The 57,671-nt window shown below is 44.6% G+C and carries 45 protein-coding genes, 1 tRNA gene, 1 pseudogene and 1 riboswitch (1 of these 48 running past the window's edge); of the genes and pseudogenes, 24 read left to right on the top strand and 23 right to left on the bottom strand.

The window, feature by feature from the left end:
• Both thiP and thiQ read left to right on the top strand, forming a co-directional pair.
• A protein-coding gene (gene thiP, locus PSI23_RS12245; protein ID WP_273555359.1) for a thiamine/thiamine pyrophosphate ABC transporter permease ThiP crosses the window boundary here: on the top strand, positions 1-418 show its end. It extends 1,187 nt beyond the left edge of the window; the window shows 418 of its 1,605 coding nt (coding positions 1,188-1,605); its start codon lies beyond the left edge, outside the window; it ends in the stop codon at positions 416-418.
• Positions 411-1,106: a thiamine ABC transporter ATP-binding protein ThiQ gene (thiQ, locus tag PSI23_RS12240; protein ID WP_273555358.1), complete on the top strand. Its 696-nt coding sequence runs from the start codon at positions 411-413 to the stop codon at positions 1,104-1,106. Before thiP ends, thiQ begins: the two co-directional genes overlap by 8 nt.
• Before the next feature lie 132 nt (positions 1,107-1,238).
• Here thiQ and PSI23_RS12235 read toward each other — a convergent pair whose 3' ends face one another.
• Together PSI23_RS12235 and PSI23_RS12230 are read right to left on the bottom strand one after the other, a co-directional pair.
• A complete protein-coding gene (locus PSI23_RS12235; protein ID WP_273555367.1) occupies positions 1,239-2,942 on the bottom strand; it encodes an ArnT family glycosyltransferase in 1,704 nt (567 codons plus the stop codon).
• Positions 2,943-3,211: 269 nt separating this feature from the next.
• Positions 3,212-4,621 carry a DUF6880 family protein gene (locus tag PSI23_RS12230; protein ID WP_273555357.1) on the bottom strand — a complete coding sequence of 470 codons (1,410 nt, stop codon included), beginning with the start codon at positions 4,619-4,621 and terminating at the stop codon, positions 3,212-3,214.
• Positions 4,622-4,742: 121 nt separating this feature from the next.
• Between PSI23_RS12230 and PSI23_RS12225 the strand changes: the two genes are divergently transcribed.
• The 3 genes from PSI23_RS12225 (at position 4,743) to rluA (ending at position 11,066) form a co-directional block, all read left to right on the top strand.
• Complete coding sequence (locus PSI23_RS12225; protein ID WP_273555356.1) at positions 4,743-7,148, top strand: DNA polymerase II; 2,406 nt, start codon at positions 4,743-4,745, stop codon at positions 7,146-7,148.
• Between the two features lie 219 nt (positions 7,149-7,367).
• Entirely contained in the window at positions 7,368-10,277 is a 2,910-nt protein-coding gene (gene rapA / locus PSI23_RS12220) for an RNA polymerase-associated protein RapA (protein WP_273555355.1), read from the top strand.
• A gap of 135 nt (positions 10,278-10,412) precedes the next feature.
• On the top strand, positions 10,413-11,066 hold the full coding sequence (rluA, locus tag PSI23_RS12215; protein ID WP_273555354.1) for a bifunctional tRNA pseudouridine(32) synthase/23S rRNA pseudouridine(746) synthase RluA: 654 nt from the start codon (positions 10,413-10,415) through the stop codon (positions 11,064-11,066).
• A 63-nt stretch (positions 11,067-11,129) separates the two neighbouring features.
• Here rluA and djlA read toward each other — a convergent pair whose 3' ends face one another.
• Positions 11,130-11,954 (bottom strand): co-chaperone DjlA, encoded by an 825-nt coding sequence (djlA, locus tag PSI23_RS12210; RefSeq protein ID WP_273555366.1) that lies wholly within the window; start codon positions 11,952-11,954, stop codon positions 11,130-11,132.
• 182 nt (positions 11,955-12,136) lie between these two features.
• Between djlA and lptD the strand changes: the two genes are divergently transcribed.
• The 6 genes from lptD to apaH all read left to right on the top strand — a co-directional run bounded on the left by lptD (position 12,137) and on the right by apaH (position 18,891).
• A complete protein-coding gene (lptD, locus tag PSI23_RS12205) occupies positions 12,137-14,497 on the top strand; it encodes an LPS assembly protein LptD (protein ID WP_273555353.1) in 2,361 nt (786 codons plus the stop codon).
• A gap of 64 nt (positions 14,498-14,561) precedes the next feature.
• Complete coding sequence (gene surA, locus PSI23_RS12200; RefSeq protein ID WP_273555352.1) at positions 14,562-15,866, top strand: peptidylprolyl isomerase SurA; 1,305 nt, start codon at positions 14,562-14,564, stop codon at positions 15,864-15,866.
• On the top strand, positions 15,853-16,845 hold the full coding sequence (pdxA, locus tag PSI23_RS12195) for a 4-hydroxythreonine-4-phosphate dehydrogenase PdxA (protein ID WP_273555351.1): 993 nt from the start codon (positions 15,853-15,855) through the stop codon (positions 16,843-16,845). The genes surA and pdxA overlap by 14 nt, the downstream gene beginning before the upstream one ends.
• Positions 16,838-17,653: a 16S rRNA (adenine(1518)-N(6)/adenine(1519)-N(6))-dimethyltransferase RsmA gene (rsmA, locus tag PSI23_RS12190; protein WP_273555350.1), complete on the top strand. Its 816-nt coding sequence runs from the start codon at positions 16,838-16,840 to the stop codon at positions 17,651-17,653. The genes pdxA and rsmA overlap by 8 nt, the downstream gene beginning before the upstream one ends.
• Before the next feature lie 36 nt (positions 17,654-17,689).
• Positions 17,690-18,067, top strand: coding sequence for a Co2+/Mg2+ efflux facilitator ApaG/CorD (apaG, locus tag PSI23_RS12185; protein WP_273555349.1), 378 nt, complete (start codon positions 17,690-17,692; stop codon positions 18,065-18,067).
• A 2-nt stretch (positions 18,068-18,069) separates the two neighbouring features.
• Positions 18,070-18,891 carry a bis(5'-nucleosyl)-tetraphosphatase (symmetrical) ApaH gene (apaH, locus tag PSI23_RS12180; protein ID WP_273555348.1) on the top strand — a complete coding sequence of 274 codons (822 nt, stop codon included), beginning with the start codon at positions 18,070-18,072 and terminating at the stop codon, positions 18,889-18,891.
• Between the two features lie 86 nt (positions 18,892-18,977).
• Here apaH and folA read toward each other — a convergent pair whose 3' ends face one another.
• The 8 genes from folA to nudF all read right to left on the bottom strand — a co-directional run bounded on the left by folA (position 18,978) and on the right by nudF (position 29,009).
• Positions 18,978-19,463 carry a type 3 dihydrofolate reductase gene (gene folA / locus PSI23_RS12175; RefSeq protein ID WP_273555347.1) on the bottom strand — a complete coding sequence of 162 codons (486 nt, stop codon included), beginning with the start codon at positions 19,461-19,463 and terminating at the stop codon, positions 18,978-18,980.
• A 335-nt stretch (positions 19,464-19,798) separates the two neighbouring features.
• The gene (ftsP, locus tag PSI23_RS12170; protein ID WP_273555346.1) at positions 19,799-21,220 is read right to left on the bottom strand and encodes a cell division protein FtsP; all 1,422 of its coding nucleotides are present in this window, start codon (positions 21,218-21,220) and stop codon (positions 19,799-19,801) included.
• Between the two features lie 322 nt (positions 21,221-21,542).
• Positions 21,543-22,274 carry a 1-acylglycerol-3-phosphate O-acyltransferase gene (locus PSI23_RS12165; RefSeq protein ID WP_273555345.1) on the bottom strand — a complete coding sequence of 244 codons (732 nt, stop codon included), beginning with the start codon at positions 22,272-22,274 and terminating at the stop codon, positions 21,543-21,545.
• Between the two features lie 195 nt (positions 22,275-22,469).
• Entirely contained in the window at positions 22,470-24,722 is a 2,253-nt protein-coding gene (gene parC / locus PSI23_RS12160; protein ID WP_273555344.1) for a DNA topoisomerase IV subunit A, read from the bottom strand.
• 116 nt (positions 24,723-24,838) lie between these two features.
• Positions 24,839-26,734: a DNA topoisomerase IV subunit B gene (parE, locus tag PSI23_RS12155; protein WP_273555343.1), complete on the bottom strand. Its 1,896-nt coding sequence runs from the start codon at positions 26,732-26,734 to the stop codon at positions 24,839-24,841.
• A gap of 73 nt (positions 26,735-26,807) precedes the next feature.
• Positions 26,808-27,416 carry an esterase YqiA gene (yqiA, locus tag PSI23_RS12150; protein WP_273555342.1) on the bottom strand — a complete coding sequence of 203 codons (609 nt, stop codon included), beginning with the start codon at positions 27,414-27,416 and terminating at the stop codon, positions 26,808-26,810.
• Complete coding sequence (cpdA, locus tag PSI23_RS12145; protein ID WP_273555341.1) at positions 27,416-28,270, bottom strand: 3',5'-cyclic-AMP phosphodiesterase; 855 nt, start codon at positions 28,268-28,270, stop codon at positions 27,416-27,418. The genes yqiA and cpdA overlap by 1 nt, the downstream gene beginning before the upstream one ends.
• Before the next feature lie 97 nt (positions 28,271-28,367).
• Positions 28,368-29,009: an ADP-ribose diphosphatase gene (nudF, locus tag PSI23_RS12140; RefSeq protein ID WP_273555340.1), complete on the bottom strand. Its 642-nt coding sequence runs from the start codon at positions 29,007-29,009 to the stop codon at positions 28,368-28,370.
• Positions 29,010-29,227: 218 nt separating this feature from the next.
• On the opposite strand from nudF, the gene tolC reads away from it, so the two are divergent.
• From tolC to PSI23_RS12125, 3 genes are all read left to right on the top strand, one after another.
• Complete coding sequence (gene tolC, locus PSI23_RS12135; protein ID WP_273555339.1) at positions 29,228-30,592, top strand: outer membrane channel protein TolC; 1,365 nt, start codon at positions 29,228-29,230, stop codon at positions 30,590-30,592.
• A gap of 211 nt (positions 30,593-30,803) precedes the next feature.
• Entirely contained in the window at positions 30,804-31,505 is a 702-nt protein-coding gene (locus PSI23_RS12130) for a DUF1190 family protein (RefSeq protein WP_273555338.1), read from the top strand.
• Positions 31,506-31,511: 6 nt separating this feature from the next.
• On the top strand, positions 31,512-32,672 hold the full coding sequence (locus tag PSI23_RS12125; protein ID WP_273555337.1) for a glutathionylspermidine synthase family protein: 1,161 nt from the start codon (positions 31,512-31,514) through the stop codon (positions 32,670-32,672).
• 5 nt (positions 32,673-32,677) lie between these two features.
• Here the strand turns inward: PSI23_RS12125 and ygiD are convergent, their stop codons facing one another.
• Together ygiD and ribB are read right to left on the bottom strand one after the other, a co-directional pair.
• Entirely contained in the window at positions 32,678-33,454 is a 777-nt protein-coding gene (gene ygiD, locus PSI23_RS12120) for a 4,5-DOPA-extradiol-dioxygenase (RefSeq protein ID WP_273555336.1), read from the bottom strand.
• A 407-nt stretch (positions 33,455-33,861) separates the two neighbouring features.
• The gene (gene ribB / locus PSI23_RS12115; protein ID WP_273555335.1) at positions 33,862-34,515 is read right to left on the bottom strand and encodes a 3,4-dihydroxy-2-butanone-4-phosphate synthase; all 654 of its coding nucleotides are present in this window, start codon (positions 34,513-34,515) and stop codon (positions 33,862-33,864) included.
• 118 nt (positions 34,516-34,633) lie between these two features.
• A riboswitch (FMN riboswitch) is annotated at positions 34,634-34,845 on the bottom strand.
• Positions 34,846-35,034: 189 nt separating this feature from the next.
• Here ribB and ubiK point away from each other — a divergent pair.
• Positions 35,035-35,310, top strand: a complete 276-nt coding sequence (ubiK, locus tag PSI23_RS12110; RefSeq protein WP_273555334.1) for a ubiquinone biosynthesis accessory factor UbiK — start codon at positions 35,035-35,037, stop codon at positions 35,308-35,310.
• 40 nt (positions 35,311-35,350) lie between these two features.
• Here ubiK and PSI23_RS12105 read toward each other — a convergent pair whose 3' ends face one another.
• From PSI23_RS12105 to PSI23_RS12090, 4 genes are all read right to left on the bottom strand, one after another.
• Positions 35,351-36,151: a M15 family metallopeptidase gene (locus PSI23_RS12105; protein ID WP_273555333.1), complete on the bottom strand. Its 801-nt coding sequence runs from the start codon at positions 36,149-36,151 to the stop codon at positions 35,351-35,353.
• Positions 36,152-36,327: 176 nt separating this feature from the next.
• Complete coding sequence (hldE, locus tag PSI23_RS12100) at positions 36,328-37,752, bottom strand: bifunctional D-glycero-beta-D-manno-heptose-7-phosphate kinase/D-glycero-beta-D-manno-heptose 1-phosphate adenylyltransferase HldE (protein WP_273555332.1); 1,425 nt, start codon at positions 37,750-37,752, stop codon at positions 36,328-36,330.
• A gap of 132 nt (positions 37,753-37,884) precedes the next feature.
• Positions 37,885-40,740 carry a bifunctional [glutamate--ammonia ligase]-adenylyl-L-tyrosine phosphorylase/[glutamate--ammonia-ligase] adenylyltransferase gene (glnE, locus tag PSI23_RS12095; protein ID WP_273555331.1) on the bottom strand — a complete coding sequence of 952 codons (2,856 nt, stop codon included), beginning with the start codon at positions 40,738-40,740 and terminating at the stop codon, positions 37,885-37,887.
• A 60-nt stretch (positions 40,741-40,800) separates the two neighbouring features.
• A complete protein-coding gene (locus tag PSI23_RS12090; RefSeq protein ID WP_273555330.1) occupies positions 40,801-41,808 on the bottom strand; it encodes a CYTH domain-containing protein in 1,008 nt (335 codons plus the stop codon).
• 336 nt (positions 41,809-42,144) lie between these two features.
• Here PSI23_RS12090 and PSI23_RS12085 point away from each other — a divergent pair, with 336 nt between their 5' ends.
• A complete protein-coding gene (locus PSI23_RS12085) occupies positions 42,145-42,765 on the top strand; it encodes a TIGR04211 family SH3 domain-containing protein (RefSeq protein WP_273555329.1) in 621 nt (206 codons plus the stop codon).
• Between the two features lie 15 nt (positions 42,766-42,780).
• The gene (locus PSI23_RS12080; RefSeq protein ID WP_273555328.1) at positions 42,781-43,968 is read left to right on the top strand and encodes a multifunctional CCA addition/repair protein; all 1,188 of its coding nucleotides are present in this window, start codon (positions 42,781-42,783) and stop codon (positions 43,966-43,968) included.
• Positions 43,969-44,093: 125 nt separating this feature from the next.
• Here the strand turns inward: PSI23_RS12080 and folB are convergent, their stop codons facing one another.
• Positions 44,094-44,447, bottom strand: a complete 354-nt coding sequence (folB, locus tag PSI23_RS12075; RefSeq protein WP_273555365.1) for a bifunctional dihydroneopterin aldolase/7,8-dihydroneopterin epimerase — start codon at positions 44,445-44,447, stop codon at positions 44,094-44,096.
• A gap of 109 nt (positions 44,448-44,556) precedes the next feature.
• Here folB and plsY point away from each other — a divergent pair, with 109 nt between their 5' ends.
• Both plsY and PSI23_RS12065 read left to right on the top strand, forming a co-directional pair.
• Complete coding sequence (gene plsY / locus PSI23_RS12070; RefSeq protein ID WP_273555327.1) at positions 44,557-45,216, top strand: glycerol-3-phosphate 1-O-acyltransferase PlsY; 660 nt, start codon at positions 44,557-44,559, stop codon at positions 45,214-45,216.
• 125 nt (positions 45,217-45,341) lie between these two features.
• Positions 45,342-46,382, top strand: coding sequence for a zinc-dependent alcohol dehydrogenase family protein (locus tag PSI23_RS12065; RefSeq protein WP_273555326.1), 1,041 nt, complete (start codon positions 45,342-45,344; stop codon positions 46,380-46,382).
• A gap of 119 nt (positions 46,383-46,501) precedes the next feature.
• Here the strand turns inward: PSI23_RS12065 and tsaD are convergent, their stop codons facing one another.
• Complete coding sequence (tsaD, locus tag PSI23_RS12060) at positions 46,502-47,533, bottom strand: tRNA (adenosine(37)-N6)-threonylcarbamoyltransferase complex transferase subunit TsaD (RefSeq protein ID WP_273555325.1); 1,032 nt, start codon at positions 47,531-47,533, stop codon at positions 46,502-46,504.
• A 454-nt stretch (positions 47,534-47,987) separates the two neighbouring features.
• Between tsaD and rpsU the strand changes: the two genes are divergently transcribed.
• From rpsU to rpoD, 3 genes are all read left to right on the top strand, one after another.
• On the top strand, positions 47,988-48,203 hold the full coding sequence (gene rpsU / locus PSI23_RS12055) for a 30S ribosomal protein S21 (RefSeq protein WP_001144069.1): 216 nt from the start codon (positions 47,988-47,990) through the stop codon (positions 48,201-48,203).
• A gap of 114 nt (positions 48,204-48,317) precedes the next feature.
• The gene (dnaG, locus tag PSI23_RS12050; protein ID WP_273555324.1) at positions 48,318-50,066 is read left to right on the top strand and encodes a DNA primase; all 1,749 of its coding nucleotides are present in this window, start codon (positions 48,318-48,320) and stop codon (positions 50,064-50,066) included.
• A gap of 351 nt (positions 50,067-50,417) precedes the next feature.
• The gene (rpoD, locus tag PSI23_RS12045) at positions 50,418-52,271 is read left to right on the top strand and encodes an RNA polymerase sigma factor RpoD (protein WP_273555323.1); all 1,854 of its coding nucleotides are present in this window, start codon (positions 50,418-50,420) and stop codon (positions 52,269-52,271) included.
• A 55-nt stretch (positions 52,272-52,326) separates the two neighbouring features.
• Here the strand turns inward: rpoD and PSI23_RS12040 are convergent, their stop codons facing one another.
• The gene (locus PSI23_RS12040; protein ID WP_273555322.1) at positions 52,327-53,106 is read right to left on the bottom strand and encodes a GNAT family N-acetyltransferase; all 780 of its coding nucleotides are present in this window, start codon (positions 53,104-53,106) and stop codon (positions 52,327-52,329) included.
• Positions 53,107-53,395: 289 nt separating this feature from the next.
• Between PSI23_RS12040 and PSI23_RS12035 the strand changes: the two genes are divergently transcribed.
• Together PSI23_RS12035 and PSI23_RS12030 are read left to right on the top strand one after the other, a co-directional pair.
• Positions 53,396-53,471: transfer RNA gene (locus tag PSI23_RS12035), tRNA-Ile, on the top strand.
• Positions 53,472-53,672: 201 nt separating this feature from the next.
• Complete coding sequence (locus PSI23_RS12030) at positions 53,673-54,455, top strand: PH domain-containing protein (protein WP_273555321.1); 783 nt, start codon at positions 53,673-53,675, stop codon at positions 54,453-54,455.
• A 704-nt stretch (positions 54,456-55,159) separates the two neighbouring features.
• On the opposite strand, the gene PSI23_RS12025 is transcribed toward PSI23_RS12030, so the two are convergent.
• From PSI23_RS12025 to PSI23_RS12015, 3 genes and pseudogenes are all read right to left on the bottom strand, one after another.
• Entirely contained in the window at positions 55,160-56,797 is a 1,638-nt protein-coding gene (locus PSI23_RS12025; protein WP_273555320.1) for a hypothetical protein, read from the bottom strand.
• The gene (locus PSI23_RS12020) at positions 56,794-57,333 is read right to left on the bottom strand and encodes a baseplate complex protein (RefSeq protein ID WP_273555319.1); all 540 of its coding nucleotides are present in this window, start codon (positions 57,331-57,333) and stop codon (positions 56,794-56,796) included. Before PSI23_RS12020 ends, PSI23_RS12025 begins: the two co-directional genes overlap by 4 nt.
• Positions 57,305-57,671: pseudogene (locus tag PSI23_RS12015) on the bottom strand (hypothetical protein); the annotation flags it as partial. The gene PSI23_RS12020 and the pseudogene PSI23_RS12015, both read right to left, overlap by 29 nt.

The raw sequence follows: 57,671 nt of genomic DNA, 5'->3' as shown, positions 1-57,671 counted from the left end.
CACCATTAGCATACCTCAATCACCTTACGGATTGGTTATCTTGACCAACGCCCTGATGGCGATCCCCTATGCCCTCAAAGTGTTGGAAAATCCAATGCGCGATCTGGCGGAGCGTTACAATCCCCTATGCCGCTCCCTTAATATTCAGGGACTTCACCGCCTACGCTGGATTGAGCTTAAGGCATTAAAAATCCCATTGGCACAAGCGTTGGCTTTTGCCTGTGTATTATCAATTGGAGATTTTGGGGTTGTCGCATTATTTGGCAACGAAGATTTCCGTACCTTGCCTTATTACCTGTATCAACAAATCGGGGCATATCGTAGCCAGGATGGTGCAGTAACCGCATTCCTACTGCTTTTGCTTTGTTTTATTTTATTCACTGTGATTGAACGCTTACCGAGCCGACGCCATGATTAAACTTGAAAATGTCACTTACACCTATGAACACCTTGCCATGCATTTTAATGTGAGTGTTAAAGCCGGAGAGCGCATTGCGATCCTCGGCCCAAGCGGAGCGGGTAAAAGCACATTATTAAGTTTAATCGCGGGCTTCCAGTTCCCAGAACAAGGCAATATCTGGCTGGATGGCGAAAATCACACAAATACCCCACCTTCCAAGCGACCCGTTTCGATGCTGTTTCAGGAAAATAACCTGTTTTCCCATTTAACCATTGAGCAAAATATTGGCTTGGGATTGCACCCCGGATTGCGGTTGAGTACTGAGCAAAAGAAAACGCTCCAACAGATTGCCACACAAGTGTCACTGGAGGAGTGTTTATCTCGCCAGCCAGCTCAACTTTCTGGCGGACAACGCCAACGGGCGGCACTGGCTCGCTGTTTAGTCCGCCATCAACCGATTTTATTGCTGGATGAACCCTTTTCGGCACTTGATCCTGCTTTGCGTAATGAAATGTTGGAATTGCTGGATCAAATATGCAATGAACGCCAAATTACTTTATTAATGGTGTCCCATAATCTTGATGATGCAGCAAAAATAGCTCCGCGTTCTTTGCTGATTGTCGATGGAAAAATTCATTATGATGGGGCAACAGAGAAGCTAGTAAGTGGAGAGGCCGATGAGGCGGTGATTTTGGGGATAGGTTAAGCAATCGAAAACTTCAATATGGTCATGATATATTCTGTGGATTGGATATAGTGATCAGTGGAAAAGAAATTATAAGAATTGATTGATTTTATGCAAAAATGGCCGCTTAAACGGCCACTCTCCTAATATATTCTACTCATCACTTTCTATATTACCCAGCGCCATTTTCTTATATACAACTAAATTTTCACGATCTTCATCGGGCCTATGCCCATGCCAAAATAGCATCATTCCTTCAGGAGCAGGTTCTATTTCTTCCGATAACACAATCAACCAATCGCATTTTTCAGGCGTTTCAAATTTATGCTGTTTTTGATGCAAGACATGAGCAAAGTAATAAATCATTGGCGCTTCAGATTCACCAATATTATACGACGCCATACAGTCATTAACTTGATACATGCCAGCTAATTTGTGTTTCAAATCAAGAAATACCTCTTTATAGCCCTTGGCGTAATCAATCCAGCCAACAAATAGCGTAAATACTAATCCCCAAACGGTAGTGATACCTAAAACCCAATTTTGAGCAGCGCGTAAGGCGGGTGATTTAGAAATGAGACAATTTTTCGCCATCCATACAGCGGTTATCAAAACAGCGATAGCAAAGATAAATCCTGAAAAATGCATCTGATAACTCATTGGCAACCATCTGCCAAACGGCGCTAACCAATGCTTGTAATCAGAGGAAAGCGACAAAAAGTAACAGGCCCATAAAAATATAATCAGAATAGACCAAAATGTGGAGGAGAATATGGTTAAGTATTTATAGATTACCTTAGGCATTTTAATGAATTTTTCTGTCGCTAAAATTGCCATTGGTGCAATAAAGGGTAATAAATATAATGCGCGACCTGAGGCTGAAATCTGCAATAAAACAACCCCTAATACAACAAACACTGCACAAAGGAAATAATGTTTATTCACTAAGATTTTAATTGGATTCATTAGCATAAAAATGAAAGCCAATATACCCGATGGGAAGGCAAAAAATAGCACTGCCTCAGGGATTATTGTCAAATTTCCTCTTGCTCCAAGATCTTCAACAGAAAAACCTAAGAAGCGACCAATATTGTTATCCCAAAACCAAACTTTGAATAAATCGGGATGTTCAATCAATAACATAACTGGCCACGGCAGGATTAAAATTAGTGCAATGATTCCTGACAATAAAGCACCTAGCCAATAATGTTTGGTTCGACAATGTTTAAGAAATACAGGAGCCAGAACAAGGCAAATCCATAATAATCCCGGAATAAAGACCCCTTTTGATAACAGCGTTACAGCTGTACCAATGATCAACCATAAACAAGAGTAACCTGTTTTTTCGTTTTTGATTAATCCCAGCAAACCATATAATCCGATGGTTGTTCCTGTTATCAATGAGGTATCAGTAAACATATCGTGGCTGTGACGAATCAATCCGGGAGCACTTGCATACAAAGCAAAGGCTATCCATATCCGACTATCTGTAAAGTTTTTGACATCAAATACACGGCGAGCCAACAGAATAAAAAAAGAAAAATTGATCACTGAAAAAAATAAACTGGCTGTTCTGGCTGCATCGTGCATCGGAAGCCAGTGAGATAACAAATGGACGAATGCAGTTGCAGTCCAATAATACAAAGGAGGCTTTTCCATAAAAGGTTGCCCCGCATTCATTGTTACCAACCAATTCCCTGTTTCATACATGGTTTGAATAATGCCAAAACTGTAATTTTCATCTTGTTTCCAAGGAGTATGCCCATAAATACCCGGTAACAAATATAGCAGTATGAAAGCGATAAATAACAGTAAGGCTTTGATATCTGTTTGACTCAATTTGTTTGGATTATTCATCATGGTTTACCAGATTCAATTGATTTTCGTTTTCTCTTGGATTTAATAACAAAAGGTGCTTAAGTATGATAGCGGAATGCTTAACAATCTTGATTAATTTAAAATAATTTTAATCAGTAATCTATCTCTGGAAAAAACAACTCTTTATAAATAACATCTCTTCTTCTATCTTTTTTAATCCACAAGTAGCAATCTGAAAGATAAAGGAGGAATTTAATTATTCCTCCTCAGGTAATAATAAATATATTTAATTATCAGCAATTAAATTATCACTTTTCGTAATGCACTCCATCTTTACCAACTGAAATGTCTTTAATTTTTTCGTCTACCAAGGTCCAGAATGAAACTTTTCTTTTATGCTTTTCATACAATCCGTTTAGATAAGCTTCATGAGTATAAATCCCCTGCCAATCTGATAGCTTTTGGCTATAGTCAAAGCTCTTTTTCAGATCAGAAACAGCATATTTGTAATATTTACTTGCACCGCGATTTAGAACCTCACTGACCAACGCTCGTCGCAAAAATATCGCAGAATGAGCAAATCCGCATTTATACAGCCCAGTTGAACCTTCCCTAGCCAATTTATGACCAAAAGTTTCTACAATATTGGCTTTATCTTCCTCTCCGAGCGTCAAAATATATTCATTGAGAAGATCAAATTTCTTCATTTCGACCAAGAAACAAATATATTGGAAATCACCATCTTTTTTGCTGCTGTCCAGAAATAATTGTATCGCCTGTGCTCTTTCACTTTCGTCAATCAGACTTTCATATAATTCATAAAATTTATAGCTATAGTCATTTTGGAAGGCTTCAAAGCAAAGTTCTTTTGCTTTTTCTTTCTGACCTTCTTCGATATTGGCTTTAATTAGCAGTGACATCAGCACTTCATAGTATCTGGATTGCTGAATTTCATGATCTTTTCGAAAATTCTCCAGTACCACAATGGCTTCATCCGCCCGGACATCTTCAATCAGCAATTCCGCATAAGCCAGATAAGCTGTCATTATTGAAGCGGATTCGATATTTTGATCAATCATCTTCTTCAGGAAATCCATATCATTGAGAGCCTTGCTGATAGCTATGGCTTCTCTATATTCTTTATGTTGATAAAAGAGATCCCTCAGTAATTGAAATGTTGCCAGACCAAAGTCATTTTTGTAATTGAGCAAGAAAGTCTCGTTAAAACAAAAATAAGTTTTTTGGGCGATATTGAAAAGCTTATTCGCCACAACAGCCTTATCGACGTCTTTTTGTAAGGCAAGCGCTTTTACCCATGTTTCAATGACATAAAAGTAATAATCCTGCCAGCCACCACTCGATGTATCCTTAGTTTCAGCCACGCGGTCAAAATCCAGCACCATTTTCTCCAATAGTATTTCCGACTCTTGCGGTGCCTTTGATATCGCATTATCAAGCAGCGGAGCCATCATTTTATGTAGTTCTTTAAAGAAGATATCAGCTTCATGATAATCAAGGAATCGCTGGCTTTTAGTGCGTTTTTTATATTCTTTTTCTATCAGTTTCAAAATATCTTTCGGTTCCAACAGGTAGCCACTACTTAATGTGGTTTTAGCCTGTTCATTATTCGTAATAATGACTTGAATAATTTCGAGCAGTTTTTCTTTATCAAAACTGGTGAGCAATTCCATTTGCTTTTTAGTTAACCCATTTTTCATTATCACCCTCCCAACAAGTGGTCCGTCAAAAAATACTGTATAAATAAACAATATAAATGCTATAGTCGCAGCTATCATCGATAATACTAATTCTGGCTTATAGCGCTTAAACAGAAAGATTATGCAGACAAATCATGTTGAGCAAGGTTTTATACTCACTCGCCACTGGAAAGATACGCCATCTGGTATCGAGTTGATATATTGGCTGGCGACGGATAAGGGTCCACGTCGTATCACGATCCCTAGTCAAAAAGCGGTTGCCTTTATTCCTCAATATGATTTACCTAAAGCAAAATCTTTACTAACACAGGAGCGGCAGTGTGAAATAAAGACATTGCCATTGAAAGATTTCAATCGCCAGCCTGTTGCGGCGCTATATTGCCTACAATATCGTCAATTGCAACATCTGGAAAAAGCGCTCAGGGAGCAGGATATTCCTCTCTACGAAACGGATATCCGCCCACCCGATAGGTTTATGATGGAGCGCTTTATTACTGCTCCCGTTTGGTTCAGCCGCAAATCCGACGACAAATCCGACATAAGTTATCAAATGAAACCCAATCCCGCCTATCGACCTGATTTGAAATGGGTGTCACTAGATATCGAAACCAGTCAGCATGGCGAACTATATTCCATTGGCTTGGCGGGATGCGGCAAGAAAACCGTGTTTATGTTAGGGCCAGAAAATGGTAGCCAACAGGATCTCGATTTCAAACTGGAGTATGTTGCCAGTCGCCCAATGATGCTGGAAAAACTCAATCAATGGCTGGCGCATTATGATCCTGATGCCATTATTGGCTGGAATCTGATTCAGTTTGATTTGAAGGTGTTACAGCAACATGCTGAGCGCTATAACGTGCCGCTAAAATTCGGTCGCAATAAGGCTTTGCTCGAATGGCGCGAGCACGGTTTCAAACCGGGGCACTTTTTCGCTTCGGCGGAAGGTCGTCTGATTATTGATGGTATTGATGCCCTGAAAACTGCAACGTGGAATTTTCCTTCTTTCAACCTTGAATTTGTCGCTCAAGAACTCTTGGGGGAAGGGAAAGCGGTCGATAATCCTTATGATCGCATGGATGAGATCAATCGCCGCTTTCAGGAAGATAAGCCCGCTCTCGCCCGTTATAATTTACAGGATTGTGTTCTGGTTAATCGTATTTTTGAGAAGACCGATCTGATGGCCTTCCTATTGGAGCGCGCTACGGTAACGGGATTGGCGGTGGATCGCAGTGGGGGATCTGTGGCGGCATTCACGCATCTTTATCTGCCCAGAATGCACCGTATCGGCTATGTCGCTCCCATTCAGCCAACCTATTCCGATGATAACAGCCCCGGTGGTTTTGTGATGGATTCGTTTCCGGGGTTATACGATTCGGTGTTGGTGCTGGATTACAAGAGCCTCTATCCTTCGATTATTCGCACGTTTCTGATTGATCCCGTCGGGATGGTTGAAGGCATCGCTCACCCTGACAGTGAACATGCTGTGCCTGGTTTTCGTCAGGCGTTTTTCTCCCGCACCCAACATAGTCTGCCGGATATCGTTACACAAATCTGGCATGAGCGTGACAAGGCTAAAAAGCAACAAAATGCGCCGCTTTCCCAAGCTCTGAAAATTATTATGAATGCATTTTATGGTGTGCTCGGCGCTTCTGGCTGTCATTTTTTTGATTCTCGCCTGACTTCATCAATTACGATGCGTGGGCACAAAATCATGCACCAAACCCGTGAGTTAATCGAATCACAGGGCTATCAGGTGATTTATGGCGATACGGATTCAACATTTGTCTGGCTAAAACGCTCTCATTCAGAAGAAGAAGCCCGTCAAATCGGACATTCTCTGGCGCAATTTGTCAACCAATGGTGGCGAAACCATCTTAAAACCGAATTCAATCTTGAAAGTACACTGGAGCTAGAGTTTGAAACGCACTATCAGCGCTTCCTGATGCCAACGGTACGAGGAGCTGAGCAAGGCAGTAAAAAACGTTATGCCGGATTAAGCGGTGATAAGGTCATTTTCAAAGGATTGGAAACAGTAAGAACCGACTGGACGCCTCTTGCACAAATATTCCAGAAAGAGTTGTATACCCTGATTTTTCATCAACGATCATGTCAAAAACAATCATGTCAAAAACAATCACATCGAAAACAATCACATCAAAATTATATTCGTGAGTATATTGCCAAAACGCTGACGGGTGAGTTTGATGATCGTCTGGTGTATCGTAAACGACTGCGCCGTAATTTATCTGATTATCAGCGCAATGTACCTCCCCATGTCCGGGCAGCACGTTTGGCGGATGAATATAATCAACAGCATAATCGCCCATTACAGTACCAAAATGGTGGTTGGATCAACTACGTCATTACCCAATCAGGCCCTGAGCCATTGGAGAACCAGACCTCGGCACTCGATTATGAACACTATATCCATAAGCAGTTGAAGCCGATTGCTGATGCCATCTTGCCATTTATTCACGATGACTTTATGCCCCTGCTGACCGGGCAAATGAGCATGTCTTTCGAATAATGGATATTTTTGCAGGTGACGACTTGCTCAGCTTCAATTAACATATCGCCCCTCTAATGGGCTACTGTACTTTTGTGATCCCGTTTTCAAAAGAACGGGCGTTGTAAAATTCAGTTGAAAACTATCCCTATCGATAACCAATGATGATCGATATCCAACAAAAGCAGCCACCCTGCAACCATAAATAATATTGTCTAACAGAAAACTGAGCCAAAATTTATGCCATTTACTCTTGGTCAACGCTGGATAAGCGATACAGAAAGCGAACTTGGATTAGGAACAGTCGTGGCGCTTGATGCGCGCATGGTAACGTTACTCTTCCCTGCCAGCGGAGAAAACCGCCTTTACGCACGCAATGATTCACCCATCACCCGCGTTATGTTTAATGTGAGCGATACCGTGACCAGTCACGAAGGCTGGAAACTCAAGATCGATGATGTCCAGCAAGATAATGGCCTGCTGATCTATGTCGGTACTCGTCTGGACACTGAAGAAGAAAACACCTGCTTGCGGGAAGTTTTTCTGGATAGCAAGCTGACGTTCAACAAGCCACAGGATCGCCTGTTTGCGGGGCAAATTGACCGCATGGATCGCTTTGCTTTGCGTTTTCGCGCCCGTAAACACCAAAGTGAGCAGTTCCGTCTGGCTGAAAGTGGACTGCGTGGTATTCGCGCCAGTTTGATTCCTCACCAATTACACATTGCCAATGAAGTGGGCAAGCGTCACGCACCTCGTGTATTGCTGGCGGATGAAGTTGGTTTGGGTAAAACCATTGAAGCCGGTATGATTATCCATCAGCAATTGATGGCTGGACGTGCGGAACGTGTGTTAGTCATTGTGCCTGAAAGCCTGCAACACCAATGGCTGGTAGAAATGCTACGCCGTTTCAATCTGCGTTTTTCGCTGTTTGATGATGGCCGATACAGCGAAGCGCTTCATGACAGCGATAATCCATTCGAAACTGAGCAGATGATTATCTGTTCCCTGGATTTTGTTCGCCGCAATAAGCAACGTTTTGAACATCTGCTGGAAGCGAGTTGGGATTTGATGGTGGTAGATGAAGCTCATCATCTGGCATGGAGCGAAACATCCCCAAGCCGCGAATATCATGTTATCGAACAATTGGCAGAACAAATCCCTTCTGTCTTACTGTTGACAGCAACCCCAGAGCAGTTGGGGCAAGAAAGCCACTTTGCCCGTCTGCGCTTGCTGGACCAAAATCGTTTCCACGATTATCAGGCTTTTATTGATGAACAACAGCAATACCGCCCTGTCGCAGATGCTGTCACGCTGCTGTTATCCGGTGAAATCCTGAACAATGATCAGCAAAATGCAATCGGTGACCTGATCAGTGAGCAGGATATTGTGCCTATGCTGAAAGCAGCAAACAGCAATCAAGATGAAGAGAGTGAAAATGCCCGCCGCGAACTGATCACCATGCTGATGGATCGTCACGGCACCAGCCGATTGCTTTTCCGTAATACCCGTGGTGGCGTAAAAGGCTTCCCACATCGTGAATTGCATGAGATCAAGTTACCATTGCCATCCCAATATCAGACGGCAATCAAGGTTTCTGAAATCATGGGAGCCAAAAAGACGGTGGAGATGCGCGCCAAAGATATGCTTTATCCTGAGCGGATCTATCAGGAATTCGAAGGGGAAAATGCCACATGGTGGAATTTCGATCCCCGCGTAGAATGGCTGATGGGTTTCTTGATGGCAAACCGCGATGAGAAAGTACTGGTGATCTGTGCCAAGGCGGAAACTGCGCTGCAACTGGAGCAAGTTTTGCGTGAGCGCGAAGGTATCCGCAGTGCCGTGTTCCACGAAGGTTTGTCCTTGCTGGAACGTGACCGTGCCGCTGCTTACTTTGCTTCTGAAGAAGAAGGCGCGCAAGTGCTGCTCTGTTCTGAAATTGGCTCAGAAGGACGTAATTTCCAGTTTGCCAACCAACTTGTCATGTTTGATTTGCCATTCAATCCTGATTTGCTGGAACAGCGCATCGGTCGTCTGGATCGTATCGGTCAAAGCCGCGATATCAAAATCAGTGTGCCTTATCTGGAAAATACTGCGCAGTCCATTCTTCTGCGTTGGTATCACGAAGGTCTGGATGCCTTTGAACATACTTGTCCTACAGGCCGCCCCATCTATGACAAATATTATGAAATCCTGCTGAATTTCCTTGCTAAACCAAATGAGCAAACCGGATTCTGTGAATTTATTGCGGAATGCCGCAAGCATCATGAGACGCTCAAACAACAATTAGAGCAAGGACGTGACCGTCTGCTGGAGATGAACTCCAACGGTGGCGAGCGAGGCCAGAAACTGGCAGAACAGATTGCTGCACAAGATAACGATACAGATCTGGTGAATTTTGCCCTGAATCTGTTCGATATCATTGGTATCAATCAGGAAGATCGCTGCGACAATATTATTGCCCTGCATCCATCCGATCATATGCTGGTGCCTGATTTCCCCGGATTACCAAAAGATGGCTGCTCCATTACGTTTGACCGTGAAAAAGCACTGTCCCGCGAAGATACTCAATTCCTGAGCTGGGAACACCCAATCATTCGCAATGGTCTGGATTTAGTCCTGTCTGGGGATACGGGAAGCTGTGCCGTTTCCATCCTGAAAAACAAGGCACTGCCAGTCGGTACACTGTTGGTTGAGTTGATTTACGTTGTTGAAGCCCAAGCGCCGAAGCATCTGCAATTGACCCGTTTCTTGCCACCAACGCCAGTACGCCTCTTGTTGGATCTGAAAGGAACCAATCTGGCTTCTCAGGTAGAATTTGAAAGCTTCAACCGCCAGCTGAACGCCATCAACCGTCACAACGCCAGCAAGTTGGTTAATGCGGTACAAAAAGAAGTTCATGCTATTTTGCAACAATCTGAGCCTCTGATTGAAGAGCAAGCGCATGTGTTGATTGATAAGGCGAAGAAAGAAGCAGATGAAGTGCTGTCGGCTGAATTGTCACGTCTGGAAGCCCTGAAAGCGGTTAACCCGAATATCCGTGATGATGAGCTGGAAGCGATTGAATCTGAGCATAAGAATCTACTGCTCAATCTTGATCAGGCTAACTGGCGTCTGGATGCTATTCGTTTGGTGGTCGTTTCTCACCAATAAGTTTCTCACCAATAAAATAATTTCCCGTGAATAACGTGAATAAATAGCTATCAATCGCTAGCTAATCGTAAGTTCAGGGGCTTTCTCTGTGAGATGCCCCTGAAATCCAACCTTTTCCGACCCATTGGAGCCACTATGCTGGAGTCTTATAAACCCCCGACAGATCCTTGGTTATATGTGCTGTATCAGGATGAGCACATTATGGTTGTTAATAAACCCAGTGGATTACTTTCTGTGCCGGGTAAAGCAGAAGAGCACAAGGACAGTATCATGACGCGGATACAAGCTGAATTTCCCACAGCCGAATCAGTCCATCGATTGGATATGGCTACCAGCGGTATCATGGTCGTTGCTCTGACTAAAGCAGCCGAGCGTGAGTTGAAACGCCAGTTCCGTGAACGTGAACCGAAAAAAGTCTATATCGCGCGGGTATGGGGAAAAATGGAGCAGGAAAAAGGATTGGTGGATTTACCCTTGATCTGCGACTGGCCGAATCGCCCGAAACAAAAAGTCTGTTTTGAAACGGGCAAGTCAGCACAAACTGAGTATCAGGTGCTGGAATATGAAGCTCAGGCAACGCGTGTCCGGCTGGCACCAATCACAGGACGCTCTCATCAGCTGCGGGTACATATGCTGGCACTTGGTAATCCCATTCTGGGAGATAGGTTCTATGCTCATACACAGGCAAGAGAACTGGCACCTCGCCTGCAATTACATGCCCAAGAGCTATTCATTACTCATCCGGCGCATGGTATGCCAATACATTTTGAGTGCAAAGCCGAGTTTTGATAAATGCTTTTTTCTGATTTGTTCGTATAAATTTTGCTTGGATAAATTTTGTTTAGACAAGAGCTACTTAAAGCCCTTCTCTTTTTTAATCAAATCGTAAGCCGACTGGATGGACTGTGCCTTCTGTTTCGCAAGTTCCATCATTTCTGGTGGCAAGCCTTTTGCCACCAGTTTATCGGGATGATGCTCACTCATCAGTTTTCGATAAGCTCGCTTAATGGTTGTCGCATCATCCTGTTTATTGACACCCAATACCTTACAAGCATCTTCCAATGTCGCGCGCTGCTGCCGATGACCTTGATAATGCCCATGTTGCTGGAATTGCCCACCAAAATCATGCCCATCAAAATGACGTCCCCCTTCCATCATGGCAAGGAATTGTTCAAATTGGATATGGGAAATACCTAACTCTTCGGCGATGACAAACAGAACTGTTCTTTCATTGGGATGCAGTTCGCCATCAGCAAATGCAGCTTGTAGCTGAATTTCCAGAAACATTCGAATAAGGTCAAAACGACCGAAGCAAGCACGGCGTAATTGTCTTAATGTTTCACGTAAAGGAAATTGAGGCTGTTTGCCTTCACGAAATGCCTGCTGTGCGGAAAACCGTGCCTCACCATGCAGCCGCATTCTGTTCATCAGTTGGGTGGCGAGCTGGATATCCGTTTCTGTTACCCGACCTTTTGCTTTGGTCAAATGCCCCAATACTTGAAACGTACTGCGGAAAAACAGTGCCTGTCGGGTTGGACTTTTAGTGGTCTCCCCCAATTTTTTCGCTCTGACTTTGTCGAGTATATGACCAAGCAATAAGCCGATCACAATCCCCCAAAAACCAGCACCAGACGCAATCCCAAATATCAATCCGAATAATTTTCCCCAATACTGCATATAGTCTTCAATTCCCCAATGCCCTGAACGCAATTTTGCATTATCATACTATTCATTAAGCTCTGTGCCTAACAGCAAGATTAGCAAAGTTAAACTTTACTCTGGCGCATATATCTCAACTACGTTAGTCTCTGAGCGTTTGCCGGCACGATGCCACTGATGACGGAACCGCATAAACATCTATGAATAAATGTTATCCTACGCTGCTGGCCACAATGGTATGGGCAGCTCTTTATAGTCAGCAAGCTCATGCTGACCTTGTAGCACAATGTATGCTGGGTGTACCTGTCTACGATAAGCCGATTATCACAGGCGATCCTAATAAAATGCCGATTAACATTAAATCCAATGATACTCACGGTGAGTATCCCAATGTGGTTGAGTTCATTGGCAATGTTGATATCCAACAGGGAAATAAAACGCTGACAGCCGATAAAGTCCGGCTCGAACAAACACAGGATAAAGAACCTGTTCGCACTGTTACCGCCATAGGGAATGTCCATTATGATGATCCTCAGATCATTTTGAAGGGGCCACGCGCTTGGGCTAATCTGAATAATAAAGATACTGACGTGGAACAAGGCAATTACCAGATGGTTGGTCGTCAAGGGCGTGGCAACGCAGACAAAATGATGCTGCGTGATGAAAACCGCTATACCATTCTGAATAATGGAGTATTCACTTCCTGTTTGCCCGGCAATGATAGCTGGAGTGTCGTTGGTTCTGAGGTAATCCTTGACCGTGAAGAGCAATTGGCTGAAATCTGGAATGCCCGTTTCCGCATTGCCAATGTGCCTGTGTTTTACAGCCCATACTTGCAGTTGCCGATTGGAGACAAACGCCGTTCTGGGTTTTTGATCCCCAATGCCAGTTTTTCCAATAAAGACGGCTTCCAGTTCCTGCTTCCATATTACTGGAACATTGCGCCCAATTATGATGCCACGATTACCCCGCATCTCATCACTATGCGCGGTTTGAAACTGGATAATGAATTTCGTTACTTAACCAAAGCGGGCGCAGGGACTGTTGCGCTGGATTGGATGGGTAATGATCGTCTGTATGAAGAGGATAAAAGGCTCAATATCAGGCCTGAGCGGGATAGCAGCAATCGCTGGTTGTTCTATTGGAATCATAGTGGTGTCCTGAATCAGGTTTGGCGTTTCAGTGCTGATTATACCAAAGTCAGTGATCCGAACTATTTCGGTGACTTCAGCTCACAATACGGTTCCAGTACCGATGGCTACGCTACCCAGAAATTCAGCGTGGGCTATGCCCGGCAAAACTGGAATGCCACACTGACAACCAAACAATTCCAGCTTTTTACCATCGATGATAGAAGAAGAGCCTACCGATCCGAGCCTCAGTTAGATCTCAATTATTATAAAAATGATTTGGGACCATTTGATTTTCATACCTATTCCCAAGTAGCGAGATTTACCAGTGTTGGTAATCAGTGGCCAAATGCAACGCGCTTGCATCTGGAACCTGCCATTAACTTACCTCTTTCTAATGGCTGGGCGAGCATCAATAATGAATTTAAATTGATGGCAACTCATTACCAACAGGATATTTCTGATTCAGTTAAAAAGAATTCACAAACTGCTTCATTGGAAAATTCGGTAAACCGTGTTCTGCCAGTGTTTAAATCAGATGCGAAGATGGTGTTTGAACGCGCCATGTATTTTAATCAAGATTACACTCAAACACTGGAGCCACGCGTTCAATATCTCTATGTGCCTTATAAGAATCAGAATAACATTAACAACTTTGATTCTTCTCTGCTGCAAGCGGACTATAACGGATTATTCCGTGACCGCTTTTACAGTGGTTTAGACCGCGTTTCATCTGCTAATCAATTTACTACGGGTATGACCACCCGCGTTTATGATGAAAATTTAGTTGAACGTTTTAGCCTGTCCGTAGGTCAAATCTACTACTTTGAACGCCCGCGTACCGAAGATACTGCGTCTATTTCAGGTGGTAAAGATATCATCGGCAATAAAAAGGGAACGGGGGCCACAACATGGGCTGGAGATGCACACTGGAGAATCGATGATTCCTGGGGCCTCAAAGGCGGGCTGCAATATGATAATCGTCTGGGCAGTTTAACTATGGGTAATGCCATAGTGGAATACCGCCGTGATGCTGATCGTATGTTGCAGTTGAACTATCGTTTTGTTGACCGCGATTATATTCAAGCCACGCTGAAGCAAGGCATCCCCGCTTATCAGCAGGGTATTTCTCAGGTTGGTATGGTGGCAAGCTGGCCATTGTCAGATCGTTGGGCATTTGTCGGGGCTTACTACTACGATACCAAAGAGAAACAGCCTGCAAACCAGATGGTAGGTCTGCAATACAACACTTGCTGCTGGGCGGTTAATGTGGGTTATGAACGCAAGATCGTTAACTGGCGCTTCGGCAGCAGCCAATATGACAACAAATGGTCATTCAATGTTGAACTTCGTGGCTTAAGTAACAATCATAGTTTGGGGAGTCAGAAAATGTTGCAGCAAGGTATTCTTCCTTACCAACGCGCATTCTGATACCGATAAACGCAATGTAAACAAAATAACCCCGCTCAGGCGGGATTGATATGATGGGAAATGTATGAAGAACTGGAGATCGCTCATTCTCGGATTGATGTTTTCAGTAAACTCTGTCGCAATGGCCGCTCCACAAGAGCTCAATAAGGTGGCTGCTATTGTTAACAATGATGTCGTACTGGAAAGTGACGTCAATAACCTTTTACAATCCGTAAAACTCAATGCGAAACATGCAGGCCAGCAAATACCGGATGAGAAAGCCTTGCGTCACCAGATCCTTGAGCGCCTGATTATGGATGATATCATTCTGCAAATGGCAAATCGGATGCAGATTACTATCCCTGATCAAGCCTTAGACTCTGCGCTCACAAATATTGCAGCCCAAAACCACTTGAGCCTTGCCCAGTTGAAACAAAGTCTGAGCACAGATGGTATTAGCTTTGATACCTACCGTAATCAGATCCGCAAGGAAATGATTATTGCAGAAGTACGCAACAATGAAGTACGCAGCCGTATCAATATCCTGCCACAGGAAATTGATTCGCTGGCGAACCAAATCGGCAGCCAAAATAGTCAGGATACTGAGTTAAATATCAGCCATATCCTGATACCTCTACCGGAAAACCCAAGTCAGGAACAGGTAGAAAAAGCGGAGACCAAAGTCAAAAAAATCTTGTCTGAACTCAATAATGGCGTGGATTTCGGCAAATTGGCACTTACCTATTCCGGCGATACCCAAGCCTTGAAAGGCGGAAATATGGGTTGGAGCAAACTGCAAGAATTGCCATCCTTGTTTGCAGCACAGCTCCAATCTGCACATAAGGGACAAATTATTGGCCCAATTCGTTCCGGCGTGGGTTTTCACATTCTGAAAGTGAATGATATCCGTGGTGACCAGATGCCAATCGCAGTCACTGAAGTAGATGCCCGCCATATTCTGCTGAAAATATCACCGATCATGAATGATGAACAGGCACGTAACAAATTGATGCAACTCAGAGAAGAGATCTTAAGCGGCAAAATCTCATTTGAAAAAGCCGCAAAAGAGTATTCTCAAGATCCGGGTTCAGCCATGCGTGGTGGAGAGCTGGGGTGGAACTTGCCGAGTGCTTACGATCCTGCTTTCCGTGATACGTTGATGCAGTTGCAAAAAGGTGAAATCAGCCAGCCTGTTCACTCCTCTTTCGGTTGGCATTTAATTCAACTGCTTAATAGCCGTAAGGTCGACAGAACAGATGTAGCACATAAAGATCGTGCTTACCGTCTGCTGTTAAACCGTAAATTCAATGAAGAGGCACAAAGCTGGATGCAAGAATTACGCGCCTCCGCTTATGTGAAAATTTTAGATGGTAGCGATGCTCAACAATAAACCCATCATTATTACCCCCGGCGAACCAGCCGGGGTTGGTCCTGACTTAGTCATTGCTCTTGCCCAAAAAGAGTGGCCCATCCAATTGGTTGTTTGTGCCGATCCAGAGCTGATGCTCTCCCGAGCCAGGCAACTAAATTTACCTCTGCAACTGCAAACTTATTCTCCTGAACACATTTCTTCATCACAAGCCGCAGGAACCCTGACCATCCTGCCTGTTCATCTTCAATCCCCTACTATTGCAGGGGAGTTAAACCAAGAAAACGGTACTTATGTCACGGAAACCTTAGCAAAAGCCTGCGATGGTTGTCTGAATGGCGAGTTTTCAGCATTGGTGACAGGGCCTGTACATAAGGGCGTCATTAATGATGCGGGAGTGCCTTTTACCGGACATACTGAGTTTTTTGCTGACCACAGCCAATGTTCAAGAGTAGTCATGATGTTGGCGACAGAAGAACTACGGGTAGCATTGGCAACAACACATCTGCCGATTCTGGATGTCCCTAAAGCGATCACGTTTGATTCCCTAAGGGAAGTTGTCACCATTCTCAATCATGATCTAAAAACCAAATTTGGTATCCCCCGCCCCCACATCTATGTTTGTGGCCTGAATCCTCATGCTGGTGAAGGAGGGCATATGGGGCATGAAGAAATAAATGTTATCATTCCGGCCTTAGACAGTCTGAGAGCAGAAGGCATATGGCTGGAAGGCCCATTGCCTGCGGATACCCTGTTCCAGCCCAAATATTTGGATAATGCTGATGCAGTGCTTTCTATGTATCACGATCAAGGGCTACCCGTGTTAAAATACCAAGGTTTTGGCAGGGCAGTGAATATTACGCTGGGTCTGCCATTTATCCGAACTTCTGTCGATCATGGCACAGCACTGGAGCTGGCAGGGACAGGTCAAGCTGATGTGGGTAGTTTTATCACCGCATTAAATCTAGCAATTAAAATGATACAAAACAGTAATGAATAACAAAGTCCATCAAGGGCATCATGCCCGTAAACGTTTCGGGCAAAACTTTTTAACCGATCAGTTTACCATTGAGAGTATTGTCGATGCGATAAACCCACAGGCAGGCCAAGCCGTAGTGGAAATCGGTCCGGGTCTGGGAGCGCTGACTGAGCCAGTTGGTGAACGCATGGATAAAATGACTGTCGTCGAGCTTGACCGTGATCTGGCGGCTCGTCTGCATGTCCATCCCAAATTGAAAGATAAGCTGACAATCATTCAACAAGATGCAATGACTGTTGATTTTAGTCAGATTGCCAAAGAGCGCGGTCAATCCCTGCGTGTATTTGGCAATTTGCCTTATAACATTTCTACACCGTTGATGTTCCATCTCTTCAGCTATACTGATGCTATCGCTGATATGAGCTTTATGTTACAGAAAGAAGTCGTGAATCGTCTTGTCGCAGGGCCTGGCAGTAAAACTTACGGGCGTTTAAGTGTAATGGCACAATACTACTGTCAGGTAATTCCTGTTCTTGAAGTACCACCTACGGCATTTACACCAGCGCCGAAAGTGGACTCTGCCGTTGTACGTTTGATCCCACATAAATGCATCCCTTATCCGGTTCAGGATATTCGCATGTTAACCCGGATCACAACTCAGGCATTTAACCAACGGAGAAAAACTATCCGCAATAGCCTTGGGAATACTTTCTCCGCTGAACAGTTATCTGAACTAGGCGTTGACCCAAGCACGCGGGCTGAAAACATCTCTGTCGAGCAATACTGTAAAATGGCAAACTGGTTATCATCTCAACCTGCAACTGCCTAAGTAAATAAACAGACATTACAGTAACAGGAGGCACTTATGCTCAATGAACCAAGAATTCATATTCAAGTACAAAGTACTTACGTAGAAAGTCAATCACAGCCGGAACAACAACGTTTTGTGTTTGCTTATACAGTATTAATTCGTAATCTTGGGCATTCTCCCGTGCAACTGATTAGCCGTTACTGGCGCATTACCAACAGTGATGGTCACCGAATCGAAATTCAGGGTGAAGGGGTTGTGGGAAAACAACCTTTGATCCCACCGGGAGCAGAATACCGCTATAGCAGTGGCACTATTTTGGAAACTCCTTTGGGTACTATGGAAGGCTACTATGAAATGATTGATCACAACGGTCGTCCGTTTCAAGCTCCCATTCCTGTGTTCCGTCTGGCTATTCCAACACTGATAAATTAATTATGGCTACCTATCTTATTGGCGATATTCACGGTTGTTATCGTGAATTTCGCGCTTTATTAGAACAAGTTGATTTTAATCCCAATAAAGACACCTTATGGCTGACAGGTGATCTCGTCGCCCGTGGTCCTGATTCATTGGCAGTACTGCGTTATATCAAACAACTCGGTTCCGCAGTTAAATTGGTATTGGGCAATCACGATCTGCATCTGTTGGCGGTTTACGCGAAAATCAGCCGCAATAAACCGAAAGATTTGCTGGATGAATTACTCACGGCACCGGATATTGATGAATTAATAAATTGGTTAAGAAAACAGCCAATGTTGCAAATTGATGACGAATTAAAACTCATCATGACACATGCCGGGCTTACCCCGCAGTGGGATTTAGAAACAGCCAAAATATGTACCCGTGAAGTGGAAGCCATTCTTCGTAGTGACAGCTATCCCTTGTTTCTCAATGCAATGTATGGGGATATGCCAAATAATTGGACTCCAGAGTTAAGCGGTCTTGCTCGGTTGCGTTACAGTACCAATGCCTTGACCCGGATGCGTTATTGTTTTCCAAATGGTCAATTGGATATGATCTGCAAATCCAAACCTGAAAATGCCCCTGCTCCATTGAAACCTTGGTTCGAATTACCACGCAGTATTCCTGAAGATTATTCCATTGCCTTTGGTCACTGGGCCGCACTGGAAGGTCAAGGTGTACCTGCTGGCATCTACGCTCTGGATACGGGGTGTTGTTGGGGAGGTAAATTAACCATGCTTCGTTGGGAAGATAAGCAATATTTCAGCCAGGATTCATTGCTCACTAAATTATAAATCCAGCGGATTATAATCCTGACCTGTGACCTCGGAAGGAACTGTGACGCCGGAGTGCCTTAAGGCACTCCGCACGTAAAATTAGCTCACTCTCGACGTTCTAGAATTTCAAAACAATAGCTATGTGAATTGTTTTCATCTGCATCGTGATATTCAGTAAAAACTGAATTCCACTCATCAGGTTCATAATCAGGAAAATGTGTGTCGCCAATCACTTCTGCATCAATATGGGTCAGATACATACGGTTGACCAAAGGAATAAACTGCTCATAAATTTTTCCTCCGCCCATCACCATAACTTCTTCGGTATCACCAGCGGCTGCCAAAGCAGCTTCGATAGAGTTTACCCACGTGACCCGATCATCACTTGCAGGTTGACTACTGATCACGATATTCAAGCGCCCCGGCAAAGGGCGGCCAATCGACTCATAAGTCACTCGCCCCATCACAACCGGCTTTCCGAGTGTCTTGTGTTTGAACCAGGCTAAATCACCCGGCAAAGTCCATGGCATGGCGTTCTCCATACCAATAACTCGATCCATAGCCATCGCAGCAATCAAGCTGATAATCATTAAATCACCTTACAGCCAAGTAGTATGAAAATTTCGGACACTATACGGAAAGGGTTACTTTCAGTCGATAAGATTAGTAGTTTATTCCATACAAATAGTTAATTTGCACACTAATTGTTAAACAATCCATTGTTTTACAAAATATTAATTAACAAATGGACACAAAAATAACACCCTTATTCAATTTCACAGAATATCTATCTGAAAAGCGAGTAATCTGACAGGAGTTCAAGACTGCTCTTTGCTCTTATTTCTGAATTCACTCTCTTTCTGCTATGAGCTGCCATGAGTTAAAACAGTGGCAAAATTCAATGAAGACGGTAACAGCGTTCCACTTATAAATCCGGAGGATTAACAATCAACTTCCCGGCAACGCCACTATCAGCCATCTCCAATATCTGGCTGTAATACATAAAAGGAAAATTCTCATAAGACGGCTGCATCATATTAACCAGCAATTCTGCCCGGCTATCAATCCAAACAGTATCTTTCCAGCCATAATCCTGTGGCTCTGGACGTTTGCCATTCAGATTGATGACCTTAAATCTTACCCCTTCAATATGCAAAGGCTGAGGTATTGACGTTGTGACTATCCAACGCTCCCATGCTCCTTGCTGGCTCGTGATATTGATTCGATGCTTATTCGTTAGTGAACTATTGCTCTCTGGTGAATAATCTCCCAAGTCAATCTGACGACTTCGAATGGAGGAGTTAATATATGGATTATCAGCTACAAGCTGAGTCAGTAATTGATCTGTCACCAAAGGAAGCAGCCCGCTGGCTTTCAGTGTTAATACCGTGGTTGACAAGAGTTTAGTTGAATATTCCAACAAACCTTTCAAACGATCCATTACACCTGCCGATTCCCCCGCAGTAATGGTAACACTTTCCCCTTTCGACATATCAATCAGGACCTCACGACGCTCTCCCGGAGCAAGTGACAATAACTGTACCGCTACGGGAGCAGGCAGCAATCCTTGATCAGTACCAATCATGTAGAACGGGCGTCCATCGCTGAGTTGCAATTCATATCGCCGAGCATTAGAAGCATTCAGCAAACGCAGCCTGACCCAACCTCTGGCAACTTCCACAAAAGGATTTTCGACACCATTAACAACCAAGATATCACCAAGAAAGCCTTGATTATCCGTTGGGTTGTATTGTGGAACACCAAAATTATCAAACCGCTTATCTTGCAAAATAACAGGAAAATCATCGACACCATAATGTTTGGGCAACGGCAGGCTACGGCTGCTTTCGTCTTCCACCAGCCACATACCCGCAAGACCGGCATAAACATGCCGTGCCATGCGATTTGGGGTATTGGCATGATACCAACAGGTAGTTGCAGGCTGGTTTATCTGGATAACCGGCGACCAACTTTCCTTCGGTTTTATCAAACGGGACGAACCCCCTATCAAGGTTCCGGGTACCAATAATCCCCCTACTGTCATTGAAATCGGTTCAGATAGCCGATTGCTATATATTAGTTTGACATAATCCCCTCGGCGAACCCGAATGGTTGGCCCTAAATAATGTCCGTTAATGCCCCAAATGTTAGCATTCTTACGACCATTAAACGCCCAGTTGGCTTTTTGTATAGTTAAAAACAGTGGTTGTCCTATTCGGGATTCCAGTAAGGGAGGGATCGGCAATTGTGTTTGTTGATTTTTCTTGACTCTAATCACAAAAGGAAGCGCACCTAAACACATTGCCACACCTGAAGCCTGAATAAATTGGCGCCGACTCAGTGACATACTTTCTCCACAGAAGAAATGGTCTCTACAACAGAAATAATTTGCACAACGAGAATAGCAATCTCCAGCCTTTTTCTTCCAAGCTGCGGCTTGAAACTCTTAGGCGTACAATTCAAATAATTACTGGGATGAATACCCCGATATTGTGGCTATCAGGAGTTATTATTCTATCGATTGCGTTTAATAAAAACGTTAATTTATTAAACGCAATCATATCGCGAATAGGAGAGAAATTCTAAAACTATCTTAAATTTGTGGCGATAATCCGACCAAAATGCAGGAGATCATATTTGATAATTCCGGACAGTTTACTGTCATTAAATTATCCCCGCTTATTAAGCTCCTCGACTTCTTTATCCAGTTCTTCAATTTTAGTTTGCATCATTTGTCGACAGTGTTCTGCCAGTTCACGAACCTGTTCTTTGGTATATTTCTTGGTATCAATCGGAGGCAACATTTCAACAATAACAGCGCCATTATTCCAACGATTGAGCTTTATTTTATTGTGTGTGGAAGAAACACAGACTGGCACGATAGGTACCCCTGCTGCAATGGCTGCATGAAAGGCGCCTGTTTTAAAGGGCAGCAAACCACGGCCACGACTGCGTGTTCCTTCTGGAAACATCCAGACTGAAACCTGATTTTTTTTGATCTGATCGACAACCTGCGAAATTGTGCCATGTGCTTTTGTTCGGTTGTTCCTGTCGATCAGAATATTACCTGTCAACCAATAAATCTGACCAAAAAAGGGAATAAAGACCAGGCTTTTTTTACCTACGGTGACTGTACGTGGCTGCACCGCATTCGACATAGTAATCATGTCGTAATTGTTTTGGTGATTACCGATATAAATGCTAGGCCCATATTCCTGAGCTTCCGCTGGAATACGTTCCAGCAACTTAATGCCAAACACTTTATGCAACTTGCCAAACGCATGACCAAAAGTCATGACATGACGTGGATTACGCGGACTGAATAAACAGTAGATACAACCAAAAATACAGATCAGTATCGTAAACAGAATAACAATTATTCCACGAATGATTGCCAGCATAGCTGCCCCTTACTAAGCAGGCCAGTGTATTACACTGGCCTGAGATTATGATTGATACCTTCCATCCTGCAATTTGCAGCTTAATTGGTTGTGCCACAAATTGAAATCTGTTGGGTATATATAGCTAATATAAAATAATAACGATAATTATATTAGAAAATAACTATATGAAATATATACCATTATTATATAACATTACTGTTTGGGCATCTCCACTTCAACGCGATCAACACGCTGCAAACCACGAGGTAAAGAAGTTCCCTTGCGCCCTCTTTCAGCCCTGAATTTCTGTAAATCCTCAGGGCGAAGCAATAATTTGCGCTTGCCAAAGTAAAGCGTGATTGAAGATTGTGAAGGCAATACCAACAACCAACTCAACATATCTTCGCCTGATACGGCCTGTGCGGCAGGAATGGAAACAATCTTATTACCTTTTCCTTTCGAAAGCTGTGGCAGATCAGCTACTGGGAACATCAACATACGACCGGCTTTGGTAATCGCCAGTAACATATCATCCTGTTCGTTGCTAATCTCCAGTGGCTGCATTACTTTGGCATTTTCAGGCAAAGTAATCATTGCCTTGCCTGCACGGTTTTTTGCAATCAAGTCATTGAAAGTACAGATAAAACCATATCCTGCATCTGATGCCATCAAGAATTTCTGCTCTTCTTTCGCCATCAGAAGGTGCTCAACCGATGCCCCGGCAGGCAATGCGAGTTTACCCGTCAAAGGTTCTCCCTGCCCTCTGGCTGATGGTAAATCCAACGAATCAATGGAGTAGCTGCGTCCAGTGGTATCAATAAAGACCACAGGCTGGTTGCTCTTGCCACGTGCCGCACTGCGGAAACTGTCACCAGATTTGTAATTCAAACCCGCCGGATCAATCTCATGCCCTTTCGCACTACGTACCCAGCCCATTTCTGACATGATGACTGTAATCGGCTCAGATGGCAGGATGTCATGATCACTCATGGCTTTCGCTTCTGTGCGCTCTTTCAATGGAGAGCGGCGGTCATCACCGTAGCTTGCGGCATCGGCAATAATCTCTTTTTTCAGTAACGTACTTAACTTACGCTCAGAACCCAAGATCGCCTGAAGTTTGTCACGTTCTTTCGCCAACTCACCCTGCTCGCCACGGATTTTGACTTCTTCCAGTTTCGCCAAGTGACGCAATTTCAGTTCAAGAATGGCTTCTGCCTGCGTTTCGGTTAATCCAAAACGCTGTATCAATACTGGCTTCGGCTCATCTTCATTGCGAATAATATGGATGACTTCATCAATGTTCAGATATGCCGCCAGCAAACCTTCCAGAATATGCAGCCGTTTCAGGACTTTTTCCAAACGATAATTCAAGCGATTACGCACCGTTTCGCGACGGAAAATCAACCATTCACTGAGGATCTCAACCAAGCCTTTAACCGAAGGACGGTTATCCAAACCAATCATGTTGAGGTTAACGCGATAGCTCTTTTCCAGATCAGTGGTTGCAAACAAATGGTTCATAACTTGTTCGATATCCACGCGATTAGTACGTGGAACAATGACCAAGCGAGTTGGATTTTCGTGATCAGATTCGTCACGCAGATCATCCACCATCGGCAATTTCTTTGCCCGCATTTGGCTGGCGATTTGCTCCAGTATCTTCGCGCCGGATACTTGATGGGGCAGAGCCGTAATAACGACGTTACCTTCTTCTTTCGACCAAATTGCCCGCATCCGCACCGAACCACGACCATTTTTGTAGATCTTGCGGATATCTTCTTTTGACGTGATGATCTCAGCTTCTGTTGGATAGTCCGGCCCTTTGACGTATTCCATTGCTTCATCAAGCGATAGATCAGGCTTATCCAACATGGCAATCAGGGCATTTGCTACTTCACGGGCATTGTGTGGCGGGATATCAGTTGCCATACCAACGGCAATACCGGTAGTACCATTTAACAAGATATTGGGAAGGCGTGCAGGCAGCATTTTAGGCTCCTGCAATGTGCCATCAAAGTTTGGCACCCAATTTACAGTTCCTTGTCCCAATTCACTCAACAACAATTCGGCGTATTTGGATAAACGAGATTCGGTATAACGCATCGCCGCAAAGGATTTGGGATCATCCGGTGCTCCCCAGTTTCCTTGTCCATCCACCAACGGATAACGGTATGAGAAAGGCTGTGCCATCAAAACCATGGCTTCATAACAGGCCCCATCTCCATGCGGATGGTATTTACCGAGAACGTCACCGACAGTACGGGCAGATTTTTTAAATTTGGCGCTACTGCTCAGCCCCAATTCTGACATCGCATAGACAATACGACGCTGAACTGGCTTTAAGCCATCACCGATAAAAGGCAACGCCCTGTCCATGATGACGTACATGGAGTAATTCAAATAGGCGTTTTCAGTGAACGTGTGCAGCGGCTGACGCTCCACACCATCGTGAGTTATCTCACTCATGTATTAATTTCCTCAGAATCTGTATTGACTACCGTGCGCGATATTTCTCTTTATTTATGCACTAATCCTTTATGCACCAATCACTTATGCACTCACTTATGCACTAAAGTTATGCGCTAAACTTCAATATCGATGGAATCACCCTTCTCTTGCAGCCAATTACGGCGATCTTCTGAACGTTTCTTCGCCAAAAGCATATCCATGACTGAGAGGGTTTCTTGATAATTTTCATCATCGATAGTCAATTGCACCAGACGGCGAGTGTTGGGGTCTAATGTGGTTTCGCGCAGCTGAATTGGGTTCATTTCACCCAATCCTTTAAAGCGCTGAACGTTCGGTTTACCCCTCTTGCGGCTCAAACGATCCAGTATGGCGCTTTTTTCCCCTTCATCCAGCGCATAATGCACTTCTTTGCCGAGGTCGATACGATACAGCGGTGGCATTGCCATGTAGACATGCCCGCGTTTCACCAATGTCGGGAAGTGACGGACAAACAAGGCGCACAGCAATGTTGCAATATGCAACCCATCGGAGTCCGCATCCGCCAGTATGCAGATTTTACCGTAGCGAAGCTGGCTCAGATCGTCGCTATCCGGATCGATGCCAATCGCCACAGAGATATCATGGACTTCCTGCGAAGCCAGTACTTCATCTGAAGAGACTTCCCATGTGTTCAGGATTTTTCCGCGCAGTGGCATAATCGCCTGAAATTCACGATCACGGGCTTGCTTCGCAGAACCACCCGCAGAATCCCCTTCCACCAAAAACAGTTCAGTAATATTGAGATCTTGCGCAGTACAGTCTGCCAATTTACCCGGCAAGGCTGGGCCATTAGTCAGCTTTTTGCGTACGACTTTCTTCGCCGCACGCATTCTACGCTGCGCACTGGCAATCGCCATTTCTGCGAGTTGCTCCGCATCTTGAATGTGCTGGTTTAACCACAGGCTGAATGCATCTTTCACCACACCGGAAACGAAAGCCGCAGACTGGCGAGAAGAGAGGCGTTCTTTGGTTTGGCCGGCAAATTGCGGATCTTGCATTTTGAGGGACAGCACATAAGCACAGCGATCCCAGATATCATCGGCGGAGAGTTTTACTCCACGCGGCAATATGTTGCGGAATTCACAGAATTCACGCATGGCATCCAGCAAGCCTTGACGCAAGCCGTTAACATGAGTTCCTCCCTGTACTGTCGGGATCAGGTTAACGTAACTTTCAGCCAATAATTCTCCACCTTCAGGCAGCCATAACAATGCCCAATCAACTGCTTCAGTATCCCCGCTGAATGTGCCGACAAATGGTGCTTTTGGCAGAGTTACCAACCCATTGACGGCTTCCAGCAGATAATCAGTCAGCCCGTCGGCATAACACCATTTCTGCTCGGTATTGTTCAGTTTGTCCTTAAAGACAATTTCAACTCCCGGACACAGTACTGCTTTAGCTTTCAGCAAATGGGTCAAACGAGTGATAGAGAAACGGGGAGCATCGAAATAGCTTTCATCCGGCCAGAAGTGGACACTTGTTCCGGTGTTGCGTTTACCGCAGCTGCCGATAACTTCCAATTCCTGCACTTTTTCGCCATTCTCAAAGGCGATCTGGTGAACCTGACTGTTACGACGAACAGTCACTTCCACACGCTTGGACAGGGCGTTAACCACCGAGATCCCAACCCCATGCAAGCCACCAGAAAATTGGTAATTTTTATTGGAGAATTTTCCTCCCGCATGTAGGCGGGTCAGAATCAATTCAACAGCAGAAACTTTTTCTTCAGGATGGATATCAACCGGCATACCACGGCCATCATCTATCACTTCCAGAGACTGATCGCTGTGAAGGATTACTTCAATATGCTTCGCGTGACCAGCCAGAGCTTCGTCTACACTGTTATCGATCACTTCCTGTGCCAGATGGTTCGGGCGGGCTGTATCAGTATACATTCCGGGACGACGACGAACTGGCTCCAGGCCACTGAGGACTTCAATGGCCTCTGCGTTGTAACTAGATTGAGTCATGTTGTAATTCTGTCGGTTGCTTCGTTAATAGAGGGCCAATCAGTATTGATATACTGTTGATAATACCAGTCGCTTACTTATTTTTGGCAATTTTTTTACTATTGCCACTGGTTAGCCCCAAGAAGTCGATAATTTGAGGGAAATAGTATTCGAAGCCAATAAAAGCATGATTCCCACCGGATTCAACCGTCTGCCGGCACTGCATCAGGTAAGCAACGGCTTGTCGGTAATCGAGCACTTCATCCCCTGTTTGCTGCAATAGCCAGATAAGATCAGGCGATTCCAGCGGTTCAATGTGCATTACTTTGAGATCATATATGTGGCTTTGTTCGAGAGTATACCGCTCTTCGGTATAGGGATTCACGTTTTCCCCAAGATAATTCTGAAGCAAGTCGAATGGACGTACCGCAGGATTGACGACCACGGCGGGTAAACCAAAGCACTGGGAAAGCCAGATAGCCAGATAGCCACCTAAAGAAGAACCCACCAGACCGATATTTTCACCGGCGCGTTCCATTACCAGTTCTTCCAATAAGATGGCCGCATCTTCAGGATAAGGAGGTAATTGCGGCACCAGCATGTCAATTTCAGGATGCTGCTGGTGCAGCCAAGTTTTCAGCTCATTCGCTTTCGCTGATTGAGGTGAGCTATTGAAACCATGTAAATAAAGTAACGTCGACATTAATACCCGTCCGAATCTAAATCCGGGCAAAATTCGTTACTCTTCAGCCTGTGAACCTGTGTTTGCAGTTTCGCTTCTTTATTACCTGTCACAGAATTGCCAATCACAGACAGTTCGAGATAACGCCATCCCGGGGCCACTGTATCAAGCATAAAATTAGTACAATGTGGCTTAAATTGCACACAGGTTGATGGTGTTGCCATAACACGAATGCCGTTCCACATTTCATCAACTTCTTGATGAATGTGCCCACACAGTATGGCTTTCACCTGCGTTCTGTCTTTCAAACATTCTGATAATTCGGAAGAATTACGCAAACTGTGCTGATCCAGCCATGTGCATCCAGATGGCACAGGATGGTGATGAAGCATAACAATCGTATGGCGCTCGCTGTGCTCATCCAAACATTTTTTCATCCATTCAAGCTGATAATCCGTCAATTCTCCATGAGGAACGCCCTGTACCTGACTGTCCAGCATAATTACCTGCCAATGCTGCCCAATGAATATCTGCTTGGAAGGTGAGATCCCTGCGGCTGCCAACGTATCAACCATTGCTGGCTGATAATCGTGGTTGCCCGGCAACCAAACACAAGGTGCAGATAAACGGGCAATTCCCTCCGCAAAATGCTGATAGGCATTGATGGTCTGATCCTGTACCAAATCACCTGTCGCAACGATCAAATCAATATCGAGATTTTGCTTCAGGATCATGTCCAATACAGCCTGATAACTGCAATAGGTATTGATTCCCAGCAGTGAATCGCCTTTATTGGCAAAAAGGTGTGTATCGGTGATTTGCAGTATTCTGGCTGTGGCGCCTTCTGCCACAGGTACTTCAAGCAGGCTTTCCAAAAGGTTTCCTTTTCCTGTCGATCATGAGAATTATTTTAGCGTATATTTATGCAAAAGATCTGCTGACTGGGGCACACTTCCCGTTTTCCAACGCAAATTAGGAATGATATCCCAACCACGCTTTCTTAATTTTTTCATGGTGCAATGCCAGCCATTGTATTGCAATAACCGAAGCCGCATTATCGATAATACCTTCTTCCACCCACTGATAGGCTTGTTCGCGGCTGACAACCAGAACACGAATATCTTCATGTTCACCTTCCAGACCATGAACCCCTGACGCAGTAGAGGAATCGATTTCACCGACAAAAATATTCATGCGTTCTGTTGTGCCACCGGGGCTGGAAAGATAACTCAATGCAAACTGACAACGCTTAACCTCAATACCCGCCTCTTCCACTGCCTCGCGACGGACGACCTGTTCAGCATCTTCTCCCTCTTCGATCATGCCGGCAATCACTTCCAGCAACCACGGCGTATGACTGGTTTCAATCGCCGGAATGCGGATTTGTTCAATCAAAACAACTTCATCACGTACTGGATCATAAGGCAGCAAAACACCGGCATGACCGCGTTCAAATACCTCACGTTTAATAGTTTCACTCCAGCCTCCCCGAAATAGGCGATGCCTGAATTGATATTCAGTCATTTTGAAAAAACCGCGATAAAGCGTTTTTTGGGAAATAACTTCAACATCTTGTTTAGTAAAAGTATATGGCGAGGCAAGATCTTTACTCATAAAATCTCCTGATTATTTTTTAAAATTTCCTATTATTAAAATGTATTTTTCTACATTGATCTAAATAAATTCCTTTTGATAATACAAACAAGCCGAAAAATGAGGCAATATGGCACAAACAGCCACCCTACCCTGCTGGCATTCTCTGCTAGAATCTGTGGTATTGGTTTTTATGCAGAGGCAACTTAAGTAAAATAGCTGCACAACAAGGAACGCAAATGAAAAAATTGCTCTCTCTTTTTATCGCTATGAATCTGGTAGGTTTTAGTACTTCAAGCCACGCAGCGGATCTGCTACAGATTTATCAGCAGGCGAAAGAAACAAACCCCGAATTGCTTAAGGCACAAGCTGACCGCAATTCGGTTGTTGAAAATATTAATGTAACGCGCAGTAGTTTACTGCCTCAGTTGGGTCTGAGTGCTAACGCCAATTATGGCAAAGGCTTTCGTGACAGCAGAAATTCAGAATCTCATGGCACAGGTGCAAGCCTAAGCTTGTCCCAGACTATCTTTGATATGGCGAAATGGAACCAACTGAACCAATCTGAGAAAAGTGCAGGTATTGCAGATATTAGTTTTCAGGCAGCCCAACAAAAATTAATTCTGGACACCGCTCAAGCTTATTTTGATGTTCTGAATACAATCGATACCCTAACATTTACCGAAGCCCAGAAAGCCTCACTGTATCGCCAATTGGATCAAACGACCCAACGCTTTAATGTTGGCTTGGTTGCCGTTACCGACGTGCAGAATGCCCGCGCTCAATACGATTCAATTCTGGCACAGGAAGTTTCCAACCGTAACAATCTGGACAATGCGTTGGAGAAACTGCGCCTGATTACGGGTATTTACTATCCTCAATTGGCCTCATTGAATATTGACCAATTTAAAACTAATCAACCGGAGTCCGCTGATAAGGTACTGAAAGAGGCAGAAAACCGTAATCTGAGCCTGTTGTCAGCTCGCTTAAGGCAAGATTTAAGCCGTGAACAAATTAAAAATGCCCAAACTGGCTATATGCCAACTGTGAAGTTAACCGCCAGCACAGGAATAACGAATAGCCATAGCCGCGGCAATCAGCAAGAAGATAGATACGACGGAAATAATAGAGTTGAGTTATCCTTAAACTTACCTCTGTTTAATGGCGGTGCCACCTATTCTCAGGTAGAACAGGCAAAATATAATTTCGTCAGCACCAGTCAGGAATTAGAAAACACCTATCGCAAAGTGATACAGGAAGTGCATTCCTCCTCCAATAATATTTCTGCTGCCATCAGTAGTGTTGATGCCAACAAACAGGCTGTACTCTCTGCACAAGGTTCATTAGACTCAATGGAAGCGGGTTATCAAGTGGGAACTCGTACTATCGTGGATGTACTGGACGCGACAACAAAGCTGTATCAAGCCAAACAAAATCTGTCCAAGGCACGTTACGATTATCTGCTTTCCCAATTACAGATCCAGCAAGCCCGTGGCATTTTAAATGAAAATGATTTGATAGCATTGAACAAGCTGTTGGGCGTGCAAATCTCAACCGCTGCCAGCAGCATTATTAAAGAGATGAAAACGCCATCAATTCGTTGATTTAACGTACTATCGTTCTTGATCGAAAAACGTTATATTAAAAACGCTATACTAATAAAGAAAGCAGCCCACCGATTGTGTGGGCTGTTTTTTAAGCATAGCCCTTTATGCATAGCCTTTTATACATAGCCCTGAGAGCCAATCCCATTGGGCACCATAAATGGGATACGCTCTTAATCTTAATCAGATACCTTCAAGATGGATGCTCCCTATGACAATTATTTCTTTAACGCCCAGGAAACGGACAAAAGAGATAAACCGCGATTCTTTCCGCAAAACATGGCGAAGCTATCGCCTGGCACCAGTAGCGCTCGCTGTCAGTGCTGTTTTCATGCTATCAGCTTGTGAACAGAACGATGAAACGGTGTCACTCTATACCAATGCCGATGAGTGTTCTCAGGCGAATCCTTCTAAAAGTGAACAATGCAAGACTGCCTACAACAACGCCCTGAAAGAAGCGGAAAAAACCGCACCGAAATATGCTTCTCGCGCAGAATGTGTTGCTGAATTCGGTGAACAACAATGTACTCAAGCCCCTGCTCAGGCCGGAGTTGGTCAACCTCAGGCTCAGGCTGAAAACAGCAGCGGCAGTTTCTGGATGCCGTTGATGGCGGGTTATATGATGGGACGCTTAATGGGCGGCAGCTCTGCACCATCACAACCGCTGTTCACATCAAAATCGGCCTCCAGCCCAGCTAATGGCAAGTTTGTTGATGCGACAGGTAAAAGCTATGGCTCTGCCACCGCTGGTGGCCGCAGCATGACAGTGCCAAAAACGGCAATGACACCAAAACCCGCAACCACAACCACGATTACCCGTGGCGGGTTCGGTGAGTCGGTGGCGAAGCAATCAGCCATGCAGCGTTCGTCTGCCAGCTCAAGTTCCAATTCTTCCCGTTCGATGGGTGGTTAATTAACGATGAAACGCATTGGTATTACCGAGCGCCCGGATTGGCGCGAAAAGGCAGCAGAGTACGGTTTTAATTTTCATACTATGTACGACCAGCCTTACTGGAGTGAAGAGGCTTATTACCAGTTCACTCTGAACCAGATTGAAGAAATTGAAGATGCAACGACAGAACTGCACCAAATGTGTTTGCAGGTCGTGGAAAAAGTGGTCGACAGCGAAGAGCTGCTGACAAAGTTCCAGATCCCAAAACATTGTTGGGAGTTTGTTCGCTCTTCATGGGTAACCAGCCAGCCTTCACTCTATTCCCGCTTGGATTTGGCCTATGATGGCAAAAATCCGCCTAAGTTGCTGGAAAACAACGCCGATACCCCAACCTCACTGTATGAATCTGCTTTCTTTCAGTGGATTTGGCTGGAAGATCAGATCAATGCAGGTAACCTGCCGTCAAATGCAGATCAGTTCAACAGCCTGCAAGAAAAGTTGATTGAGCGGTTTATTCAGTTACGTGAAAAACATGGATTTGGCCTGCTGCACATGGCCTGCTGTCAGGATACTGAAGAAGATCGTGGCACAATTCAATACTTGCAGGATTGTGCCGCAGAAGCCGGTGTTCCAACAGAATTCCTGTTTATGGAGGATATCGGGCTGGGTGAGAAAGGTCAGTTTACCGACTTGCAGGATCAAGTGATCAGCAATCTGTTTAAACTGTATCCATGGGAATTTATGCTGCGTGAGATGTTCTCCACCAAGCTGGCTGATGCCGGTGTCCGTTGGCTGGAGCCATCATGGAAAAGCATTATCTCCAACAAAGCGCTGTTGCCGATGCTGTGGAAAATGTTCCCAAATCATCCTAACCTGCTGCCGGCTTATTTTGCGGATGAACGTCCTTCAGACATGAATAGCTATGTCATTAAGCCGCTGTTTTCCCGTGAAGGGGCTAATATTCGCATTATTGAAAATGGTCGTGAAATCGCTAATGCCGATGGCCCTTATGGGGAAGAAGGCATGATTGTTCAGCAGTTCGATGCGTTGCCGAAATTTGACGATAGCTATGCGCTGGTCGGTAGCTGGTTGGTAGATGATCAGTCTGCGGGTATCTGTATCCGTGAAGATCGTGAGTTGATTACTCAGGATTTGTCACGTTTCTACCCGCATATTATTTTGGATTGATTCAATTAGCCAATCTGAATAGATAACATACTCAAGGAGCCGTCTTCAATCCCCTCAATGGGCATTGAAATCGGCTCTTCTTTATCCCATGTTCCCATCACATACAGCAACGGCAGGAAGTGTTCTGGCGTTGGATTAGACAATAGACCGTCTTCTCTGTCCAAAGCGTTAAGCAGAGGATGAGGTTCTTCCAGACTCGTTAAACTTTCACGCACAAATTGCTCAAAAGAGAGTGCCCAAGGAAAAGGTTCAGCACCCCATTCTTGGGCAGGCAGGTTATGCACGACGTTTCCACTACCCATAATTAAAACGCCTTCATCCCGCAGTAAAGCTAATTTTTTACCTATTTCATAATAAAAAGAAGCAGGTTGATTGCGATCCATGCTCAATTGAACAACGGGAATATCTGCGTCAGGATACATTTTTGCCAGTATTCCCCAAGATCCATGATCCAATCCCCATTTTTCAAAATCAGTCTCGACCTCTATCGGCTCAAGAATATCCTGTACTAATACAGCCAGTTCAGGAAAACCTTTAGCTGGATATTGTTTTTCATGCAACTCTCGGGGAAAGTTACCAAAATCGTGAATAGTTCTGGGCTGTGCCATCGCTGTCACAGCAGTGCCATTCATATACCAATGCGCGGAAATCACAAGAATCGCCCTTGGTCTGGGTAATTTTTCCCCTAATTCAAACCAAGCACGTGAGTAATAGTTATCTTCAATGGCATTCATTGGACTACCATGGCCAATGAATAGAGCAGGCATTCTCAGGAGACTCATTTTCGCCCCTTATACAGCAAAGTAAACATTTCGAATAATGTATTGTTGGACTATGATAAAAAAATTATGACAAGATTAAGACCCTTCTTCCTTGAATAGCATCAATCAAAAATTATGACGTGTTTCAGAAATACTGAAAGGCCACAGGGTGTGGGCTGTAGCCTCTCAAAGTACATGCGTATGCCTCCCCATCTTTCAAGCTACTGTACTGCTATATTGCTATACGTTAATACTGCTATACGTTAATACTGCTACACGGCAGTACTGTGCTGCAGCACAGCAACTCAAAATCTGTTGAGTATAACCGATATATTCTATTCTGATCTGTTTTCTACCCTAATTTAAAAAACATACTATTTAGGGATTATTTCAATAAAAAACATAATAAAAATTAATGATAGCACCTATTAGCTAGCTTTCTTTGCTATTTTTAAGCGGTAATTCACTAAATCTTCAATAGTGACTATCGGCATATCATGCTGTTTTGCGAATTCAATTACTTCAGGAGCTCGGGCCATTGAACCATCGTCATTCGTCAATTCACACAACACTCCCGCTGGCTTGAAACCCGCCATTTTAACTAAATCAATGGTCGCTTCGGTATGACCACGACGAGCTAAAACCCCTCCCGGTTGCGCACGCAAGGGAAAAACATGTCCTGGACGATTCAAATCGTTTGGTTGTGCATTATCTGTAATAGCGGCCTGGATCGTCGTGATGCGATCTACCGCAGACACGCCCGTTGTCACTCCGTGTGCGGCTTCAATCGTAACAGTGAATGCGGTTTGGTACTGGCTGGAATTGCTTTCCACCATCATTGGCAGTTCTAGCTGTTGGCGGCGTTCTTCGGTCAGGCAAAGGCAAACAATTCCACTGCCATGGCGGATCGTCAATGCCATTTGCTCTACAGTCATCGTTTCAGCGGCGAAAATCATGTCGCCTTCATTTTCACGATTTTCGTCATCTAGTACCATCACGCCCTGACCCGCACGCAAAGCAGCAAGCGCACGTTCAACACGTTCAAATGGTGTCCCATATGAAGAAAGTAGCGTCTGATTCATGGTAAAAAAGCCTCTTTAAATTTATGGATTACCAGAATCAGGGCAATTTTGAGGAGTTTGTGTTGCACAAAAATACGGCAACAAAAACAACAGGCGAGCGCAAGCACTCGATTGATGCTGTTATTCTCTCCCATCCGGACTATCACCGTCGGCTCCAGAATCACACTGGATCTGCTGACCCCTGTTTTAACCCTTATTGCTTCATTTTCAGATAAGCTAAAAAAACAATAAAGACAATGACAAACAGAGCGCTCGCGGGCTTCATAAAATGATCAGTCGATATTTTATGTTACCGCCGGTAGGGAGTTTCACCCTGCCCTGAGATAAACAATTGCACTATAGCGCTAATAATCGGCAGGAGCAAACAACAAAATCAAATATGAAACCTGGCTCTCAATCATTTATGCTTTCGCCATGAAATATTAAAATACTGCCAACACCTCTATGCTATAACGCTCTGTTACGCTATAAGATATCGTTAGCTATAAAGTACAGTTACACCATAAAAGGATGATAATCATGCTCGATCCAAAGAAAATTGAACAAATTGCGCGCCAATTCCACAATGTTATGCCAAAAGGCGTCAAAGAATTTGGCGATGATGTAGAAAAAAAATTGCGTACCGTTCTGCAATCCCAATTGAGCAAGTTGGATCTTGTAAACCGCGAAGAATTTGATATTCAGACACAGGTCTTGCTACGCACCCGTGAGAAATTGGCTGCAATGGAACAACGCTTGAATGAATTGGAAGCCCGTCTCGAAGGAGCAGACAAAAAAAATCAACAGGCTGAATAATGATGCGAGGAGAATAGCGGCCTCAGCTCAGTTCTCCTCCCTATTTTATATTTTTTTCTACACATATAGCCCTGACAATATCCATATTATGTTGCGTTAAATTTTTCATGCACGCCTTATATTTATCTCCATAACTTTTAAATTCTTCCCTTGCTATGGATAATGGTTTTTTCAATAACTCCTCAATAAATTCGGCACTTCCTACCTCAAAATGCTGGTAATCTATCGGTGTATCCCAATATCCTCCCCATCTCATAAAGCCATTCGAAAAAAAGACATCAAGCACTTTTTCCGCCATCCCTTCTCTAACTATTTTTCCGGGCCTTTTTTCTATTCTATTCAAATATTTTTCTTCGCTACCCTCAGGAAAAACATAAGGAACACCATGCTTAAAACCTAAAAATGGATTCTGTACCGGGTTAATATCTATAGCTGCGCCATACGCATGCTTTGACCATGATGAAGCCCCTGTTATTTTCCTTCCATTGAATGCTGACGTGTTATTATCACGCATGGAGGCATTATCATCCCCATGATAATGCTCGATTGCCAAGGCCTTATGTATTGGGAATCGAGCTGATAATAATTCGTGAAAAATATTTTCAACTTGTGGTGAAAATATATCAAGAACAACGATCTCACCGAGATTTTCATTTCCTGAGAAATCAATGTATGTGAAATTAACCACGTTTAATCGATTACAAGATACTGGATTGCTTTTTGTTATCACGTCAGACAATTTCATTTTCTGACAATCATCTTGTGTAAGTGGAGATATTTTCGCTGACGCATAATCAGGAAATAAAAAAACAAATAAAAATGCAATTTTAAATAGTTTCATAAATCCATCATAAATAATAAATTAGATAATACATTATCATAATTACTATTTGCTTAGAGTAAATGATTCATTTATTTATTATCGAAAGAAAAAATGACAGATAACTTGAAAGAAAAAAGAAGGAAAGCATCTGCCGCCATGCTCCAAAAGAAGCATAACGGCACATGATATTTATTTTATTGGCGCTTAATAGTCTTGATGATATTAGTCGTTGAAATACCGTCCTCGAAGTTCAATACCTTAACTTCACCACCCGCAGCCCAAACTTCTTCGCTACCGGCAATCTCTTCTGGCTTATAATCGCCGCCTTTGACCAAAATATCCGGCAAGATACCTGCGATTAAGCGCTGTGGTGTATCTTCTTCAAATGCTACAACCCAATCTACAGATTCCAGAGCCGATAACACAGTCATGCGCTGTTCCAACGGATTTACTGGACGCGTTTCCCCTTTGAGGCGCTTGGTTGACGCGTCACTATTCACAGCAACGATCAGGCGATCACCCAATTTGCGTGCGTTGGACAGATAAGAAACGTGGCCTGCATGAAGAATGTCAAAACAACCATTGGTCATGACGATACGTTCACCACGCTGACGGGCCTGTGTAACAGCTTCTTTCAATTTGGCTTCACTCATTACGCCAAATCCGGTTTCTGCACGCCCACGCACTGCATTTTCCAGCTCAACAGGTGAAACCGTAGAAGTTCCCAGCTTGCCAACAACCACACCCGCTGCCGCATTAGCTAGGTAACAGGCTTCATTCAGCGGCTTGCCAGCAGCTAAAGCCGTTGCCAATACACCAATCACGGTATCTCCTGCGCCAGTGACATCAAACACTTCCTGAGCTTGGGTCGGCAGATGCAATGGGGGTTGTCCAACCCGCAACAAACTCATTCCTCGCTCAGAACGCGTGATCAACAGCGCTTTCAGTTCCAAATCCTGTACCAGTTTCGTGCCTTTCTGCACTACATCATCATCATCCTTGCAATGCCCTACAACGGCTTCAAACTCTGACATATTCGGCGTCAGCAGCGTTGCACCACGATAGCGGCTAAAATCGCTGCCTTTTGGATCGATAAGCACAGGAACATTGGCTTCATTGGCTAGCTTAATCATGGCCTGAATCTGACTCAATGCTCCCTTGGCATAATCTGACAGTACTAACGCACCAATATGAGGCAAGGATTGTTGAATTTTTTCCAGCATTGGCTGGGCATCCACGTTCTGGAACCCTTCTTCAAAATCCAGACGCAATAATTGCTGATTACGTGATAAGACACGCAGTTTTGTGATAGTTGGATGAGTTGGAACAGAAACAAAATCACATCGGACTTTCACACTGCTGAGTTTCTCACTCAATGCCCGCGCAGCGTCATCAATGCCCGTCAAGCCAACCAAACCTGAATTAGCACCCAATGAAGCAATATTCATGGCTACGTTAGCCGCTCCGCCAGGACGCTCTTCTATGGTTTCTACCTTAACCACTGGAACCGGTGCTTCCGGTGAAATGCGGCTGGTTGGGCCGTACCAGTAGCGATCTAACATGACATCGCCAACAACCAAAACACTTGCGCGGTGAAAATCAGGGAGTGTTACTTTCATCCCATGCTCCAAATATCAGAATAAACTGTTGCGGATATTACCATAATCAAACTCAGTGCCAGAAAACTTGATCAGGAAAAGCGACTATTTCAGCTATTTCTGTAACTGCTATTTCTGTAACTACTATTCCTGTCACTCCGCACTAAAATCATTTTCTAGCCATTTTTGCCAGCTATCACGTACCAATGCTTGCTGCTGGCTGAAATGTCCGGCCGAAACTCGGCTGGATAACGCTTGCAAAGCTAAATGATGCAGTTCATCACGCATGGTGATATAAGCCTGTGTCAGCGCCATCGCTTCTTGCTCACCCATAATGTTATAGTTCGCCATTAGCTCGAAAATTCGTACATTATCAGACCAGCGGGTCAACTTGGCATTTTCCGGGGCATAACGCAGTACCTGATACTGAGCGATAAACTCAATATCGGTGATCCCACCCGGATCAGCTTTGATATCAAATTGATCTTGTTGATGGCTGCCCAAGTGTCGATACATTTTCTCTCGCATCTCACGCACTTGTTGACGCAGAAGATCGGGATCGCGGGGAAGACACAATGTTTCACGGCGAATACGTTCAAAATAATTGCGCATTTTTTCATCACCAAAAATCATACGCGCACGAATCAGCGCCTGATGCTCCCAAGTCCACGCTTCATTTTTTTGGTAATCATCAAAGGCTTCAAGGGTACTGACCAGCATTCCCGACTCACCAGATGGCCGCAGACGGGCATCAACGTCATACAGTATCCCCGACGCTGTTCGGGTACTGAACAAATGCATGATGCGTTGGGCAAGACGCAAATAAAATTGCCGGGCATCAATGGAACGAGCACCATCCGTCATCACATCCATGGGGCAATCCAGCAAGAACACCAGATCCAAATCAGAACCATAACCGAGTTCCCAACCACCCAATTTGCCATAGCCAAGAATGGCAAACCCTAATCCCTGTCGCTGGGATAAATGCGCCGGAACACCATAGCGTTTTATCATTTGATTCCACGCCAGCTTTACAACAGCTTCAATAATCGCTTCTGCCAGATAAGTCAGATGGTCACTCACTTTCATTACAGGCAAGACACCCGCAATGTCTTCTGCTGCGATCCGCAATAATTGTGCTTGCTTAAATTGACGCAAAGCCTCCAGCAATTGTTCTTCATCGTCTTCAGGGATACGTAGCAGATATTGATAAAGCTCATCACGATAAGCTTCCATCGGCAACGGCTGATACAGCGATTTGGGATCAAGCAGTTCATCCAGTAATAGCGGGTGGTGAGCAAGCTGACTTGCTATCATTGGAGAAGCAGCACAGAGCCGGATAACATGGATCATGACCTGCTCTGATTCCAGCATCAGTTCCAGATAAGTCGTACGGCTAACAATGCTGAGCAACAGGGAAATAATCCGCTCCAAAACGATATCGGCATCTTCTCTGGCTCCAATTTTCTCCAACAGACGCGGCATCAATTGGTCAAGCACATCCCTTCCCCTTGGGCCAATGGTGCGCTTACTGACGTCTTTACGGAAAAGCGCCATCACATCAAGCATCTTCCGGGCTTTTACATCATCAAGATGAGGAATTAATACGATGAGTTCGGCGGTATTCAGGGATTCCTGCCATAAACTTTTGAACGGCACATGGCTGGCCTCTTCACTGTTTTCCTCTATTTCATCGCCAATCAATTGTCGGAAAATAGCCCGCACTGCATTCATTTTGCGTTCGGTTTCTGCCATCAATTCATTCCAATCGGCAAAATTCATTCCCCAAGAGAGACGAGCACGATCCAGCTCATTATCCGGTAAAGTTTGCGTTTGTTGGTCACGAATAGATTGCAGCAAGTTCTCAAGCCGACGTAAAAACAGATAACTTTCTTCCAGTTGTTTCAACTGTTCCGTGGGCAATAAAGCCAAATCGTCGATGGCTTTCAATGCTGACAATAATGAACGGGATTGCAGACTCGGTTCTCTTCCTCCACGAATAAGCTGAAACACCTGAGTGATAAACTCAATTTCACGGATCCCGCCCGCCCCCAATTTAATATTATCTTTTAATCCCCGACGACGAACTTCCCGTTCAATCATGCCTTTCATATTACGCAAAGATTGAATCGCACTGAAATCGATATAACGACGGAAAATAAACGGTCGTAACATTTGGCGCAGTTCCTGACCATAAGCCTGATCACCATGCCCCAAAATACGCGCTTTCACCAAAGCATAACGTTCCCAGTCACGCCCTTGTTCCTGATAATAATCTTCCAATGCCGGAAAACTGAAAACCAAAGGCCCACTATCACCAAATGGGCGTAATCTCATATCTACACGATAAACAAATCCGTCTACAGTTTGTTGATCCAGGGCCTTAATTAACTTCTGTCCCAATCGAGTAAAGAACTGAGAATTATCCATGTCTCGACGACCGCCTTGCGTTACGCCATTTTCTGGATAGGCAAAAATGAGGTCAATATCAGAGGAAAAATTGAGTTCTCCGCCTCCCAACTTCCCCATCCCCAAAATAAGCAGCGGCTGTGCCACACCATCACTATTCGTAGGCGTTCCCCAATCCTGACAGCAACGCAGGTAAAGCCAATCACGAGCGGCTATAATCAGAGTTTCAGCCAACATACTTAATTGCTGTAATGTCTGTTCTGTCGTACTGCTTTGCAATGCCTGCGACCATGCAATCCTGACCAGCATCCGATGACGGAAAAGACGTAACCCCCGCATCAGACCATTTTCATCATTTGCCGCCAGCAACGTTTGTTCTAACCAATGGGCATAATATTGCCATTCCTCTGATTGAGGGGGATTCTGGTGAATATCCTCCAGCCACACCGGATGTGATAACACGTTTTCTGCCACAAAATCACTCAATGACAGCACAGCCTGTTCATTAGGTGAAAAGGACGTTATCGTTTCCCCCAATGGCGGAAGATTTGCAGCGATATGCTGTAATTGTCGAGCTAAGGGTAATGAAAGTGGCAGCATAACTGTTTTCCTTACTGGCTGTTTTTTAGTCTTTTTTAGCTATTTTACATAGCAAAGGGCTTATCGGTGCTGAGCCATCAACCATTGCATTAACGCCAGCTTACATTGCAACAAAGAAGCGCTATAACACACAGTTTCAGCTTCTGAACGATTTTCAGACCAAGTTGCGGAGGACATATTTAAAGCAACCTTTAATTCCGGCAGGAAATTAGCTAATGAATCCAATATCGGCAAATGTTCAGTTTGTCTTTCAGTCAGTTTCGTCACCCACTGTAAAACCTGCACCAATCCCATTTTTCCTTCTGGCAAACCTGCTAGCCACCCTTCTTCTTGCTCTTGCCATTGCGCCAGAATTTCAGTCAGAAGCACAGACAAGGGCTGCTGCCATTCCAACTCGTCCGGCACTCTTGGCAATGTTTTATGTGATAAGCCATTTTTATGTGATGAACCATGAACAAGCGCATATCCCCGTGCAGCCTTGCTTTTATTTGTTAAACGCAGGCCATTCTGTGATGCCAGTTTATTCGCTAATGACAGAATATCAGTGACATTTCCGCTTTTCAGTTCCAATTCAAACTCACAAATAGGTGAAGTCTGACTTCCTGAATTTTTATTTTCAGAAAAAATGGTTCCCTGATCCAGCACCACTTCAATTTCACTTTCTCCGTAAGTGATAAGCCATTTTTCACGGTTAAAATCGGTGCTGAATAATTTGTTCAATTGTGCCTGTAGATGAGCGAGATCGGTATTTTCAGGCCAGATATAGCTGGGAAATCGAGCCAGATCCAATTCAGGATGAGGCAAAGGAACGTTGAATTCAGGACGTTGGTGCAATCCCCCAAGCACTTTACCCGCAGTTTTGATGGTCATCTCATAGTACCCATCAAAACCACGAATGCGCAGCCCCATATCCCAACGCCGTAATTGATTCTCTGCCGTCTCAAAATAAATATTAGTCAGATGTTGTGGTGAAGTGTAATCATGAGGAAACTGAAATAACTGCTGGCGAACTGCCGGTATCGCATCAGGCTTCACGGACAGTTTCAATTCTATTTCTACAGAACTCATATTTTTTATTCCTCAATTGATATCACAGAATTTTTTTCTTAATCCTGTTGACACTATCTTTCACAGAAGAAAATTTTTCATAGAAGAAAAAATTCTCATAGAAGAGAAAAATAAACCACAATAGGGTGTTATCTCAACAAACATCACATTCACTTCGCCAAAAAAAACCTAACAAGGCCTGTATTCAGGCTGTTGATATAGCACTTATTCTGGTTTACTGATTGCACCCACAAACGTAACTCTTTACTATCCCTTAAGTAGTTTGAATCACGATAGTTTGAATCACGATTAGTCCATACTCGATTAGTCCATACACAAAGAACAGTTGAACATAGAATGCAAAAACTACATCGATTATTTATCCTGTTATTGAGTTTCACTCTTCCATTATCCGCACACGCTGAAGAAAAACGCTATGTTTCCGATGAACTATCAGCTTACATTCGTAGCGGCCCAAGCATTAAAAACCGAATTATTGGCTCACTGAATGCCGGTGAAGAGGTTACCTTAATCAGCCTCAAATCGGATAATGGCTTCCTGCAAGTGAAAGACCAGAAAGGGCGTACAAGCTGGATACTCGCAAGTGAACTCAGCAACATTCCAAGCCTGCGTGAACGTATCCCCTCCATGGAACAAGAGATCAAAACATTAACCGAAAAACTGTCCACAATTGACGATAGATGGAATGAACGCACTGCCGAGTTGCAAAACAAAGTGGCAACCAGCGATAAGACCATCAATGATCTGAAAAAAGAAAATACCCAGATCCAGACTAAATTGATCGTAGCTGAGAAAAAGGTAGAAGCTGCCAATGTGCAACTGGATAAAAAACAAAGGGAAATTATCTTGCAATGGTTTGCATATGGCGGCGGTGTTGCGGGGATTGGCCTGATTTTGGGGCTGGTATTGCCACATATTATCCCTCGTCGTAAAAAGAAAGATCGTTGGATGAGCTGATTTAAGGAAGTAAGAGTGAAAGTTTATTTGGTTGGCGGCGCCGTTCGCGATCAATTATTGGGCCTACCCGTCATCGAACGGGACTGGGTTGTCGTCGGAGGCAATCCAGAGGCTCTTCTGTCTCAGGGATATCAACAAGTCGGGAAAGATTTCCCCGTTTTCCTGCACCCTAAGACTCATGAAGAGTACGCGCTGGCACGCACAGAAAGAAAATCAGGTCAGGGATATACTGGTTTTACCTGTTATGCCGATCCCGATGTGACACTGGAAGAAGATCTTCTGCGCCGTGATTTAACGATTAACGCCATTGCCCAAACGCCCAAAGGTGAATTAATCGATCCTTATCATGGTGCCAATGATCTCAAAAATCGTATCCTGCGCCATGTATCCACAGCGTTTTCAGAAGATCCATTACGTGTGTTACGTTTGGCTCGTTTTGCTGCTCGCTTTGCCCATTTAGACTTTTCAATTGCACCAGAAACACAAGCACTCATTGCAGAAATGGTCTCAAGTGGTGAATTGTCATCATTGACCCCTGAGCGTGTTTGGCGGGAAACTGAAAAAGCGCTTACCTCACAATCACCACAAGTCTATTTTCAGATTCTGCGTGATTGCGGGGCATTAGCCGTACTCTTTCCTGAGATCGATAACTTGTTTGGGGTTCCTTTGCTTGAACATGATGCCGGGCTGCATTCATTACAGGTTTTGCGAATATCCACCCAATTGAGCGAAGAAATAGATATTCGTTTCGCCTCTCTATGTTGCCATGTCGAAGTGACACCGCTGAAACAAATGTGCGAACGGCTGCGCATTCCCAACTCGGCACGCGACTTGGCCACGATTGTGACGCAATATCACCATTGGGTACATACCGCGGAACAATTGTCTCCAGAAGCCCTGCTGGCCTTGTTTAATGCTTTGGATGCCTGGCGCAAGCCTCAACGCATTGAACAGCTGATTATTTGTAGTAACGCAATCTATAGTGAAGCAACCTGTAACGAAGCAGACAACCGTGGATACAAAGGAGCAGAAACTTCACTCTACCCACAAGGTGATTATTTGCGTGAAGTGTTTGCCATTGCCAGTCAAGTAAACGTCCAAGAAGTGATTGCCCGTGGATTTCAGGGCGCTGAGATTCGCACCGAGTTGGAGCGTCAGCGACACATTGCCATCGCAGATTGGAAACAACTATCAATTTATTAAGACAACTATCAATTTATTAAAACAACAATCGATTTATTAAACTAACTAATTAATTAACTCAAGCGTCCCAAATAATTAACCTAATTGGGACGCTTTTTAATGCAGTCAGCCAAAAAGCACGCCAATCAGCTTGCACTCCGTTCAATCACTACACCGACACTTCTTGCTTGTGCAACCGCGCCCGGTTTGTTGACTTTCACCCTTACCCAAGGTGAATGAAATTGGGTCAGCAAGATATCCGCCACTTCTTCTGCGACCCGCTCAACCAAGGCAAAATGTTGGTTAGCCGCATGATTAATGATGGCTTCACTAACCTTGGCATAATCCAGACAATGCTCAACATTATCACTGGAAGAGGCTCGTTTGTTATCCCATCCCATTTCGATATCGAACACTAATTTCTGTTTAATAGCCTGTTCCCAGTCATAAACGCCAATAGTGGTAATGACTGTTAATTCTTCAATAAATACGATATCCATCACGACCTTTCCCCCGTTTTTCAGTTCGCCAGATACCACTTCTGACGAAATATGCGTATTATCCATTGTTAGACTTAAGAAAACGACTCTTATTCATTGGAGATATCTTATGAGTGCTATCGCGCTTGGCATGATCATCTTCGCGTACTTGTGTGGCTCTATATCCAGCGCGATATTGATCAGCCGTTTGGCAGGGCTTCCCGATCCCCGTCAACATGGTTCCGGCAATCCAGGGGCAACCAATGTACTGCGCATCGGTGGTAAGTGTGCTGCATTGGCAGTACTGGTTTGTGATGTTCTAAAAGGGCTAATACCGGTTTGGCTGGCATATAAACTCAACATTTCCCCATTGTGTTTAGGCATTATCGCCATTGCCGCCTGTCTGGGGCATATCTATCCCCTCTTCTTCCATTTCAAAGGGGGAAAAGGTGTGGCAACGGCTTTCGGTGCCATTGCTGCCATCGGTTGGGATCTGACGGGATTGATCACGGGAACATGGTTGCTGACGGTGTTGTTAAGCGGCTACTCTTCATTGGGTGCCATCGTCAGTGCACTAATTGCACCTTTCTATGTCTGGTGGTTCAAACCTGAATTTACTTTTCCCGTCGCAATGCTGTCATGTCTAATACTCATGCGTCATCACGATAATATTCAACGTCTGTGGCGAGGACAGGAAAGCCGTATCTGGCAGAAACTGAAAAAGAAACAGGAAATGACAGATAAAGAGAAAATTCAGGCAACTAAAGAACAAGAGCAACAAGACGACTGAGAGCAATGGCTTTATTTCAATTTTATTGTGAAAGATACTACACTTTTTAATATTGATTAATTTCCACTCATTAAAGGAATCGGATTAACGCGGCAAAAAACCAAATAACCTATGAGAGAGACCTTATGAAAGCACTCGTTTATCATGGCGCAGGCAAAAAGCATTGGGAAGAAAAAACACCACCTCAACTTATTGAGTCAACCGATGCAATCGTCCGCATTATCAAAACCACTATTTGCGGAACAGATTTACATATCCTCAAAGGGGATGTTCCAACTGTAGACGCAGGACGAACATTGGGTCATGAAGGTATTGGGGTAGTCGAGTCTGTTGGAGAATCTGTCCATAATATCAAAGTGGGTGATAAAGTGATTATCTCCTGCATCACAGTTTGTGGTCGTTGTCGTTATTGTAAACGTCAGCTTTATTCCCATTGTGAAGATGGCGGTTGGATACTTGGACATAAGATCGATGGCACGCAAGCTGAAAAAGTGCGTATTCCCCATGCAGATAATAGCCTGCACCGTCTGCCGGAAGGCGTTAATGAAGATGCGGCATTAATGCTCAGTGACATCCTGCCTACGGGTCTTGAGATCGGTGTCATCAATGGCAGGGTGCAACCGGGTAATACCATCGCCTTGGTCGGCGCAGGCCCTGTAGGGCTTTCTGCGTTACTGGCATCGCAGTTCTATTCACCAGCCCATATCATCATGATTGATACCGATGATAACCGCCTTCGTGTCGCACAACAGCTGGGAGCAAATACCATCATCAATCCAACACGTCAAAACGCGGTAGAAGAAATTCAAAAACTCACTGATGGCATCGGTGTGGATGTCGCGATTGAGTGCGTAGGTATCCCTGCAACATTCAAGATCTGCCAAGATATCATTACCGCTGGTGGATATATCGCTAACGTTGGTGTTCATGGAAAATCCGTTGAATTGCACTTAGAAGATCTTTGGATCAAAAACATTACCATCACGACAGGATTGGTAAACACAAGCAGTACACCTATGCTGCTGAAAAGCGTCCAATCCGGCAAGATTTCACCTGAAAAACTGGTAACTCATCGCTATTCGCTGAGTGAAATTGAAACTGCCTATGAAGTTTTTGGCAACGCTGCAAAGGAACAAGCTCTGAAAATTGTTCTGACGGCAGAATAAACAAAGGGATAATCAGGTATCCGCAATTTGAATATACATCTTCCCTTTAATCAGATAATGAAAAGGCTGAGTACCAAATAGCACTCAGCCCATATCAAACAGCATATTTTTTATCATTTTTACAGAGCGGGAAGATCCGCCAACGGCCAACGTGCTTTCACCGTTACACCCAATTCACCGGCAGTTCCTCCTTGCAAACGGATCATGCCAGCCAACGCGATCATTGCCCCATTATCAGTACAGAATTCAGGTCGGGCATAGAAAACTTCGCCTCCCAGCTTTTCCATCACTTCCTGCATCTTGGTACGCAATGTTTGATTTGCACTAACTCCACCCGCCATCACCAAGCGTTTGAATCCCGTCTGTTCCAAGGCACGTTTACACTTAATCGCCAACGTATCCACAACCGCATCTTCAAATGCGCGGGCAATATCTGCTTTGGTTTGCTCATCCTCAGCCATATTATGACCATGAATGTTATTGCGGATCGTATTGGCTGCAAACGTTTTTAGGCCTGAGAAGCTGAAATCCAGCCCCGGACGATCTGTCATCGGACGCGGAAAGACAAAACGCCCCACCTTGCCCTGCTGTGCCATACGAGCAAGAACTGGCCCCCCCGGATAATCCAATCCGAGCAGTTTTGCTGTTTTGTCAAAAGCCTCGCCCGCCGCATCATCAATAGATTCACCGAGCAATTTGTATTCACCGATACCCGTCACGCTAATAAGCTGGGTATGGCCGCCTGAAACCAGTAAGGCAACAAAAGGAAACTCAGGAGTGTTTTCTTCCAGCATCGGTGCCAGCAAATGGCCTTCCATATGATGTACGGGAATAGCAGGCACACCCCATGCAAATGCCAGTGAACGTCCGATTGTTGCCCCAACCAGCAAGGCTCCAACCAATCCCGGCCCCGCTGTGTAAGCAACTGCATCAATATCTTTACTCGTCAGGCCTGCTTCCTTCAAAGCCGCCTGAATCAAAGGAACTGTCTTACGAATGTGGTCACGGGACGCCAGTTCAGGTACTACACCGCCATAATCAGCATGTAGCTTGACCTGACTGTATAATTGATTGGCTAACAGACCGATTTTGTCGTCATAAATTGCGATTCCGGTTTCATCGCAGGACGTTTCTATACCTAAAACTCGCATTGCACTATTCGTCTCGTTGTTTTACGTCTCGTTGTTTGGTCACTATACACATTCGTATTTCTTTCAACGGGCGCCAGTGTAACATTATCTATTTATACAGCTCTAATCTATTTATGCACCTCTAATCTATATATGCCTCTATACTTAAATCCCTTGCTGATAACCACTCTAACATTCTCATCACCGAGTCCATTACATGCTGGCTATTTTTTCTGATTAGTCTATAATCAATCTCCTACTTGAATATTCTGTGTGGTTAATGTTAATGACGCCGATATCAGATTGCTTGTTTTGCGTACAAAAAAGCATCCTGTAACCCATGGCGTTATCGGTTTCAATTTGCCTCGGCACTTTACAAAGCCGTGTTCATTGAAGTAAAATTCCGCACCATTTTAAAGACGGCTGGCACTATCACGCCAGCGACAAACCCGATTTCTATTGAGGTGAGAGGCACATGCCAGTAATTAAAGTACGTGAAAACGAGCCATTTGACGTAGCACTGCGTCGCTTTAAGCGTTCTTGCGAAAAAGCAGGCGTATTAGCAGAAGTTCGTCGTCGTGAGTTTTATGAAAAACCAACGACTGAGCGCAAACGCGCTAAAGCTTCTGCTGTTAAGCGTCATGCTAAAAAACTAGCTCGCGAAAACGCACGCCGCACTCGTTTGTACTAATCTTTGCGGTCAATCCGCTTAGTGGTTGTATTAACAAACTACTGCAGTTAAAGGCCGTGCTTTCCCAAAGGAAGCGCGGCTTATTCTCGTTCATCAACAGGCGTAAAAGGGCTTATGGCTGGACGAATTCCACGCGCATTTATCAATGACTTATTAGCAAGAACCGATATCATTGATTTGATCGATGTTAGGGTGCCTCTGAAAAAGAAAGGCAAAAATCATCAAGCGTGCTGTCCTTTTCATAACGAAAAAACCCCTTCATTCACTGTTAATAGTGATAAGCAGTTTTATCATTGCTTCGGTTGCGGGGCACATGGCAATGCCATTGATTTTTTGATGAATTATGACAGATTGGACTTTGTCGAATCCATCGAAGAACTGGCTGCAATGCATGGGCTGGAAGTTCCCTACGAAGCAGGCTCCGGCGGCGGTCAAATCGAACGTCACCAAAGGCAAAATCTTTACCAGCTGATGGATAAGCTCAACAGCTTCTATCAGAATTCACTGAATACCCCCGGCGCTCAATCAGCCCGACAATATTTGGCTCAACGTGGGCTCAGTGAAGAAATTATCCACCGTTTCGCCATTGGTTTTGCGCCTGCGGGATGGGATAACGCCCTAAAGCGGTTTGCCCATAACGAGGAAGATCGCAAACAGCTAAACGATGCGGGAATGCTGGTCACGAACGACAATGGCCGCACTTATGATCGTTTCCGCGAACGTGTGATGTTCCCTATTCGCGATCGTCGCGGTCGTGTGATTGCATTCGGTGGCAGAGTGCTGGGAGATGCACTTCCCAAATATCTGAACTCGCCGGAAACAGAAATATTTCATAAAGGCCGTCAGTTATACGGTCTTTATGAGGCACAGCAAAGCCACAGTACGCTTACAAGGCTATTAGTGGTTGAAGGTTATATGGATGTTGTTGCGCTGGCCCAATTTGGCATTGACTATGCTGTGGCTTCGCTAGGAACGTCCACGACAGCCGAACACGTTCAGTTGCTTTTCAGGACAACCGATAGCGTTATCTGTTGTTACGATGGTGACCGTGCGGGCCGTGATGCTGCATGGCGTACATTAGAAACGGCGCTGCCTTACCTGAATGATGGTCGGCAATTACGTTTTATGTTCTTGCCTGATGGCGAAGATCCTGATTCACTGATTCGCAAAGAAGGACGGGAAGCGTTCGAGCAAAGAACAGAAAAGGCACTGACCTTATCTTCATTTTTGTTCGAATCACTATTGCCACAGGTTGATTTAAGTAACCCTGAAGGAACGACTAAGCTCAGTTCGCTAGCCATGCCACTGATCAGTCAGATTCCAGGAGAAGTACTACGACTTTACCTGCTTAAAGAGCTTGGAAACCTGTTGGGTACTCCTGATACAACACAATTGGAACGATTTCTGGCAAAACTTGTCAAAAAAGATACCAATGCTTATCAGGCGCTAAAACTGAAACCTACAACAATGCGTATTCTTATTGCATTGCTGGTGCAAAATCCACATTTAGCGGCATTAGTTCCTCCACTACAGGGAATGTTTTCTACGCAAATAGCAGGATTGCCATTATTCTTAGAGCTTATCGACACGTGCCTTGCCCAACCCGGTTTAACCACTGGGCAACTGTTAGAGCAATATCGCGATAATAAATATGCTAAACAGCTTGAAAAACTCGCTGCATGGAACGATATACAGATAGAAGAGATTGCTGAAAAAACCTTTAGCGATGCACTGAATCATCTTTTCGCGTCAGCACTTGATGAACGTTTTAACTTTCTGATTGCTAAAGAGAGAACTGAAGGTCTAACACCAGAAGAGCGCGAAGAAGTCCGGTTAATTACGGTTTCTGGCGCGAGTAAATAAGAATCTGTCTCAGCAAGGCTATTTACTTCAAGACTTCATTATTTGAAGGCTATATTACTTGGCTTACTTACACAATGGGTTTGTATCCACAATATGCCTTGATAAAAATATCGCTAATGAAAATGTAACTTAGTGAAAATATAGCTTGGTGAAACAGGTTCTAAATCAAAACCTAAAATCGCAGACACAGAATTCACGGCTTAAATGCCGCATTAGGTAGGGTAAATAGTCCTACAATTGCCGCAATTGAGGGCAGCGGCAATACAATGAAAACATCCTCAAATGTTATTGTTGGCATATTTGTTTTGCCGACCGACACCAACCAATACTCTGAAGTGTGGATACCGTCTTATGGAGCAAAACCCGCAGTCACAGCTAAAGCTACTTGTCACCCGAGGTAAGGAGCAAGGCTATTTGACCTACGCTGAGGTCAATGACCATCTGCCGGAAGATATCGTCGATTCTGATCAGATAGAAGATATCATCCAAATGATCAATGACATGGGCATCCAGGTAATGGAAGAAGCACCTGATGCCGATGATCTCATGTTGGCAGAAAACACAAACGACACAGATGAAGACGCAGCGGAAGCAGCCGCACAAGTGTTATCTAGTGTCGAGTCAGAAATCGGTCGTACCACTGATCCGGTTCGCATGTACATGCGTGAAATGGGTACGGTTGAGCTCCTGACTCGCGAAGGTGAGATTGACATTGCAAAGCGCATTGAAGATGGCATCAACCAAGTACAGTGCTCCGTTGCTGAATACCCTGAAGCGATTACTTACCTGCTGGAGCAGTACGACCGTGTTGAATCCGGCGAGAGTCGTCTGTCCGATTTGATCACGGGTTTCGTTGATCCTAACGCAGAAGAAGATCTTGCACCAACAGCCACTCACGTTGGCTCAGAACTTCCTCAGGAAGAACTTGACAACAATGATGACGATGAAGATGACGAAGAGCGTGATGATGATGCTGACAGCGAAGATGATAACAGCATCGATCCAGAATTAGCTCGTCAGAAATTCCTGGAACTGCGTGAGCAATATGAACTGACTCGTCAGTCAATCAAAGCTCACGGTCGTAGTCATCCTAATACCGCAGCAGAAATATTGACTTTATCTGAAGTATTCAAACAGTTCCGTCTGGTACCAAAACAGTTTGATTATCTGGTCAGCAACATGCGTTCCATGATGGATCGTGTACGTCGTCAAGAACGTCAGATCATGAAGATGTGTGTTGAGCAGTGCAAAATGCCGAAGAAAAACTTCATTACTCTGTTCTCTGGCAATGAAACGAGTGAGACATGGTTCACCGCTGCAAAAGCAATGAACAAGCCATGGTCTGACAAATTGCTGGAAGTTGAAGAAGAAGTTATGCGTAGCCTGCAAAAGTTATGTCAGATCGAAGAAGAAACTGGCATGACCATCGAACAGGTCAAAGACATCAACCGTCGCATGTCAATCGGTGAAGCGAAAGCCCGCCGAGCAAAGAAAGAGATGGTTGAGGCCAACCTGCGTCTGGTTATTTCGATTGCGAAGAAATATACCAACCGTGGTCTGCAATTCCTCGATTTGATTCAGGAAGGTAATATCGGCCTGATGAAAGCGGTTGATAAATTTGAATACCGTCGTGGTTACAAATTCTCAACTTACGCAACATGGTGGATCCGCCAGGCGATTACTCGTTCTATCGCAGATCAGGCACGCACCATCCGTATCCCAGTACATATGATTGAGACCATCAACAAACTCAATCGTATTTCCCGCCAGATGTTGCAGGAAATGGGTCGTGAACCTTCACCGGAAGAGCTGGCAGAACGTATGTTGATGCCTGAAGACAAGATCCGCAAGGTACTGAAAATTGCCAAAGAGCCAATCTCCATGGAAACCCCTGTGGGTGATGATGAAGATTCACATCTGGGCGATTTTATCGAGGATACCACTCTCGAACTACCGCTGGATTCAGCAACTTCAGAAAGCCTGCGCTCAGCAACTCACGATGTGCTGGCAGGTCTGACGGCACGTGAAGCGAAAGTTCTGCGTATGCGTTTTGGCATTGATATGAACACTGACCATACTCTGGAAGAAGTGGGTAAACAATTTGATGTAACCCGCGAGCGTATTCGTCAGATTGAAGCAAAAGCACTACGTAAACTGCGCCATCCAAGCCGTTCCGAAGTACTGCGCAGCTTCCTTGATGACTAATCAACGAACTTGCTGACAAATCTAAAAAGCGTCTGTTTCGACAGACGCTTTTTTATTACTCACGGATAAATCCCTGATATTCAAACAATGGCTTAAATCCAATACGCCGATACAATCCATTACCATCACGAGAGGCATCCAAATAGCACGCAGTTACACCATATTGTTTAGCTTCATTCAACACATGATTGATCAAGGCAGAGGCATATCCCCTTCTCTGTTTCTCCACCAACGTACTAATTTCATCAAGACGAACAATATTATCTAATCTTGATAAAGTTAAAGAGCAGACCGGCTGACCATCAACATACAAGGCATAATGTTGCAGATCTTTTCCCGCATCCAAAGCCGCCTGATGGCATTTTTGGTACTGCCCAGAAATAGAATCACCTGTCTCAAACGCACTTTCCATCGGGATTGCCCAATCATCCAAACAGTGGTTAACACACCGAATGTCATATTCCATAACTGATGCATCACTCATCTGCCAATTCACCAAATCAAGTTGCATGGCTGTAGTTATGCTATCAGCATCAAAAACAAATCCGGCCTGCTGAACCACCGCTAAAATTTGACTATCTGGCTCTACAGCAACAATCGCAAAAGGAACGTAAGTTTTCTCATCCAGCAATTGAATCCCTTTTTGTAGATCCTCTGCGGTCTGTTGATTAACATCGGTCACCAACAAAAAATTCAATGAATGCGTTTCAACACCAGTCACATAGGCTCGGACACTTTCACTGATATGCTGAGACATTTGGCTGATAGATGAAAAAAAGTGATCTTCTATTTGGTGATGAGCCCAAATAGCTGCCGATAAATTATTTTTTTTCATATTGATTTACCAAAATATTTTTATGAAAAGTAGTAAGAATGGTTGAAAATCAATGAAAAACACAAAATTACACTGATAAAATCTTATTGAGCAAATTATGAACGAAACACAGTAAACAATCAGAAATATTTGTCATAAAAGCAAACAACATCACTAAAAAAGATTTCAGATTACTTCCAATAAGCTGAGATACGTTAAAATATACTGATTATTGTATATAAAACACGCATATGAATTTTGGGGACTAGACCTAAGACCAAACTGTACCGTATAATCTCTCCACTTTAACGGCCCCTTAGCTCAGTGGTTAGAGCAGGCGACTCATAATCGCTTGGTCGCTGGTTCAAGTCCAGCAGGGGCCACCAAATTTTAGCTGTTAAATCAGCACATTAGGCCACTCTTAGACGAGTGGCTTTTTTGTATCTGTGAGACAGTGTCGCAAAAGTGTCGCACGAGATTTAATGACTCTCGACATACAACCTCTCGTTTGATGTTTTTTTTTCAATCAATCTCAATTAGCAGTAGTTTTTTGTGTATATCGGATATTTATCTAAAGGATGATTCACATGATGAATTACAAGGCAGCATCTGACTCTGAATTACTGGTGGAACTTAATAAGCTATCGGGTGATAGCTCTGTTGGCATATCAAGCAGAAAAAAAGAGTTTCTTTATGTGGTTAGACATCTGGAAACTGACGAACGCGCCATAGCCGTTCTATCTGGTGATTTAGATGGTAAGAAAGGGACATTGATCTTACTGACCAGTATTAATATTCATTTCATAAGAATCAGCCTGTTCAAAAAAATACATCACGATAAATTCCCTATAGTATTGATAACGAAGTGTGACGATAAGAAAGGGCTGTTATTTTCAAAAATCATATTCAATATTAATCATGAGCAAGAGTATGTTTTCAGCAATATTGAGAAAAAGGCTCTGGATAAGTTCCTTCCCCGTTTAAATGAATCTACCACTGCTTATGAAGCTTTATCATATGGACAAGATGAGCCGCAAGCTCGCACCTCTCAACCTGAGATAACCTCCCTGTATTCAGAAGAATCTAAGCCATCTATTTTAGATACAAGCTCTTTGGTAGAAAAATTAGAACTCATTGAAGAACTGAAAGATTTTGAAACTATCAATAACAAAGAGTTTAACATACTAAAAAATTACATCTTGGAATCGAACCTTGACAATAGGTTAGCCACGGTAAACATAAAAGCGTTGTGTGAGGATTTAGATAGGTTAAATGATTTTGTTAATGAGGGTGTTATCACAAAAAAAGATTTCTCCACTCAAAAGCAAGCCCTGTTAGCAGCATTACCAACTAACAATCAATCTCAATAAATTTCAGTTCCTTTTATTTCGCAAGGCCGCACAAACCCTGAACTCTTTAACAGGATGCGGCTTTGTCATGCGATCCAATAACTTCACGTAAAATAGAATTTTCCTTTTAATATCATTGCATTGATATCTTCCCCGTGATCCGCCTTTGATCCAAAAAATGAAATTTCCTGAAAATCTTTTCACACCTTTCAGTTGGCGATTTTTCCCACAACGCCAGCACGGGCACACGCTGGCGATTCCCTTTGTAGGATTTTAAAACTGAAAAAATTTTTTGATCCAAAACGTGCAGGCGGGTGCGGTGTAGTGCGTTTTACGTGGGGCTTACGTTTATTTCGTGGGGATTGTGCTGCGTGAGATTGACACAGGAATGCAGATCCAAATGAACCATTATGAGTAGTGAATCGAAAGATAAACGGTGTTGGGTGCGTTTGGTGGCGTTTAATGAGGGAACAAAAATAAACCCTGCCGAAGCAGGGTTATTTGATAAACAGGCAATCAATTGGTGAGGTTGATTGTGCTGTCTTTAGGTTGATAAGGGGGGTGTCTGGGAGCCAACGGATGAAAGTCTACTGACACCGCCATCATCGTTTTCAACGCGGTAATTGCACGTTGAAAATTAATCCGTACATTTCTAACGTAGAACTCAAATCTTACTTCTTACCCCTCAAAATAGCAATCTCACTCATTCGTAAGATAAGTAATACTTACCCAATCACAGGCGAATACTTCTGTTTCAGTCCTTCAGATTTATGGGCGGTGCCTCTGATAGCGCTGGCGTTCTGCGGTGTGCCTGTATTGTGATGGGTATGGGCGGCGGTCAGTTCCGCCAGTTCCCTGACCACATCCAGTGTGTCTAACATCAGGGTCATGACGTTAAGTTGCTGGCTGCCCACCCAGACCACGGGTGCAACAATTTCCTGTTTGACTCCGGCAATGCTCTGCTTAAGCAGGCCGATTTTCTCTATCAGCTTTTGGCCGACGTCGATAGTGGCCTCTTTCCCGACACTGACCACAAAATTCGATGAGGTTGCCACGCTGTAGTCACCCTCGGCGATTTGCTGGACAGCGCCCGCCAATAGCGTGGACGTGCCCAAGACCGTGATTTTATCCGTCGCCTGTACCGTGGTGTCCCGTGCTACCACCGTGCGCGTTTCCGTGTCAGCTTTGATTTCACGGTGCATCGACGATTCATTGATGGTCTGGTCAGTCTGGCGTATCCAGCTTCCTTCCTGTGTGATCCGTTGCGAGACTTCCGCCCGCTGCTGCTGCAATTGTTCACCCGGCTTAATATCGGGCAGGGTGTTGCCCTGGCTTAAGGTCTGGCGGATAAAAGGCTTGTCTGGCCTGCCGCCCTCAAATGCAATCTCAACCACGGTGCCAATGGGCGGATACTGGAACATCCCCGATTCACTGCCTGCCATGGGCAAAGGCAGCGGCACGGCACGATAAACCGGGGCGGCGGCATCTTTGCCGTTATCATCCAGCAATTGCACATCAACCGCATAGCGGGGGCGGAACGGGTCAGACATATCGCCGCTGGCCGTGCTTTCAGTGTGTGCCTCAATGCGGGCAAATTGGGGTAAATGCAGCCCGGCGGATAATTCAGGGTAAGCCGCATCAATCTGGCGCTGGGCAGGGGTTTTGTTCTCTGTCTGGCCTTTTGGCTGCCATGTGATGCTCATGTTTTCATTCAACAGGTTGACCTTGGTCAGCCGCTGCTGATTGACCACAAAGCCGGGGCGCAGGGATTGGATCATCGGCAGGGTCATGGCATTGCCTGCCGACTGACTCTGGCTGAATTCATTGGGGATTTCAGCGGGTTTATCCTTAAACATCGAATGCGCCCAACTGCCCAGATAGACCGAACCGTCCGGCAACTGATGCCAGATATAGTCTTCAATGGTAAAAAGCGGCCCCAGACTGCCCAGTAACTGATAGCCCGTGCCATTATGGGTATAGTGCGGAATGGGTTTATTGGTATAAGGGGCATCCGGTAAGGTGAACGTCAGGCCGCTGTGTTCCTGCAACCACGCCACCATCTGGCGTAACGTCGGGTGCTGAAATGAACACGGCCACGCCTTATCAAACACGCCAACCAGTTCACGGACAAACAAGCGCTGATAGCCGTTCTGGGCGGGTTGTGCGCGTTCCACATACCCGGTAAACCAGCGCAGCACCAAATCTGGATAACCCACATCAAGGCGTACCAGTTTCCCGGTGTAATCGGTGGTCGTCTCCGCCGTGATAAAGCCCCGGCCACAGGCAGACAGTTCCAGCATGAGATTGACATCCACCACATGCACCTCATCGCCGGATAAGCAGAGCCGCTGGATGGGTTTCATTCACCTACGCCCCCGATGCTGTCGTTAATGGGTTTCAATACCTTGCGTTCAAACCAGCTTAATTTTTCCGGGTCTTCCCCGGCTTTCGCGCCCCCTTGTCCGGTCTGTTTTTTAGCCTGAATGGAACCGGTGGCACGGGCATCGCGTTTTTCCGCTACGGACAGATGTTCCCTTAAGGTAAAGGTCACCTGCCATGCCTGTTTACCGTCCACCTTGCTGGCATCCATCGTGCCCGTAAAGGTGCCGATGCGAAAATTGATGGCCTGTGCGGTCAGGTTGGCCACCCGGTAGCGTTTCAGGTTGCCATTGTCTTTGGCTTCTGCCAATGCAAACAGGCGCGACAGGGTTTTCTGTTCGGTAAAGGGAATAATGCCCGTGATGCGCAGTTCTTTCGGCTTGATGCCTTGTTCGGCCACGGCGGTACTGGAAGACTGGCCGCTCTGGTCTTGATCCTGAAACATCATGGAGGGGGTGACAGTGAGACTTTTTAACGCAATGGCCTCGCCATCAAGGGCGAGGGTGATAATTTGGCTCATGGTGTAGCATCTTTTCTAATGGGCGGATATCGTCCCCGGCAAACAGAACCGCCAGCGTGTAAACGGCGTCCGGTTCGGGGATATTCTGTCGCAACTTTTCGGCCAAATGGACGCCGTCCCCTTTCCCTGAGAACGCCCAGACACTGGCCGATTTATCCTTGATGCCATTCAGGGCATCCGTCACATGTTGCAAGGCGTTTTGCCTTGCCGTGGTAAACCCGCTTAACTGGGATTTTAACCCGGCAAGACTGCTGCCCGCACTGGCCTGCGCGTTGGCTTTAGCAATCAGTTGCGCATTGATTGCCTGACGGCTGGTCGCCGTAGATAGCGGTTGCGGC

The sequence above is a fragment of the Xenorhabdus yunnanensis genome (assembly GCF_028598805.1).
In the GTDB taxonomy this organism is placed as follows: Bacteria; Pseudomonadota; Gammaproteobacteria; order Enterobacterales; family Enterobacteriaceae; genus Xenorhabdus; species Xenorhabdus yunnanensis.
This window is presented reverse-complemented; position numbering and strand designations above follow the sequence as displayed.

Coding starts and splice junctions, on each gene's coding strand:
- rsmA (WP_273555350.1), top strand. CDS start 16,838: ATGAATAACAAAGTCCATCAAGGGCATCATGCCCGTAAACGTTTCGGG.
- rapA (WP_273555355.1), top strand. CDS start 7,368: ATGCCATTTACTCTTGGTCAACGCTGGATAAGCGATACAGAAAGCGAA.
- djlA (WP_273555366.1), bottom strand. CDS start 11,954: ATGCAGTATTGGGGAAAATTATTCGGATTGATATTTGGGATTGCGTCT.
- apaH (WP_273555348.1), top strand. CDS start 18,070: ATGGCTACCTATCTTATTGGCGATATTCACGGTTGTTATCGTGAATTT.
- ribB (WP_273555335.1), bottom strand. CDS start 34,515: ATGAATCAGACGCTACTTTCTTCATATGGGACACCATTTGAACGTGTT.
- ubiK (WP_273555334.1), top strand. CDS start 35,035: ATGCTCGATCCAAAGAAAATTGAACAAATTGCGCGCCAATTCCACAAT.
- PSI23_RS12030 (WP_273555321.1), top strand. CDS start 53,673: ATGATGAATTACAAGGCAGCATCTGACTCTGAATTACTGGTGGAACTT.
- PSI23_RS12105 (WP_273555333.1), bottom strand. CDS start 36,151: ATGAAACTATTTAAAATTGCATTTTTATTTGTTTTTTTATTTCCTGAT.
- PSI23_RS12130 (WP_273555338.1), top strand. CDS start 30,804: ATGACAATTATTTCTTTAACGCCCAGGAAACGGACAAAAGAGATAAAC.
- tsaD (WP_273555325.1), bottom strand. CDS start 47,533: ATGCGAGTTTTAGGTATAGAAACGTCCTGCGATGAAACCGGAATCGCA.
- rluA (WP_273555354.1), top strand. CDS start 10,413: ATGCTGGAGTCTTATAAACCCCCGACAGATCCTTGGTTATATGTGCTG.
- PSI23_RS12085 (WP_273555329.1), top strand. CDS start 42,145: ATGCAAAAACTACATCGATTATTTATCCTGTTATTGAGTTTCACTCTT.
- PSI23_RS12090 (WP_273555330.1), bottom strand. CDS start 41,808: ATGAGTTCTGTAGAAATAGAATTGAAACTGTCCGTGAAGCCTGATGCG.
- PSI23_RS12225 (WP_273555356.1), top strand. CDS start 4,743: ATGCAGACAAATCATGTTGAGCAAGGTTTTATACTCACTCGCCACTGG.
- plsY (WP_273555327.1), top strand. CDS start 44,557: ATGAGTGCTATCGCGCTTGGCATGATCATCTTCGCGTACTTGTGTGGC.
- apaG (WP_273555349.1), top strand. CDS start 17,690: ATGCTCAATGAACCAAGAATTCATATTCAAGTACAAAGTACTTACGTA.
- nudF (WP_273555340.1), bottom strand. CDS start 29,009: ATGAGTAAAGATCTTGCCTCGCCATATACTTTTACTAAACAAGATGTT.
- PSI23_RS12230 (WP_273555357.1), bottom strand. CDS start 4,621: ATGAAAAATGGGTTAACTAAAAAGCAAATGGAATTGCTCACCAGTTTT.
- ygiD (WP_273555336.1), bottom strand. CDS start 33,454: ATGAGTCTCCTGAGAATGCCTGCTCTATTCATTGGCCATGGTAGTCCA.
- folB (WP_273555365.1), bottom strand. CDS start 44,447: ATGGATATCGTATTTATTGAAGAATTAACAGTCATTACCACTATTGGC.
- PSI23_RS12040 (WP_273555322.1), bottom strand. CDS start 53,106: ATGAAAAAAAATAATTTATCGGCAGCTATTTGGGCTCATCACCAAATA.
- PSI23_RS12025 (WP_273555320.1), bottom strand. CDS start 56,797: ATGAAACCCATCCAGCGGCTCTGCTTATCCGGCGATGAGGTGCATGTG.
- thiQ (WP_273555358.1), top strand. CDS start 411: ATGATTAAACTTGAAAATGTCACTTACACCTATGAACACCTTGCCATG.
- PSI23_RS12235 (WP_273555367.1), bottom strand. CDS start 2,942: ATGAATAATCCAAACAAATTGAGTCAAACAGATATCAAAGCCTTACTG.
- lptD (WP_273555353.1), top strand. CDS start 12,137: ATGAATAAATGTTATCCTACGCTGCTGGCCACAATGGTATGGGCAGCT.
- PSI23_RS12125 (WP_273555337.1), top strand. CDS start 31,512: ATGAAACGCATTGGTATTACCGAGCGCCCGGATTGGCGCGAAAAGGCA.
- PSI23_RS12065 (WP_273555326.1), top strand. CDS start 45,342: ATGAAAGCACTCGTTTATCATGGCGCAGGCAAAAAGCATTGGGAAGAA.
- ftsP (WP_273555346.1), bottom strand. CDS start 21,220: ATGTCACTGAGTCGGCGCCAATTTATTCAGGCTTCAGGTGTGGCAATG.
- dnaG (WP_273555324.1), top strand. CDS start 48,318: ATGGCTGGACGAATTCCACGCGCATTTATCAATGACTTATTAGCAAGA.
- glnE (WP_273555331.1), bottom strand. CDS start 40,740: ATGCTGCCACTTTCATTACCCTTAGCTCGACAATTACAGCATATCGCT.
- tolC (WP_273555339.1), top strand. CDS start 29,228: ATGAAAAAATTGCTCTCTCTTTTTATCGCTATGAATCTGGTAGGTTTT.
- parE (WP_273555343.1), bottom strand. CDS start 26,734: ATGACTCAATCTAGTTACAACGCAGAGGCCATTGAAGTCCTCAGTGGC.
- rpsU (WP_001144069.1), top strand. CDS start 47,988: ATGCCAGTAATTAAAGTACGTGAAAACGAGCCATTTGACGTAGCACTG.
- parC (WP_273555344.1), bottom strand. CDS start 24,722: ATGAGTGAGATAACTCACGATGGTGTGGAGCGTCAGCCGCTGCACACG.
- yqiA (WP_273555342.1), bottom strand. CDS start 27,416: ATGTCGACGTTACTTTATTTACATGGTTTCAATAGCTCACCTCAATCA.
- PSI23_RS12020 (WP_273555319.1), bottom strand. CDS start 57,333: ATGAGCCAAATTATCACCCTCGCCCTTGATGGCGAGGCCATTGCGTTA.
- pdxA (WP_273555351.1), top strand. CDS start 15,853: ATGCTCAACAATAAACCCATCATTATTACCCCCGGCGAACCAGCCGGG.
- hldE (WP_273555332.1), bottom strand. CDS start 37,752: ATGAAAGTAACACTCCCTGATTTTCACCGCGCAAGTGTTTTGGTTGTT.
- surA (WP_273555352.1), top strand. CDS start 14,562: ATGAAGAACTGGAGATCGCTCATTCTCGGATTGATGTTTTCAGTAAAC.
- folA (WP_273555347.1), bottom strand. CDS start 19,463: ATGATTATCAGCTTGATTGCTGCGATGGCTATGGATCGAGTTATTGGT.
- rpoD (WP_273555323.1), top strand. CDS start 50,418: ATGGAGCAAAACCCGCAGTCACAGCTAAAGCTACTTGTCACCCGAGGT.
- PSI23_RS12165 (WP_273555345.1), bottom strand. CDS start 22,274: ATGCTGGCAATCATTCGTGGAATAATTGTTATTCTGTTTACGATACTG.